Below are 47957 nucleotides of genomic sequence, written 5' to 3' on the forward strand. Positions count from 1 at the left end.
GCGACCTCCGCCGTTGGCCTTGCGGATGTGCAGAACGTTGGCGACGTGTACGCCATTTCGTACTCCGCGGGTGGCAGTTACCAGGCATCCGGCCTGGTGGCGTCGTCGTCGGGCGGCACCGCGAACATCGACAACGCGGGTCGCGTCATCGCGGTGGCGGGTTACTCGGCTCACGCAATCGATGCCAGTGGCCAGTACGGCGCGACGGTCTCGAATGACGGGCTGGCGGTCGCCCAGGCTTACATCGCGTACGGCATCGTCGGCAGCTCCGCCGTGGGCGATGTCAGTGTGACAAACACCGCCTACGGTGCGGACGTCGTCTACGGTGTGCTCGCGGTGGGCGTCAAGGGCGCGACGGTGCAGGGCGACATCGCCGTCGACAACGCGGGCACGATCTACACGAAGGCTTATGGCCTTCCGTCGGTCGGCGTCTTCGGCACGTCGACGTACGGCGATATCGCGCTGACCAACAGCGGGGACATCGCTTCGGTCGGCAACGGCACCGGTGTCAGCGCCGAAGCTGTGTTCCTGACCTCGACGCATGGCGATATCCAGGTCGACAACACAGGCGCCATCGACGGAACGGGCGATTACAACGTCTTCGGCGTGCGCACCCGCGCGTCGACGGGCGGCATCACCGTCGACAACGGCGGCAGCATTGCCGCTACCAGCACCTACGGCAGCGCGGTTGGGCTGCTGGCGCAGGCTGGCGGTCCGATCGACATCACGAGCAGTGGCGACGTCCACGCGCAAAGCACCGACGGCCCCGCCGAAGCGATCCTCGCGGTGTCCAACGGCGCGGTCACCCTGACGAATACGGGCTCGATCGGCGCGCAGTCGGCGTATGCGGGTGCGATTGGACTCGACCTCTCTGGCAGCAGCGTCACCGTGAACAACGGCGGCCCCGTCAGCGCGACCGCGTACGGCAATGCCACCGGCATCTACGCCGTTGGCGGTACGGTGCAGATCAACAATGCCGGCGACCTCGCCGTGAGCTCCGCGTACGGCACGGCAGATGGCGTGTTCGCGTACGGGGACGACGTCGACATCCTGAACTCCGGCGGCATCCGTGTATCGGGCTACTCGTGGGCGGCCGGTATCGAGGCGCAGGCCAATAACGGCGTCAGCGTCGACAACAGCGCCGCGATCAGCGCGGTCGCCGCGGACGGCACGGCGTTCGGCATTTACGCCACGAGCGGCACCGGTGCTGCGTCGGTGACGAGCAGCGGCGCGCTCAACGTGACGGTTGCGGGCGGCAGCTACACGTCGTCGGCCACCGGCATCGGTGTTCGCGCAGGCGCGGCCGGCGCGATCGTGGACAACCACGGCGACATGACCGTGAGCGGCTACTACAGCAACGGCATCAGCGTGACGTCGGACGGTACCGCCGTCGTCAATAACGACGGTGCGCTGACTATCGGCGACATGACCTACACCGCAGTCGCGACCGGTATCCATGCGTCGACCGGCTACGACGCCGGCAACATCAGCATCGTCAATGGTGGCGACGTCACGGCGAATGCCGTGTTCATCGCAACGGGCATCGATGCGATCGCCACCGGTGCAGGCAGTACGGTCGACATCACCAACAATGGTGGGGTCGACGTCTACACGCTGTCGCCCAACTACACGACGACAGGCATCCTCGCGTCCGGTGACGGCACGACATCGGTCACGAATGCCGGACGTGTGGCGGTCACGGGTTACGGCACGGTCGACGGTGTCGTCGCCACGTCGGTCAGCGGTCTGGCGAACATCGTCAACAGCGGCGATATCAGCAGCGTGTCCAATGGGTCGGCTTACGCGTATGGCGCGGTCGCGTCGTCGTCGGGCGGTACGGCGCGCGTCGACAATACCGGCGTCATCCAGGCGGCGAGTGCATACGCCGCCTATGGCGTCGAAGCGATCGGCCAGTACGGCGCGACCGTCGCCAACGACGGCTATGCGAGTGCGCAGGCGCTGTTCGCGTACGGCGTAACTGCTCGATCCGGCGCCGGCGACGTCGTCGTGACGAACGGCGCGAATGGCACGGTCTACGCGTACGGCGCACTCGCCATCGGCGTGTTCGGGCGGACCGTGCAGGGCGACGTGTCCGTCACGAACGCGGGCAGCATCCAGACCGACGCCTATGCGCTGCCCTCGATCGGCGTGCGTGGCGCTTCGACGTACGGCGACGTTGCGCTGAACAACAGTGGCGATATCACGTCGATCGGCGTGGGCTCGGCGTCGGGCATCAGCAGCGAAGCCGCATTGCTGACCGCCACGAACGGCGACATCCGCGTCGACAACAGCGGCACCATCAATGCGCTGGGTTACTACGGCGGCTACGCGGTGCGCGCGCGCGCAACGGCCGGGGACGTCGGCGTCGTGAATAGCGGCAGCGTGTACGCGGTCGGTATCGGAGGCGATGCGATCGGTGCACTGGTCGAAGCAGGCGGCGCCGCAACGCTGACGAATACGGGCGACATGACTGCGGTTTCCGTCGACGGCATCGCCAACTCGGCCTTCGCACGTGCGAACGGTGCGATCACCGTCAGCAACGGCGGGTCGATCGGCGCGACGTCGTACGCGAGCGACGCGATCGGCCTGGATCTCGCCGCTGCGAATGTCGGCGTCACCAACACCGGTTCGATCAGTGTGTCGGCTTACGCGCTCGGCATGGGTATCCAGGCGCTTGGCGACACGGTCTCGGTGACGACGAGCGGCGACCTGACTGTCGGGGGTGATGCAGCGTATGGCGCCTATCTGCGCTCGATGTCCACGGCATCCTTCAGCAACACCGGCACAGCCACGGTGACCGGCGATGGGGCGTTCGGCGCGGCGGTCTTAAGCGATCAGCTCGCGAACGCTGTGAATAGCGGCACGTTGGCGGTCTCTGGCGGAACCGGTGCGTTTGGCCTGGAGGTGGGCGGCGTCGGCAACGGTGCGGTGGCCAACAACGGCGCAATCGCTGTCGATGCGCAGGGCATGGCGGTCGGCATCGCTGCGTCAAATCAAGGCTCGAGCATCGCGCGCAACAGTGGCACGCTGACGGTAAGCGGTGACACGGTGGCGGCGGGCATCAGCGCATCAGGATATGCCGGTACGACGATTGCAAACCTCGCCGGTTTGATCGACGTCACGTCGATCACGGGCGATGCATTCGGAATCCAGGGTGACAGCGGCGCCACGCTCACGATCGACAACGGCGCATCGATCAACGCAACGGGTTACGGCTCGGCCACGGGTATTTCGGCGCAGATCTTCGCGAACGCCGGCATTCTCAATCGCGGCTCGATCGTTGCGCTGTCGAATTACGGCGCAGCCACCGGCATTGAAACGGGTGGCCAAGGCGCACTTGCGGTGGAGAATCGTTCGACCATTACGGCACAGGCCGGCGCGGCGGCGACGGGTATCGCCATGACGAACGGCGTTGGTGCGACGTCGCTGCTCAACAGCGGCACCGTTTCCGCAACGTCGACCGGCGGCGAGGCCATCGGTGTGCGTGGCGGTAGCGCCGGCACGGTCGTCGTCGACAACCGCGGACTGATTACCTCCACGAGCAATACGTCGGCGGTGGCGGTCAGCTTCGACACGGCGGGCACGCTGCTCAACTCGGGCACGTTGTCGCCAATCGCCGGTGGCGATGCGGCGGTCGCCGTGCGCGGCGATGCCGGCGTGCAGGACATCCGCAACAGCGGCTCGATCACCGGTGCCGTCATCACGGGCGCGGGTGACGATCGCTTCGTCAACAACAGTGGCGGCACCTGGACGGTGTCGAACGCGTCGACCGACTTCGGCGACGGCAACGATACGCTCGTGAACTCGGCGAACGGCCACATCGTGCTCGATGGCGGTTCGATCGCCTTCGGCACGGGCGACGACACGCTCACCAATGCCGCGGGCGCCACGCTGTTGTTGAGCGGTGGATCGATCCGCTTCGGCTCCAGCACCGCCGGCAACGTCTTCGCCAACGCGGGCACGCTGCGGATCCTCGACACGGGCCTGATCGACATGGGAGCGGCGAACGCGAAGGCGTTCACCAACACCGGCCTGATCGACATGGCGAACGCCAGCCCGACCGACACGCTGACGCTCAACGGCAACTTGGCGGGTGCGGGTCGCCTCGCAATCGACCTCGATCCGAACGGCGGCGGCGCTGATCACTTCGTCGTGAACGGCAATGTGGCCGCCGGCACCACGCAGGCGGTCGATGTCTACTTCACCGCGCTGCCGTCGAACGGCGTGGTGACGGCGACCGAGTTCGCTCGCGTGAGCGGCACCTCGACGGCCGACGCGTTCGTCGGCGGCCAGCTCATCGGCTACTCGCCCGCCGACTTCCTCGACCTGAAGATCGGCGTGACGAGCTCGATCTCGGCCAGCAACGCCTCGCCCGACATCTTCTACGTCGGCCTCGACGTTGCGGGCCTCAATACCGCCGGCGCACTGGCGGCTACGGTTGCGCCGGCGGCACACAGCCTGATGGCGGCGCAGGTGGGTACGTGGCGTGAGCGGATGGGTTTCGATCCGTCGCGCGGCGATGGCCGCGTCGGGCTCGGCCCGTGGGTGCGCGTATTCGGTGAGCATGGTCGCGTGTCGCCGAAGAATCTCGGCACGACGATGGGCTCGTCGGGTGATCTTCGCTTCGACCAGTCGATGCACGGCACGGAGGTCGGCTTCGACGCGCATGTCGGTGCCGGCGTGCACGTCGGTCTGCTGGTCGGCGAGGCCGATGCGAGCCAGAACCTCGTCGCGCGTACGGGCACTGACCATCTCCGCGGCGAGACGTCCGGGCTGTATGGAACCTGGTTCGGCGCCAACGGCACGTACGTCGACCTGTCGTATCGCTGGAACAATTTCACGGCAAAGATGAACTCGTCGGCTGGCGTCCAGACCACGCGCGGCGACGGTACGGCAATGAACCTCGAAGCGGGCTTCGGCGGCCTGTCGTTCGGCGGCATCAATGTCGTTCCACAGGTGCAGTACACGCGCAGCAAGATCGACAACATCGACGCGGTGCAGGGTGCCACGGCCGTCTTCGCTGCCGATGGCGGACGTTCCAGCCGGGCTCGTGTCGGCCTCGAGTTCAACACGCTTCTGCGCAGCGGCGCGGTGACGTGGATGCCGTACGGTGCGCTGAGCGCCGTGCGGGAATTCGATGGTCAGACGTCCTACGACATCGCGGGCGCATTCAGCGGGGTGACGTCGACCGAAGGCACCAGTGCGAAGGTGAATCTCGGCGTCGGCATGCAGTATCGCGGCGTCAGTGTGTCGGGCGGCGTGGACTGGACAGACGGCGGCGCGCTGCAGGACTTCCTCGGCGGCCAGCTGATCGTTCGTTACACCTGGTAATCGCATGCGGCCGGCGGACCCATCCGCCGGCCAAGCGCGCCAGATCCCACTGGCATACTCGTTCGACGATTCACTTCCGGAGTTCCACGTGGCGACCGAGAAAGACGCGGACGCAACGCGCATCAATGAGAACAGCGAGCCGGCTGGCTCGCAGGCGCGCCTCGACACGGTCGGTGCCGAAGCGCCGTCGCCCGCTGCGAAGTCGCCGGTCGACCTCAGTCAGCTCAAGGCCGACAAGAGTTGCTCGCGCGGTCTTGCAGGTTGGCTCGCGCAGAACCGCATGTCGCTCGCGATCTCGTCGTATCAGAGTGGGCGCATCTACCTCGTCGGCAGCGACGCGCAAGGGCGCGTGTCGTTCTTCGAGCGCATCTTCGAACGCGCGATGGGTGTGGTCGGCAACGCGCAGCGCATCTATCTCGGCGGTCTCTACCAGCTTTGGCGCTTCGAGAACGTGCTGCGCCCGAACGAGGTCATCCACGGCCAGTACGACAAGTGCTACGTGCCGCGTAACGCGCAGACGATCGGTGATCTCGACATCCACGAGCTCGGCATCCGTAGCGATGGCCGAGTCGTGTTCGTCAACACGAAATATTCCTGCCTCGCCGAGCTGAGCACGACGCACAGCTTCAAAGCGATCTGGAAGCCCAACTTCATCAGCCGCCTCGCGCCCGAAGACCGGTGCCATCTCAACGGCCTGGCCATGGTCGATGGACGTCCGAAGTACGTCACGGCGGTTTGCCGCAGCGACAGCGTCGACGGTTGGCGCGATCGACGCCGCGACGGCGGTGTGGTGATCGATGTCGAAACCGACGAGATCGTCTGCGAGGGACTTTCGATGCCGCATTCGCCGCGCTGGGCGAACGGCAAGCTTTGGGTGCTGAACGCGGGCACGGGACATCTCGGTTGGGTCGACTTCGAACGCAAGGCGTTCGTGCCGCTCACCTTCGTTCCGGGATTCGCGCGTGGCCTATCGATTGTCGGCAATGTCGCCGCGGTGGGTCTCTCGAAGCCGCGCAACCAGCGGTTCGAGGGCCTGGATCTCGACGACGAGCTGCGCAAACGCGACGCCGATCCGTGGTGCGGCGTGCAAATCGTTTCGCTCACGAACGGCGACGTCCTCAACTGGATCCGTTTCGAGGGCGATGTCACCGAATTGTTCGACATCAGTTTCCTGCCCGGAGTCCGCAATCCGATGATGATCGGCCTGCGTACGGCGGAAATCCGTGACCTCATCACGTTCGAATCCGCCATTCCCGGCGCGGAGCTCGCTCCATGAACCGCTCGAAGACTGCTCTGATCCTCTCGATGTTGCTGCTGCCATCCGCGGCGTTCGCAGCCAATCCGCCGCCGGCCGCGAACAAGGCGACGCCACCGAATCCCGCGGACACCGTATTCACCGCATGGGACGCGGACCACAACGGTTCGCTGACGCAAGCGGAGTTCCGCCAAGGCTGGGCGCGACTGCAGACCCGCATGCAGGTGGAACAGCGGCTGCGTGCGCAGTTCCAGCATCTGGACACCGACCGCAATGGCACCATCGACGCCAAGGAATACGCGGGGGTCGAACTCGCAAAGAAGGCGGGCACCGCGGCGCCGATGTCGCGCTTCGATCTGAACTACGACCAGAAGTTGAACTTCGCCGAGTACGTCGGCCTGGTGCAGACGCTGGCGCCGAACATGCCTGCGCCCGCAGCGGCGCCCGCGACGGGGCGCTGACCTGTGGCCACCGACACCGTCGCGCTCTGGAAGCGTGTGACGCCCCAGGTACAGGACGAGCTCGTCGAATTCTGGCTGCGCCATCGCGCGCTGCCGAGCCGCGAAGTGGCCGAGCAGCGCGCGCAGCAGGCGGTCGCGATCGGGCGCGATGACGACGGTGCGATCTGGGGCGTGTCGACCGCGTCCCTTCGGGTGTTGCCACGCCTGCGTCAACCGGTCTACGCCTATCGGCAGTTCTTCGCGGCATCGCATCGTGGACGCGGCGCCGCGCGCGAGTTCGCCATCGCGTCACGCGCCATTCTCGAGGCCTATAACGCATCGCTCGCAGCGCCCGAATCGCTCGGCGTGCTGCTCGAATTCGAAAACCGCGACCTCGGGGCGCGCTACACAGGCGCCGTCGAAAGCGGGTTTGTATTCATCGGTTACTCGCCGCGCGGCTTTGCGCAGCGCATTTCCTATTTCGACGGTGCGCAGCTGGCGCACGTTGGACTGCCGGCCCAAGTTCGGCGCCGCGCATGAGCACTACATCGTTGATCCACGTGTCGTCCGGGCCGCGTTGCGGCTCATCCGTCGTGCTGCCATCGGTGCGGCCGACCTCATCGCTCCAGGGGAATTGACCATGCAGCATCCGCTTCGTTCGTTGACCGCCGCGATCGTCGCGGCTCTCGTCGTTTCCGCTCCCGCAAGCGCCGGTGCGCTGAACGCGGCCACGCGTTCGGCCGTCGCCCAGCGCGCGCTGGGCCTTGCGCAGGGGCCGATGGCGGCCAGCCTGCGTCGTGCCGACGCCGACGCATTCGTGAGCAACGACGCCACCATCGACCGCAACGGGACCGAGCACGTCCGCTTCGCGCGCACGTACCGCGGCCTTCCGGTGATCGGCGGTGACTTCGTCGTGCACTCGCGCAACGGCCAGGCGGTCGGCGTGAGTCAGATGCTCGCCACGACCGCGCGACCGGACATCGTCCCGTCGGTGTCGCGCGATCGCGCGATCGTCGAAGCGGGCGCGCATTTCGGCACCGGCTTCGTGGGCATGCCGACCGCACGCCTCGTCGTCTACGCGCGACGCGGATCGCCGACGCTTGCCTATGAAGTCACGTTCTCCGGCAAGAAGGCCGACCAGACGCCGACCGACATGCATTACTTCGTCGACGCGCGCACGGCTGCGGTGCTCGACCAGTGGGACACCGTCGAAACGGCGGTCCAGGGGCCGGATGGCGGCGCGTCGCCGATCTGCGCGGGTGCGGTCGCCAAGACGGGCTCCGGCGCCACGTTCACGTCGGGCACCGTGGCGCTTGCCACCGTGCTGTGTCCGAGCGGCAACTATCAGCTGGTCGACACCACCCGTGGCAACGCGTTCGTGACCAACATGGGCACGCAGACGTTTGGCAACGGCAACATGATGGTCGACGCCGACAATGTGTGGGGCAACGGGCAGAAGTCGAACGCGCAGACCGCGGGTGCGGACGTCGCCTACGGTGTGGGCATGACGTGGGACTACTACGCCAACGTCCACAGCCGTAACGGCATCGCCAACGACGGCGTGGGCGCCGTGAGCCGCGTCCATTACGGACGCAACTACGCCAACGCATTCTGGTCCGACAACTGCTTCTGCATGACCTACGGCGATGGCGACGGCCTCTCGACCAACCCGCTGACCGTGCTCGACGTGTCCGGCCACGAAATGAGCCACGGCGTCACGAGCCGCACCGCGCGCCTCGTCTACTCGGGCGAGTCCGGCGGTCTGAACGAGGCGACGTCGGACATCTTCGGCACGATGGTCGAGTTCTACGCAAACAATCCCAACGATCGTCCGGACTATCTGATCGGCGAGAACGTCTATGCGGTCAACCCGACGGGTCTGAAGGCCCTTCGCTACATGTTCAAGCCCAGCCTCGATGGCGCGTCGCCCGACTGCTACTCCGGCAGCATCGGCAGCAAGGACGTGCACTACAGCTCGGGCGTCGCCAACCACTTCTTCTACCTGCTTGCGGAGGGCGCCGTGGTGCCTGCTGGCTTCGGTGCAGGGACGTCGTACAACCTGACGCCGGCGTCGCTCGTCTGCAACGGCAATACGGGGCTGGTCGGCATCGGTCGCGATGCTGCGCAGAAGATCTGGTACAAGGCGCTGACCACGTACATGGTGTCCACGACCAACTACGCGGGGGCCCGCGCCGCGACGCTCAGCGCCGCTACCGACCTGTACGGCGTCGGTTCGGCGCAGTACAACGCAGTCGCCGCGGCGTGGAGTGCGGTCAGCGTCAACTGATCGACGCCATCTTCGTGACGCAGAACATGCCCGCCGTATGGCGGGCATGTTCGTTTGTGGCCAGACGGCCGGTTGAGGCAGAGGACGCGTCGCATCGACGACAATGGGCGACGTGACCGCGGAGCCCAGCCGATGAACCGACCGTATCCCCCGCGCGGGCGTCCGCCGCGCGATGACGCGCCCGAGCGTGCCGTGCGCGATGAGGTGCGGTTGTACGGGCTCAACGCGGTGCGCGCGGTGTTCGCACGGCGACCCGAAGCCATCCGTAAGGTCTATCTGGCCGAAGCACGCATTCCCGCGTTGCAGCCGCTTCTGAAGTGGTGTGTGGCGAATCGCGTCGGTTATCGCGTCGTCGAGGATGCAGACCTCCAGAAGCTCGCGGCGAGTTCGCATCACGAAGGCGTCGTGGCGGACGTGTTGCGCGATGCGCCGATGCCGTTGTCGACCTGGCTACGCGATCTGCCGGCCGGGCCGCAGTGCGCGCTGTGGCTGGATGGTGTCGGCAATCCGCACAACCTCGGCGCGATCCTGCGTTCGGCGGCGCATTTCGGTATCGCCGCGATCCTCGTGCCGAAGGAATCGACGCTCGCGCTCTCCGGCGCCGCGGCGCGCGTTGCGGAAGGCGGCGCCGAGTCCGTGCCGATGGTGCGGCTTGGTCGCGCGGACAACTCGATCGCGCAGCTTCACGGCGCAGGCTTCCGGCTCGCGGCGACGCTGGTCGACGGCGGGGATGACGTGTTCACGGCGGCGTTGCCGGAACGCCTCGTCTACGTGATGGGCGCGGAAGGCGAGGGCATGGATCGCGCCTTCGCGTCCGCCTGCGACCTGCGTGTGTCGATTCCGGGTAGCGGCGCAGTCGAAAGCCTCAACGTCGCGAGTGCGACGGCGGTTCTGCTCGCCGAATGGCGTCGACGCGTCGCGCGTTAGCCCTGCAGGACGCCGGCGCGCGCGTCGCTTTCCGGCGGTAGCGGTAGCACGGCCTCGATCGTCGTGCGGCCGGGGCGGCTTTCGAGCGTGAGCGCGCCACCGACCAGGCGCGCGCGTTCGCGCATGGTGATCAGGCCGAGGCCCGCACGATGGTCGGCAGGAATGCCGCGGCCGTCGTCCTCCACGCGCAAACGCAGTTCGACGTCGTCGCAGTGCAGATGCACGACGACGCGGCCTGCGCGCGCATGGCGCAGCACGTTCGTGAGTGCTTCCTGCGCAATGCGGAAGCACGCGAGTTCGACGTCGCGCGGCGGGCGACAGTCCAGCGGCGGGATGTCCAACTCGATGGCCGGAAGATCGCCGCGGAACAGCGCGCCGGCTTGCCAGCGCAGCGCGGCTTCGAGGCCCAGCGCATCGAGCTGCGGCGGGCGCAACAGCAGCGAGAGATCGCGAAGTTTGGCGACGGTCTGATCGGCGATCTGGCCGATTTCCTGCGCGGTTTCCGCGACCACTGCGGTTCGCGGCGGATCGGGCTCGTGCATCAGCGAACTGGCGCAGAGTTTGATCGCAGTGATGGCCTGGCCGATGTCGTCGTGCAGCTCGCGCGACAGCGAAGCACGTTCGTCTTCCTGCACGCTCATGAGGCGACGCGTCAGCGTTTCCAATTCCGCCCGTTGCGCATCGAGACGGGCGGCCAGCGCGCGATCCGCGCCGCGGTCGCTGACCTGCACGAGGCGTGTGACGGCCCCGCCGAGGTCGACATCGCGCGCGGAGACGTGCGCTTCGAGCGGGCCGGCGCCGCGGCGACGCATCAGGACGTCGCGATCGAACGGGGCGGCGTCGATGACCGCGGTCGCATCGTGCGGGTCGATGAAGAGGGTGGCGACGTCCAGCGCCGCAAGGTCGCCATCGCCGAGGCCGAGCAGGGTGCGCGCCGCGGGGTTTGCCGCATGCACGTGGCCCTCGACGACGAGCAGCACGCCCTGCGGCAGCGTGTCGGCGAGTTCGAGCAGCGAGCGCTCGCAATCGGCGGCGGGGTCGGATGTGCCGTCGAGCGCGCGCCGCATCGCGGAGGCGGCGAACGCCGCAGCGGCGAGGGTGCCGACGGTGACGGCCGCCGCGGCGCGGAGGTCGAGGTGCAGGGCGTAGGGCACGCCGAGGGCGATGAGCAGCACCGGCACCAGGGGGAGCGCGGCCTGCACAGGCGAGCGGTGCGGGGGCACGGGCGCATCCATGGGCATGGCGGCAGTGTGCCCAGCCGGCGTCGGGGCGTCGACCCCGGACGGCATTGGACGTTCGGCCAGCGTTCGGCGGCGTGGACGCCCAAAACGATCGGGGCCGCGCACGGGTATGTCCGGCGGCGGCCCCGAAGCGTGTCGCGATCAGGCGCGGATCAGAACAGCTCGATGCCGCCGGCGTCCATCGACTGCTGCATCACCGGCTTGTGCGGCGGGCGCTCCCACTCGCCGCGCATCGAGGCGATGCGCTGGGCGATCTGGGCGAGCGCGCGCTGCACTTCGGCGTCGTGATGCGGGCGGTGCAGGAGCTCCTGCAGCGCGACCGCTTCGCGGTTGATCGAGGCGAGGCGATCGAGGTGCACGTTGGCCGCACCCAGCGCCTGCGTGGCGATGTCTTCGAACTGCAGCGAGCGCACGGCTTCGCCGACCGAACCGTCGATCGAGCGACCGCATTCGGAGATGTCGCGCATGCCGTTGCTCAGCGAGCGGTTGATGCCTTCGACGCGCTCCAGCATCGACGCGGCTTCGCCACGCGCGCTGCGGGCACGATCCATGTCGCGCGAGGCCATCGTCGTCACGGTGTCGCGCACCTTGGCGATCGCGTCCTTCGACGAATAGGCGAGCTTGCGGATCTGCTCGTTGAAGGCGGTGCTGCGCTCGGAGAGGTTGCGCACTTCGTCGGCGACCACCGCGAAGCCGCGGCCCGCTTCACCGGCGCGCGCCGCTTCGATGGCCGCGTTGAGCGCGAGCAGGTTGGTCTGGTCGGCGATCGACTTCACGTCCTCGAGGAGGGCGAAGATGCCGTCCAGATGCTCGGCCATCGCGTCGATGTGCGTCACCGTGTGGCTGCTCTGGCCGGACACGGCCTCGAGCGCCTCGACGAGCTGCTCCATCTGCTGGCTGGCCTGCACGGCGAAGCGCTGCACGTCGACGCCGCCGCCGTTGTCACCGGTGCGGTCGACGATGCGCGCCACGATCTGGCTCTGCTCGCGCGACTTGCGGTTCACCGCCTCGAAGCTGGTGCCGAGCTTGGCGACCGCCTCACGGATGAGGTCCTTGGTGCGGTCCATTTCGTGCTTGCTGCCGTTGATCTCGGTCGACACGAACGTGCGCAGCTCGTCGAGCACGCGCATCTGCTCGCGCACCATCGAGACCTGCTTGCCGCCGGTGTGGCTGACGGACCAGGCGAAGGCGAGCCAGGCGGCCGTCATCGTCACCAGCGCGCCCCACTTCACGGCGGACGGCCAGCCAAGGCCGACGGCCAGCATGACGAGCAGGGTGAGCGCGACCGGCGCTGCGATTCGGATGAGTACGCGGGAGTCCATCACGGCTCTCTTGAAGAGGGTCACTTGCGATAACGGCACTGCGGGAAGGGGCTTTAGTGGCTTGCGTCGCGAATTTCGACGCGAGGTGCCGTTCGATCGCGATGCATGCGCGAACGTGAACCGCTCAGTCGCGGTCCGTCGCCGCGAGCAGGCGCGAGGCCACGTCGCCGAGCGGCAAGACGTCCTGCGCCGCGCCGCGTGCCACCGCCGCGCCGGGCATGCCCCAGACGACGCTGGTCGCCTGGTCCTGCGCGACGGTCGCCGCGCCGGAATCGCGCAGCTTCAACAGGCCCCGCGCGCCGTCTTCGCCCATGCCGGTGAGCAGGGCCGCGGCGGCGTTCCGGCCGGCGTGCGCCGCGACCGAGTCGAACAGGACGTCGACGCTGGGGCGATGGCCGTTGACCGGGGCGTCGTCGCCCAGGCGGCACAGCCAGCGCGCACCGCTGCGCTGCACGCGCAGATGGAAGCCGCCGGGCGCGACGTAGGCGTGGCCGGGCATGATCTGCTGGCCGTCTTCCGCCTGCAGCACGGTCATCTTGCTGTTGCGGTTGAGGCGCTCGGCGAACGGCGCACTGAACTGCGCCGGGATGTGCTGGGCGATGACGACCGCCGGTGCATCCGCAGGCATGGACGACAGCACTTCGCGGATGGCTTCGGTGCCGCCGGTCGATGCGCCGATCGCGAGCAGGCGGTCGGTGGTGCGGTATGACGTGATCGCGGTACTGGCATTCGCAGCACGGGGTTCGATGCGCGCGACCCGAGCATGCGCGGCGGCATGCACCTTCTCACGCAGCACCGTCGCGTAGTCGACCATGCCACGCGCCACGTCGATGCTCGGCTTGGTGACGAAGTCGACCGCGCCGAGCGCGAGCGCATCGAGCGTTACCGTCGCTCCGGCCTGCGTGAGCGACGACACCATCACGACCGGCATCGGGCGCAGGCGCATGAGGTTCTGCAGGAACGTCAGCCCGTCCATGCGCGGCATCTCGACGTCGAGCGTCAGCACGTCGGGGTTGAGCTGCTTGATCTTGTCGCGGGCGATGAAGGGATCGGCGGCCGCGCCGACGACCTGGATGCCCGGATCCGCCGACAGCAGCTCCGTCATGAGCTGACGGATCAGCGCGGAGTCGTCGACGATCAACACGCGGACCGGTCGGCCTGCGGCCGCGGCGGTCGTGACTGCACTCATGAAAACAGTTCCACGCTACCGGCAACAGGCGTATGCGAAAGCCGGCCGTACAGGGCGCGCTCGGCCTTGACGATTTCCTCGTCGCGGGTGACCGGCAGGTGGCGCACGAGCGCCCGGCCGGTCTGCACGAAGAAGCAGACCTTGCGCGGATGGATGTCGCCCAGATCCTGCGCGACGATGGGGATGTTCTCGGCGTCGAGGTAGTCGAGAACGAAGCGTGCGTTGCGCGTGCCGATCGGATCGCTGGTGAAGCCGCGCAGCACGTTGCCGCCGCCGAACACCTTGGCCTGCAGGCGCGAGCGACGCGCGCCACGCTTGAGCAGGTCGTTGATCAACAGTTCCATCGCATGCGCGCCATAACGCGCGCTGCCGTCCGATCGCGCCGCCATCGACGCGGGCTCCGCATCGGGCAGCATGAAGTGGTTCATGCCGCCGACGCCCAGCGCCGGGTCGTAGATGCACGCGGCCACGCACGAGCCGAGCAGCGTGACGATCGCCATCGCCTGGTCGCTGACCCGATAGTCGGCCGGCAACAGACGGAACGCGTGCGTCTGCAGCGCTTCGTCGTAATAGGTGCCAGGATCGGCGATGGCGAGTGCGGCACCCATGTCAGCGGCGAGGCATGTAGATGGTGCGGCCGCAGCCGGTGAACAGGTCGGCGGCGTGGTGGAAGCTTTCCGAATGCCCGGCGTACAGGCGGCCTTCGGCGCCGAGCAGCGGACGCATGCGCGACAGCACCTGGTACTGCGTCGGCTTGTCGAAATAGATCATCACGTTGCGGCAGAAGATCGCCGTGAGTCCCGGCGCGACGCAATAGGTGGAGTCGAGCAGGTTGAGCGGCTGGAACTCGACGAGGTCGCGCAGGGCCGGCTTGACGCGGCACTGGCCGGCATTCGGGCCGCTGCCGCGCAGGAAGAACGCCTGCTTGCGCTCCTCCGAGAGGTCGGCGATGCGATCGAGCGTATACACGCCGCGTTCCGCCGTTTCCAGCACCTGTGTATCGATGTCGGTGGCGAGGATGCGCACCGGCGGCGTCATCGTGCCGAAGGCTTCGCAGGCGGTGATCGCGAGCGACCACGGCTCTTCGCCGGTCGACGCCGCCGCGCACCAGATACGCAGCGGTTCGCCGTTCGGCTTGCGCGCATGCGCCTCGCGCAGCTGCGTGATCAGCGCGTCGAAGTGATACGCCTCGCGGAAGAACGAGGTGAGGTTGGTCGTGAGGCAGTTGACGAACGCCTGCCACTCGTCCGCATCACCGCGGAACTCGAGGAAGTCGAGGTAGTCGCCGAAGCGCGAGAAGCCGTGCGCGCGAAGGCGACGCACGAGGCGGCTGTACACCATGTCGCGCTTGTGCGGACCGAGCGCGATGCCCGCGCGCTGGTGGATCAGCTTGCAGATGCGGGCGAAGTCGCGATCGTCGAACTCGAATGTGCGTTCGAGCGCCGAGCCGACCGGCGCGTCCTCGCGCCGGCGGCGGGTTGCCTCAGCCATCCTGGCGCTCCCGCTGCAGCCACGGCGCATTGGCCGGGTTGGACGTCTGCGCCGCGAGCCACTTCTCGAAGGCCTGCGGTGCGAGCGCCGGCGAGTAGAGGAAGCCCTGCGCCGCGTTGCAGCCGATGCCGCGCAGCAGCTCGGCCTGCGCGTGGTTCTCCACGCCTTCCGCCGTAACGTGCAGTTCCATGTTGCGGGAGATCAGCACGATGGAGCGCACGATCGCGGCATCGCCGCGGTTGTCGAGCATGTCGCGCACGAACGAGCGGTCGATCTTGACGCGATCGATCGGGAAGCGCTGCAGCATGGACAGCGATGCGAAGCCGGTGCCGAAGTCGTCGAACGAGAGCTTGACGCCGCGGTCGCGCAGCGCGGCCAGCGCGCGCGACGCGCTGTCGTCCGGATTGAGGGCGATCGTCTCGGTGATTTCGAGTTCGAGCTGCTCGGCCGGCAGGCCGGTGTCGCGCAGCGCTTCGTCGACGTCGTGGCGCAGGTCGGTTTCGTGCACCTGACCCGGGAAAAGATTGATGCTGATGGCGATGCGCCGGCCGCCGACTTCCGGCCACGAGGCCGCGTCGCGGCAGGCCTGGCGGATGATCCAACGGCCGACGTCGTTCGCGAGCGCGCTGCCCGCGAGAACGTCGAGGAACGCGGCGGGCGAGAGCAGGCCGCGCTCCGGATGGCGCCAGCGCAGCAGCGCTTCCGCGCCGAAGGTGAAGCCGTTCGTGAGGTCGATCTGCGGCTGGTAATGGAGTTCGAACTCACCGCGCGCGAACGCACGGCGCAACTCGACTTCCAGCATGCGGCGATCGATGACTTCGCGGCGCATGCCGAGGTCGTACCGGCACCACTGGCGGCCGCCCCGTGCCTTCGCCTTGTACAGCGCGAGGTCGGCGCGCGCGATCAGCTCGCTCGCGTTCGGCAGCGAGTCCTCGCTGTGCAGGTCTTCGCGGACGGCGAGGCCGACGCTCGCTTCGAGATGCATCGGCGTACCGCTGATCTCCATCGGCTCGTTGACCGAATGCAGCATGCGTTCGAGATGTGCCGGCAGGTCGACGGTGTCGATGTCGGTGAACAGCACGCCGAATTCGTCGCCGCCGAAACGGCCGACCTGCGCGTTCGACGGCAGCGCCATGCGGAGGCGCGCGGCTGTGGTCTGAAGCACGAGGTCACCGGCCGCGTGGCCGAGCGTGTCATTAATCGTCTTGAAGTTGTCGAGGCCGAGCAGCGCGAGTGCAACCGGCGTGTCGGTCGCCTCCAAACGCGCCGTCAGCGCTTCGACCAGCGCCGTACGGTTCGGCAGGCCCGTCAGCGCGTCGTACAGAGCGAGCTGGCGCAGCGTCGCCTGCTGCGCGAGATCGTCGGTGATGTCGCGCAGGATGATCGCCTTGCCATGGCCCTGGCCCAGGCGCCACGTGCAACGCGTCGCTTCGAGCGAGCGCACATCGCCATTCGGGCCGAAGGCGTGCAGGCGGACTTGCGGCGCGCGCCCGAGCAGGGCATCGCCGTCTTCGGCATGTAGCCACGTATGCGCGGCGAGCGCGTCGTTCTGCAGCTGCGTGGGAAACAGGAGTTCGACCGGCATGCCGCGCATGCGTCGGCCGCGGATGCCGAACAGCAGTTCGGCGGCGCGATTGGCGAGCGTCACCTGACCGTGTTCGTCGGTGACGATCATCGCGCTGAAGCCCGCCTGCATGATCTGCGTGGCGATGCGATTGCGACGCTGCAGGCGCTGGCGTTCGACCAGTCGCTCGCCGAGACCGGCGACGCGCGTCAAGGTCTGCACGGTGTCGCGACCGGCCGCGTCGCGCGGATGACGATCGGCGACGGCGAGCGTGCCGACGTGGCGACCGTGCTCGCCCAGCAGCGCCTGCGCATGGATGAAGCGGATGCCGGGATAACCGGCGACCACGGACTCGTTGACGAAGCAGGCATCGTCCAGCGCATCGGGCACCGTCAGGCGCGGCACTTCCGAACTGAGCGATGCACCGAGCGCGAGCAACGCGCTGTCGAGGCTTGCATCGAGTCCGAAGCGCGCCACGACGCGCGCACGCGCTTCACCATCCGACAACGCGACCCACGCGAACGGTGCGTCGGCGACGCGCGCGGCGAGCGCGGCAAGGTCATCGAATTCGTCGCCCCACGCGTGCGCATCCGGCGCCGAGCCCGGCACGAGCGACGACGACACGTCGAGGGCGTCGTCAGCAGGGGAGGGAATCAGCGCCATGGAGGTCCTTCGGTGGGGGCGTCCTGCACAGGCGTGCGACACAGGCCCGCGCTATTGGGTTAACGGCATGGGCTGGAGCGACTTGAACGTCGACGCGCGAAACCGGACAGCGTCGATGTCGAGGCGATCACAGAGCGCGGGCGGTTCGCATCACGGTCCCGAAAACACGAACGCCGGCACGAGGCCGGCGTTCGGGTCGACAGGGCAGGTGGATCAGAACTCCTGCCAATGCTGCTCGCCGCTGGCCTTGGCCGTGCGACGCGCCTTCGGCGGCGCGACCGGCGTGGCCTTGGCGACCGGCGCGTGCGCCTTCACCGGCTCCGCCGCGCGGGCCAGCGCCGCGCTGACTTCGGCCTGCGCCTCGTCGAGACGGAAGGCAGCGACAGTCTCGACGAGCTGCACGGCCTGCTGCTCGAGCGAGCGGGCGGCGGCCGAAGCTTCCTCGACCAGCGTCGCGTTCTGCTGGGTCGATTCGTCCATGTGCAGGATCGCCTGGTTGACCTGCTCGATGCCGCTGGTCTGTTCCTGCGACGCCGCCGAGATGTCGGCGATGATGTCGGAGACGCGCTTCACGCTCGTCACGATCTCCTGCATCGTCTGGCCGGCCTGGTCGACCAGCTGCGTGCCTTCGCCGACCTTCTCGACCGAGTCGTTGATCAGGCCCTTGATCTCCTTTGCCGCCTGCGCCGAACGCTGCGCGAGCGAGCGGACCTCGGAGGCGACGACCGCGAACCCGCGGCCCTGTTCGCCAGCGCGCGCCGCTTCCACCGCCGCGTTGAGCGCGAGGATGTTGGTCTGGAACGCGATGCCGTCGATGACGCTGATGATGTCGACGATCTTGCGCGACGACGCGTTGATCGCCCCCATCGTGTCGACGACCTTGCTCACCACGGTGCCGCCCTGCTGCGCGACGTCGGCCGCGCCCATCGCGAGCTGGTTGGCCTGGCGCGCGTTGTCGGCGTTCTGGCGGACCGTGCTGGTCAGCTCTTCCATCGACGAGGCGGTTTCTTCCAGCGACGCGGCCTGCTGTTCGGTACGCGCCGACAGGTCGCTGTTGCCCGAGGCGATTTCGCCCGCGGCGGTGTTGATGAGCTGGCTGCCCATGCGGATCTGGCCGACGATGCCGGACAGCTGCTGCACGGTGCGGTTCGCATTGCGCGCGAGGTCGCCGAACTGGCCCGGCAGGTTCTCGTCCGCATGCTGCGTGAGGTCGCCATCCGACACCGCGGCCAGCAGCGAGCCCACTTCGCGCACGCCGTGGTCGGCGGACTGCATCAGCGTGTTGAGGTCGGCGACCATGTCGCGATAGATGAAGTCGTACGCGTCGGCGTTGCCACGCTTGCTGAAGTCGCCCGCGACGGCCGCATCGACGAGCGTCTTGATCTCGCCGGTCACCTTGAGCATGCCGGCCTTGACGGCATCCATCGACTGCGTGATGCGCGCCTTCTCGCCCGGATAGCGCTCGATGTCACGCGACAGGTCACCCTGCGCGTACTGGCCGACGAGATCCATGACGTTCTTCTGCACGTCGATGTGCGAACCGACGAGCGTGTTGAGGTCGTCGGCCATCACGCCGTACGAGCCCGGGAACTGGTCCGCATCGATGCGGTGATCGATGTTGCCGGCCTCGTGCTGCTCGAACATCTGCTGCTGCGCCTTGGCGAAGCCGCGCAGCGCACTCACCGCGTTCTCGATGCCGTCGCCGATGACGCGCAGCTCGTCCTGGCTGTCGACGCCCACCTTCTCGGGGAACTGGCCGACGGCGAGAAGCTCGGCCGCATTCTTGATCTTGGCAAGCGATTCGCGCGTGCTGCGGCTGAAGCCCAGGAACAGATACGCGGCGACGCTCAGCGACAGGATGACGATGAAGATGACGGACAGCGTCTTGGTGCGCAGCGCGGCCACCTGGTCGGCCGCCGTGTCGTCGAGCGAGACGAACATCGCGTCCATCGCCTTGGCGACGGCATTGCGCATGGCTTCGTTGTTCGAGGCCATGGCCGGGATCGGCATGTCCTGGGTCTCGGCGTCGATGACGTTCTTCTGCACGAACGCCTTGTTGCCGTTGATCGCTGCGATGGCGGCCTGCATCGGGCCGTTCGCCTTCTTGGCGTTCGCCGGGTCGTACTTGCCGAGTTCCTTGTGGTCGAGCTCCATGCGGTCGAGCAGGAACTGTTCCATGTTGCCGGACGCCGCGAAGCCGGCGCGGTCGTCCGCCCAGATCGACTGTTCGCCCAGCACGTGCACCGCGGTCAGGCCGTACTGCGAGGCGGCTTCACTGAGCAGCGGCAGCCACTCGACGACGGACCGGCTCGCGTAATAGGTCGCAGGATCGTCCGTCAGCGCGAGGCCGCTGGCGACGTCCATCTGCTTCACGAGGAGGCGCGCCTGGCGCAAAGCCTCCGTGTGGGCCTCGGCCATCTTGGTCGGATCGCTCTCCGGCTGCTGCGCCTTCGCCCAGGCCGCCTTGAACGCGCTGATCGCGGGATCGAGCGGCTTGCCGCTCAGGCGATCGTCCTGCCACGCAGCGACGTCGGCCAGCGCCTTGTCCACGATGGGTGCGGCGGCTTCCGTCGCACCCGCCGCAACCGGCACCTTGTAGATCTGGCGCATCGCGACACCGCGACGGTTCTGGATCGCGATCATCGCCTTGTCCATCGAATGGATGGGCTGCGATGCGCTGGCTGCCAGCTTCGCCGCGGACATGTCGTCGTAGGCGGACTTCGCGATGAAGCCCGTCAGCACGGCGCAGGTCAGCACGAACGTGGCGCCGATGACGACGGCCTTCTGGGTGAAGCGGAGCTTCGACATCAGCCGCGTGGCGGGTGCGAGGGCCCGATCGGCGAAGGAGGAGTTGAAACGCATGACAGCCTCGGCGGTAGACCCTTCGTGGGTCGGCTACGTGCGTCATCGGCGTCACGGGGCTGAACTTTAGTGATCGGCGTCGGACTTCCGGCGCGTCGGGAATTCAACACGGGCGCGGGATCGCGGCCGACGGGCGGCGTTATGGGATGTGCATCAAGAAGCTGCGCATCCGGCAAACGAAATGCGACGGGTGCGCTCAAGAACGCAGCGGTATGGCCGTTGTCGGGGTCACGGCGCCACGTACGCGCCGCGTCATCCGTGTCAGGAGAAAAACAATGAATCGTTCCTTCGCGTTCGCGATCGCACTGGCCATGGGTGCCGTGCTGCCGGCCCAGGCGGGCGACCTCACGCCCATCAAGCGCGTCGAGCCGGCGTACCCGCCGGAGGCCGCCCGCGCCGGTACGACCGGTTATGTCGACGTCGAGTTCGAAGTCGATCCGGCCGGCAAGGTCGCTTCGGTGTCGGTCGTCAGCGCCAAGCCGACGCGCACGTTCGAGCAGTCGGCGGTGAAGGCCGTCAAGCAGTGGCAGTTCGCACCGGGCGGCGGCAAGGGCAAGGTTCGCCTGAGCTTCTCCCTGTAATACCGCGCTGCGGACGCCGCCTGCCGCAAGGCGGGCTGGCGTGGCATCGCCACGAAATACCCTTGGATGGGCCGCGCGAGCGGCCCTCTTTTTTTGGTCGGGCGGGGCCGCATCGACGCGACCCCGCAAGAGACGTCGGATCAGAGCGGCGGGTTGTTGCGCAGCGTCGTGCCCGACTGCCGTTGCGCGGCCTGCTGTGCACTCGTCAGCTGCTCGACATCCACGTCCTGCCGCCGCACGGGAACGGTCTGCGTGCTCTGCAGCGTCGACACCCGACGGCGGATATGCAGCTCTTCCTTCAGGACGAGGCGTCGTTCGACCACCAGCACCTCTTCATGCACCGGCACGATGGTCACGTCGCCTTCGTAGCGCACCTCGACGAGCGCATCGACCGGCCGGCCGATCGCGACGCGCTCGATGACGACGTCCTCGCGCTGCAGCGGCATGTCGACGATCTCGTCGTGTGTCTGCGTGACGGTGCGGACGTGCACGACGCCCGTGTCCACGGTCTGCTTGCCGACCTCCAGCTCTTCCTGCACGACGGGCACGACGAGTTCGGGTTCGCGATCGAATGCAGGAGAGCGGGGGAAAATCGGCATGCGACGTCATCGGTGTGCTGTGCGGCATTGCAGTGAACCTGCCGCGTTGTAAACCGATGGCGAAATCCGATGCATCGCTGCGCACGTCGCTCGACTACGGCCGGCGTCGATTAAGCAACCCGTCTTCGCTGAATACCGTCGCTTCGTCCAATAAAAAAGCCGCGACGTCGCCGCCGCGGCTCATGCATGAAAGGGGACTGCTGGATCAGGCGGCGATGGCCTGCTCGACGAGACCCATCTCCTCGCTCGTCATCAGGCGTTCGATGTCGAGGAGTATGAGCATGCGTTCGTCGACGACGCCGAGGCCCGTGAGGAACTTGCGATCGATCGCGGAGCCGAGGTCCGGCACGGTGCGGACCTGCGAGGGTTCGAGGCGCAGCACGTCGCTGACGCCGTCGACGACGATGCCGATCGTGCGGCCGGCGACGCTCAGCACGATCATCACGGTCGTGTCGTCGTACGTCGCGTTCGAAAGCTGGAACTTCAGGCGCATGTCGACGACGGGGACGATGAGGCCGCGCAGGTTGATCGCGCCCTTCACGAAGTCGGGCGCACCCGGCAGGCGGGTGACCTGGTCGTAACCGCGGATCTCCTGCACCTTCAGGATGTCCACGCCGTACTCCTCGCTGCCGAGGGTGAACGTGAGGTACTCGTGGTCGGTGATGGCCGCGGCGTCGTGGATGGTTTCGGTGCTCATGATGCGTTCCTGTGACTGCGCGGGTTACGCCGCGTCCTTCATGCGGATGTGCTGCGCGAGGCCGTCGGCGTCGACGATCAGCGCGACGCGGCCGTCGCCGAGGATCGTCGCGCCGGAGACGCCGGCCACCTTGCGGTAGTTCGACTCGAGGTTCTTGATCACGACCTGCTGCTGGCCGATGAGCTCGTCGACTTCCAGCGCGATGCGCTTGCCTTCGCTTTCGACCACCACCGCGATCGCGGGCGTGTCGAGCATCGCGGAGGTGCCCGGGCCGAGGCCATACTGCTCGGACAGGTTGACCATCGGGATGTAGTCGTCGCGCAGGCGCAGCACGCGATCGCCGCCGCCGATGGTGCGGACTTCGTCATCCTTCGGCTGCAGCGATTCGACGACGACGTTGAGCGGCAACACGAACACTTCGCTGCCCACCGCGACGGTCATGCCGTCGAGGATGGCGAGCGTAAGCGGCAGGCGGATAGTCATCGTCGACCCCTTGCCCGTCACGCTGCGGATGTCGACGCTGCCGCCGAGCGCCTGGATGTTCTTGCGCACCACGTCCATGCCGACACCACGGCCTGACACGTCGGTGAGCTTGTCGGCGGTGGAGAAGCCCGGGTGGAAGATCAGCTCCCACACCTGCGCGTCGGTCGGATTCTCGGCGAGCGGAAGATTGCGCTCGATCGCCTTCGCGAGAATCTTGTCGCGGTTGAGGCCGCGGCCGTCGTCGGTGACTTCGATGACGATGTGGCCGCCCTGGTGCATTGCGGTGAGCGAGATGGTGCCCGTCTCGTCCTTGCCCGCGGCGCGGCGATCCTCGGGCAGCTCGAGGCCGTGGTCGATCGAATTGCGGATGAGGTGAACGAGCGGATCGACGATCTTCTCGATCACGCCCTTGTCGAGTTCGGTCTGCTCGCCGACGGTCTTCAGGCGCACCTTCTTGCCCAGGCGCGTCGCGAGGTCGCGCACCATGCGCGGGAAGCGCGAGAACGCGAAGTCGACGGGCAGCATGCGCACCGACATCACCGCTTCCTGCAGGTCGCGCGAGTTGCGCTCGAGCTGGTTGATGGCAGCGAGCAGGCCTTCGTACTTGACCGGATCGAGGCCGTCGGCGCGCTGCTGCAGCATCGCCTGCGTGATCACGATCTCGCCGACGAGGTTGATGAGCTGGTCGATCTTGGTGACCGCGACGCGGATCGAGCTTTCCGCCGCGCCACTGCCACCGGCCGCCGCGGCATGCGGATCGGCCTGTGTCGTTTCCGCCGCGGCCGGCGCGGCTTCCACTTCAACGACTTGGGGTTCGACCGCTTCGATCGAAAGATCGCACTGGTCTTCGACCCATGCGAACACGTCGTCAATGGCCGCGCGCTTGACCGTGCCGGGCAATTCGAACGACCAGCCGAGGTAGGCGTTGACCGGATCGAAGGCACCGAACTTCGGCAGCGTGTCGTCGAAGCAGACGATGTCGCGCGCGCCGAGGTCGGCGAGCTCGCGCAGCATGCGCAGCGGGTCGTTGCCGCTCATGAAGAGCGACTCGAACGGGCGGAAGCTGATGCGCCAGCACTCGGGGCCATCGCTCTTGGGCCTGGCGGCCGCGGCGGTCGGCATCGTCGGCGCGACGCCGGTCAGCAGTGTGTCGAGTTCGCGCTTGCTGGCGTCGATGGCGGCCTGGTCGAGCGCACCGCCGTTCTCGGCGTATTGCAGCATGCCGCGCAGCACGTCGACCGACGGAAGCAGCACGCTCACCGCGGCGGAATCGAGATGACGCTTGCCGGCGCGGGCTTCGTCCAGCAGCGTTTCCATCACGTGCGTGAAGTCGCTGATGTACTTGAAGCCGAACGTGCCGGCGCCGCCCTTGATCGAGTGGGCGGCGCGGAAGATCGCATTGATCGTGTCGGCGTCGGAACGCCCCGCCTCCATGCCGAGGAGACCGGACTCCATCGTGTCGAGGCCTTCGCGGCTTTCCTCGAAGAACGCCGCGTGGAACCGGCTCATGTCCATGGGGACGACAACTCCTGACGCTTAGCCGAGGACCTTGCGGACCGTCGCGAGCAGCTGCTCCGGATCGAACGGCTTCACCAGCCAGCCGGTCGCGCCCGCGGCGCGGCCTTCCTGCTTCTTCTCCGGGCCGGATTCGGTGGTGAGCATGAGGAGCGGGGTGAAGCGGTAGTCCGGCAGCTGGCGCAGGTTGCGGATCAGCTCGATGCCGTCCATGCGCGGCATGTTGACGTCGGTGACGACCGCATCGAAACGACGCGTCTTCGCGATGTCGAGCGCGGCCTGGCCATCCTCGGCTTCGCTGACGTTGAAGCCGCCGGAGGACAGCGCGAACGCGACCATCTGCCGCATGGAAGTGGAATCGTCGACGATCAGCAGTTGCGCGCTCACGCAATATCTCCGTTTACAGCTTGAGGGTTTTCGACACCCAGGCTCACCGCAAGCGCGAGCTGGCGCGCGGCGTTGACCAGGGCAGGGGATGCAAGGGTGAAGACAGTGCGGCGACCGGCGCCCGCGCGATCGCGCACGAACGCATGCAGCAACTGCAAGCCGGCGGCATGCACGCGCTGCACCTGGTCGGCGACGATCGAAACGGGTTCGTCGTCTTCGAGATGGGGCAGCAGCACCTGCTGCAGATCGCCCACGTGCTCGATGCCGAGATCGGATTGGAGGCTCAGTTCGGTCATGACGCACCTCGCCGCGGAAAGGGTTACGACCGATTTAACGGCCCCGTCGCGGGCGACTTGAGGTGGGGGGAGTGGGGGTGTTGTGGGAGGGCCGTCGCACTTCGTTGCGGGCGTGGCGCGGGCGGGGCGCGCGCCGCCACGCAGCCGGCGGTGGGGCGGCCATTCGTTGTCCGTGACTGCGACGCGGGTCGCGTCATTTGGCGCGTGAAGCGAAGGCAAGGGCGTTTCGTGCGCTGGCGCGCCCGAGTTACTTTCTTTGCTGGTGCAAAGAAAGTAACCAAAGAAAGCACCCTCCTCGACGAATCTACAGCTCGCGCTCGGGCGGCACTGTCCGGATCGCCACACTCGGCATCCTGCCTCGGGTGGCGACGGCCGACATCGTGTCGGCCGCCCCTTCGGGGTCTCCACGGTTGGCATCGGCTGTCGATGCCGTCTGAAGCAAGAACCACTGCGAGTGAGGTCGGTGAACCTTCAGACCTCCTCTTGAACGCGCGAGGAGGGAGAAGCGAGGCGAAGTCGATTAGTCGAACAGCGCGTCCGCGTCCAGCAGCACCGTCGGGGCGTCCGTCACGCGCGCCACGCCGAGCGTCGGGCCCGGGTCCGCGCCGAGCAGCGGCGGTTCGACGTGCTCGCGCTCCAGCGACACCACATCTTCCACGCAGGTCACCAGCACGCCGATCAGTTCGTCGTCGCGTTCGATGACGACCACGCGGGAGCGTTCCTCGATGTGCACCGCGCCGACATCGAGCCACAACCCGAGATCGAACACCGGCACGATGCGGCCGCGCAGGTTCATCACGCCCAGCACCGAATGCGCAGCGCCGCGCATGGCCACCACCGGCGCGACGCGCACCACTTCCTGCACGCGCAGCAGTTCGAACGCATACGAATCGCGGCCCACGCAGACGCGAAGCCAGCGATTGCCGCCGGTCGCCGTGCGTGCGCGGCCGGGCGCTGCGGCGACCGGCACGCGCGGAATCGGCGCGATGGGCGTCGTCGCGGCGAAGGCTTCGAGCGACGGCAGAGCGCGCGCGGGCGACGGTGCGGGCGCCGGATGCACGACCGGCGGGTCGACGGACGTCGCACGTGCAACCGGCGCGACGGACTCGAACGCGGCAACGGACTCGGCGACGTGCGCGGAGGCCATGACCGGCGATGCGTCCACATCCCCCGTCAATTCGATTGCGGCGACGGCTTTCGCCTCGCTCATGTGCGGCGGAGCGTCGGTGTCGGTCGCTGTCGAGGGCGTCGGTAGCGCAGCAGCAGCCACCGCGGCAGGCGCGGGCTGCGCGCCGAGCAGTTCGTCGAGATAGGCGTCGATGGGGGCCATGTCAGGCGGCCTCGCATTCAAGGGAAAGGGGATCGAGGAGCCACTGCAGCGCCTCGCGATAGGCATCGGCGCCGCGGCTCGCGAGCGTCGCGCCGGTCGCGACGGCCATCGCATCGCGCAGCTTCGTGTCGACCGGAATCGCGTCCGGGCTGACGTGGTCGCCGTAGGTCTCGCGCAACTGCTCGAGGCTGTGCTGGCCTGAGCGCGTGCGCTTGTCGTGGAGCGTCGGAATGATCGCGCGTGGCAGCGGGCGACGACGCGAGCGCTCGACCATGTCGGCCGTGCGCAGCATGTCGCGCAGGCCGTGCAGCGCGAGCGGATCGGTCTGCGTCGGCGCGACGAGGCGATCGGCCGCGGCGAGCGCGTTGACCATCAGCAGGCCGAGCGTCGGCGGGCAGTCGAGCAGGGCGTAGTCGTAAACGTCGCGTGCGGCATGCAGTGCGCGGCCGAGCGCAAGTCCGAGCCCGGCCTGGCTCGCGCCGCGCCGTTCCAGCGTCGCCAGCGACGGCTGCGCCGGGCAGAGCGACAGACGCTCGACCGGCGTCGTCCGCGCAAGGCGCGACAGCATCTGCGTCGCGTCGGTGAAGAGTTCGTACGAGCCTCGCGGCGGCGGATCGACGGGAATGCCGAACGCATGCGACATCGACGCATGCGGGTCGAGATCGACGAGCAGCACGCGATAGCCGGCGTCGACGAGGCCGCGTGCGAGGCAGAGCGTCGTCGTCGTCTTACCGACGCCGCCCTTCTGGTTGGCGATCGCCCAGGTCTCCATCAGCCGGTCCTCCCGTCGGGGTGGATGTCGCCCGCGACGCGCGTGCGCGTGTCGGCGCCCGTCACCGCATCGGTGCCCTGGCCGGCCGGCAGGATGACGAGCATCACGCGGCGATTCGCGTTGCGGCCTTCGGGCGTGGTGTTGTCGGCGACCGGCTGGAATTCCGCGTAACCCGTCATCGACAGGCGCGACGGCGCGATGCCGGCATCCGCCATCACGTGCAGCACGCTCGCGGCGCGCGCCGCAGAGAGTTCCCAGTTCGACGGGAACTGCGCGCTCGCGATCGGCTGGTTGTCGGTATAGCCCTCGACGCGCAGTGCGTTCGGCTGGTCGCGGAGCACGTCGGCGACTTTGCGCACGGTGTCGATCGCGAGCGCGCTCGGCAGCGCGGAGCCGCTGGTGAACAGCAGGTCGCTCTGGATCTCGACTTCGAGGTAATCGCTGCCCTGGCGCACGTGCACGAGCTTCTGCTGCACGAGGCCCGCAAGCGCATCGCCGATGCGGTCACCGATGCCCTGCAGCTGCGCGCGCATCGCCTTCTCGCGCGCGGCATGTTCCGCCGGTGTTTCGGCGACGTTGGGATGCAGGCGCGGCACGTCGACCGGCGCCGCACGCGTCGGGCCGGGTGCACCGGCGGTCGCGAGCGAAGGGCGGTCGTAGTCCGAACCGCGCAGCTGCGTGCGGCCGAGCTGCACCGGTGTCATCGACTTCGGCGGGCCGCCGAATGCGGTCGAGAGCGAGTCGGCGACCGCACGGTATTTACCCGCGTTCACCGACGAGATCGCGTACATCACGACGAAGAACGCGAGCAGCAGCGTGATGAGGTCGCCATAGGGAATGGCCCAGGCCTCGTGGTTCACGTGCTCTTCGTGGGCGAAGCGGCGCGCCATCAGTGCAGATAACCTGAGAGGCGCGATTCGATGTTCCGCGGGTTCTCGCCCTGCGCGATCGCGATCAGGCCTTCGATGATCATCTCGCGCTCCGTCGCCTGCGCATTGATCACGCCCTTCAGCTTGGACGCCATCGGCAGCAGCATCAGGTTCGCCGAACCGATGCCGTAGATCGTCGCGGTGAATGCGGCCGCGATGCCGTGGCCGAGATGACTCGGGTCGGCGAGGTTCTTCATTACCGCCATCAGGCCGAGCACCGCGCCGATGATGCCGAGCGTCGGCGCGTAGATGCCCATGCCCTCGAACACCTTCGCCGCCGCCATGTCGCGATGCTGCTGGCTCTGCAGTTCGATCTCGAGCGTCTGCCGGATCTGTTCCGGTTCGCTGCCGTCGACCACCATCTGCAGGCCCTTGCGCAGAAAGTCGTCGCGCACGCCGGGAAGTTCGGGTTCGAGGCCGAGCAGACCCTGGCGACGCGCGGTGTTGCTCCACTCGAGGAGACGACGGATCTGCGCATGGCCGTCGCGCACCGGCGGCTGGAATACCCAGCGCACGATCTTCATCGCGCGACGGAACGTCGCCATCGGCGTCTGCACGAGGATCGCAGCGAGTGTGCCGAGGATCACGATCACGAACGCCGCCGGCGACCACAGCCCGGCGATGCCCGCGCCCTTGAGCACGCTGCCGCCCACGAGAGCGGCCAGCGCGAGCACGACGCCGATGAAGGAGAGCCTGTCCATCGGTGTTGTTAACGGATGGCACGCCAGCTTTCTTGAGCCGCCCGGCGTGCCCCATTCGGCGACGCGGCGCGCGTTTCGGGCGGTGACGGCCCATCTCGACTGCCTATCATTGGGCGTCCATGGAGGAGGCAGCCGAGTGACGAGAAGGATGCTGGCCGCAGGTGGTGCCTTGGTGGCCGTCGCCGCCGTATTGATCGTATGGCGCCCGCTGCCCTTCGTTTCCGGCGCGACGGGGCGCTCCGCGTCGGACCCGGCCCAGCGTCACGCTGAAGGCAGCAAGGCCGACGGGCGGCGCTTCGACGCGCCGCTTCCCGAAGGTCCGTTCGATTCGGTCCGGCAGGAACTGACCCGCCGCGCCACCGCCGGCGATCCCGCGGCGGCGTACCACTTGGGCCGTGTGCTGGCGCAGTGCCATCGTTACAAGCCGATCGCCGATAACGAGTTCGCCCGCATGGCCGCGCGAGCCATCGGTTCGCTGCGACACATCCTCCCGGGCGGGCAAGGCGAGGAGACGCTCCTGATGAATGCGGTGATCGAGGCCAAGCCCGAGATGGACGACCTGTGCGCAGGCACAGACGGCGTCCGTGCGAAGAACGAGGCGGATGAAGCGGCGCGCTGGATGGCAGCCGCGGCCGAGGCGGGCGATCCGCGTGCGATGGTCGACTACGCAGACGTGGCGTTCGCCGCGTTTCCCACTTCGGTTGCGGTGATCGATCACGCGGCCGAGGTCGCGCAGCGCCGGGAACGTGCGCGCGCGTGGTTGTTGGAGGCCCGCCGTGCCGGGAACGTGGAGGCGATGCTCGGACTCGCGAAGGCTTACGCGCTCGGCACGCTCTATCCGCAGGACCGCGAGCGAGCGCTCGGCTGGCTGCTGGCCTACCGCGACGCGCGCGGCGAACACCGCGTGGGGCCCGCAGCCATCGCGTTCACGGAGTACCAGATGCGCAAGGGACTCGACGCGGCCGCGCAGGAACGTGCCGCGCGTTTCGCTCGATCCGTTGCGGCACCGGGAGCGGCTCGATGAGGCGCGCGCTTATGGTCCTTCCGATGGCAGCGCTCATTGCCGCTGCGGCTTACGTCGGGTTCCGGTTTCGCGGGGGCCGCGACGTCCAGCCCGCCGCCGCGGTTCGCGGTACTGCGGTTGCGGGGGTGCGACCCGCACGGCCGTCGCCACGCGACATGGAGGACGCGCGTCGACGCATGGACGCGATCAGGAAAAGCATTGCGAACGCGCCGGCCGCGCCTGCGCCCGATCCCGGTTGGGAGCGACCGTTCGCGGAGGTGGAGCCGAGCCTGCGCGTCCGTGCCGAGGCAGGCGACATCCGGGCCGCGACCACGCTCGGTCTCCGCGCCGCCCGGTGCCACGCGCTCCTGGGTGACAGGCCGCGCGAGGACATCGTCGAGCAGTGGCAGGAGGCGCTCGCGCATCGGTCGCCTATCGCAAGGAACGAGGACGTGCGACGGCGGAACATGGAAGACGCGATGAAGCGCGAGCTCGCGGCTTACGACGACTGTGCAGCGGTCGGCGCCGCACGCACCGCGGATTACCTCGTCTGGCTCGAGCGCGCAGGCCGCGCGGGAGGGCTCCCCGCGCAGGTAGCGTTCGCGCAGCATGCGCTCGACGCGTGGTCAACGCCCGAGTCCATGGTGTCGCAGATCGAGGAAGCGGCGCGGCGGCGATCACTCGCGCGCGGTTGGCTGGAAGCGCAGATTGCGAACGGCCGGGAAAGCGCGCTCGCCGTCTACGCCGATCCGCTGTCCGGCAAACAGTCGCTCTACGCAGGCGATGTCGAACGCGTACAGACGTACAGCTACGTACTCGAGTTGGTGAGGAGCCGCCGTATCGGCGACTTCGACCGTCTCTGGGCTGAGGGTCCGCGCCCGTACGGCACGGATCTGACCCCCGCGCAGTGGCGCCGCGTAGCGGATGAGGGTCGCCGGATCTACCAGCTGTCGTTCAAGAACGCGCCGCTGTATCCCGACTAGGCGCATCGCGTCGGGATATCCGCTGTCCGAATTGCGCGGCACCGCTGCATCGCATGCGAACGCAGCGTCTTGTCGATCAGCCGTTCACCACCGCCCGCCGCGTCCGCACACCGGTTTCGTGCAGCGAATCGACGTCGAGGATCAGCGCCATGCGGCCGTCGCCGATCAGGCTGGCGCCCGCGTAGCCGGCCAGGCCGCGCAGGGTGCGGGGCAGGGCCTTGATGACGACTTCCTCGCGGCCGCGGACGCGGTCGACGAGGAGCACGAAGCGCTGCTCACCGGCCTGCAGGACAACGCCGGTCGCGGCGCCGTTCTCGCACGGGTCGAGGCCGAGCCAGGTGCGAAGGTCGAGCACGGGCGTCGGCTGTTCGCGAAGGTCGAGCACGCTCTGGCCGTCGATCCACATCGCATTGCCGCCGGTGTGCGCCAGCACTTCGACGACGCGCACGAGCGGAAGCGCGTAGACGTCGCCGTCGATTTCGACGAGCAGCGTCGGCAGGATGGCGAGCGTCAACGGCACTTTGATCGCCATGCGCGTGCCGCGGCCGATCTCGGAATGGATCTGCACGGTGCCGGCGAGCTCGCGGATCTTGCTCTGCACGACGTCCATGCCGACGCCGCGACCGGAGAGATCGCTCACTTCCGACTTCGTCGAGAAGCCCGGCAGGAAGATCAGCTGCAGGCATTCGTCGGCGGTGAGGCGCGCAGCGGCTTCGGCGTCGATCAGGCCCTTGCGGATCGCGCTCTCGCGGATCTTGTCGGGATCGATGCCGGCACCGTCGTCGCGCACTTCGATCATCACGTGATCGCCTTCCTGCTGCGCGGAAAGACGCACGTTGCCCTGCTCGTTCTTGCCTGCGGCGCGACGCACGTCGGGCGCTTCGATGCCGTGGTCGATCGCATTGCGCACGAGGTGCACCAGCGGATCGGACAGGGCTTCGACGAGGTTGCGATCGAGTTCGGTTTCCGCGCCGATCACTTCGAGTTCGACCGACTTCTTCACCTGGCGCGCGACATCGCGCGCCAGTTTCGGGAAGCGCGAGAACACGCGGCCGACCGGCTGCATACGCGCCATCATCACGGCGGACTGCAGGCGCGACGTCGCGGCGTCGAGTGCGGTGACCGCACGATCGAGGTCTTCATCGCGCAGACGTGGCCGAATCGTCTTCAGGCGATTGCGCGCGAGCACGAGTTCGCCGACGAGGTTGACCATCGCGTCGAGTCGGCGCACGTCGACGCGCACCGTCGTTTCGCCGGCGTCGTTCGCGGCCGGGCTGCGACGTCCGCCCGCAACGGGTTCCGGACGCGCGACCTGGGTGGGAGAAGGCGCAGGGGCGACGGCAGCCGGTGGCGGTGCTTCGGACACCACCACGGCGCCGGGGAGCGCCCCCTTGCCATGGAACGCATCGAGCAGTGAATCGAAATCGAGATCGTCGAGGTTGTCGGGCAGGTCGCTCGCGGTGACGGCCGGAGCCGCTGCGGCATGCGAACCGCCGTGGCCGTCGACGTGCATGCTGTCGAGCAGGCCCTGCGGCACGTCCGGCAATGCGCGGCCCTGCGCGACGCATTCGAGCATGTCGGCGAGCAGGTCGATCGCCTGCTGCGCGCCATCGAATGCGAACCCGTCGAGCGGCATCGTGCCGTTGCGCGCGACGTCGAGACGATCCTCGACGGCGTGGCACAACGTCACCATCGGCGGGAAGTCGAGGAAGCCCGCGCCGCCCTTGATGGTGTGGAAACCGCGGAACACGGTGTTGAGCGCGTCGCGATCTTCCGGCGCGCGTTCGAGCACCACCATCTGCTCGCCGAGCTGGTCGACGATCTCGCGGGCTTCGACGAGGAAGTCCGCGCAGATCTCGCTCATGCCGTCGGTTGCGCTCATGCCGTCAGATTCCGTGCGTCAGAGACCCAGCGCCGACAGCAGTTCGTCGGCGTTGTCCTGCGTGGCAGGCGTCGGATCGACGCCGGCGACCGCCGGCCCGTGGCCGCGGTTGTTGTTCGCGTTGAGGTGCAGCGGTTCGTGCGCGCTGCCGACGATGTCGCCGAGACCGGTGTGCACCGCGCGCACCAGTTCGACGACGCGCAGGATGATCTGGCCCGTAAGGTCCTGGTAACCCTGCGCGATCGACATCTCGGAAAAGCGCGAGCGCAGACCGGCAAGGGCGTCGCGCTGCGCATCGCTCTGCGGTTCCGGCAGCGCATTGAGCAGGCGGCCGCATTCGTCGATCAGGTCGAGCGTGCGCATGCTGGACGATTCGGTCAGCTGCACCACGTGCTCGAGGCGCGCACACGCGTCCGGCAGCGAAGCCGCGCCGGCGTTGCGACCGTCGTCACCGAGCGCGACCGCGAGCTCGCGCGCGAGGCGCACGATGCCCTGCACCAGCGGCTGCGTGCGCCACGAGACGAGGCCGTCGATAGCGGCGCGGCAGCCGGCGTCGTCACCGCTTTCCAGCGCGCGCAGCGCCGACTGCAGCGTTTCGACGATGGCGTCGCGTTCGGGCGAGACGACCGCGGCCGCCGCGTTCATGCCGCGGCCTCGATGCGCTCGAAGATCTTGGTCAGCTTGTCGCTCAGCGCACCGGCGGTGAACGGCTTGATGACGTAGCCATTCACGCCCGCCTGTGCGGCTTCGATGATCTGCTCGCGCTTGGCTTCGGCGGTGACCATGAGCACCGGCGTCTTCTGCAGCGCGGCGTCGGCGCGGATGTGCTTGAGCAGGTCGATGCCCGGCATGCCAGGCATGTTCCAGTCGGTGATCACGAGGTCGAACTTGGCCTTGCGCAGCTCGACGAGCGCGCTGTTGCCGTCTTCGGCTTCGGTGGTGTCGAAGAACCCGAGGTCGTTGAGCAGGTTCTTGACGATACGGCGCATCGTCGAGAAGTCGTCGACGATCAGGATCTTGATGTTCTTGTCCATGGACGGGTTCCGGGCGGTCCTTGGGGAGCTATCGGCTCGTGGGGGGAGTTCTTGAGTGGCGCCGCGGGCGAAAATGGCGTGCGACGGATCACGGCGCGTCGCGACGCGGAAGACCATTCGCTTGCTACAACCGCCAACCGCGTCACATGTGGACGTCGGCGCCGTTGGCCGGGCACGTAGCGCCAGCGAATCGGGACCGCATCACGCGTCACCGGGCAGGGCTTCACCCCACCCGTCGCGATCGCTTAGGCCGCAGCGTGCTCGGTCGCCGTGTCGCGCCAGTCGCCGAGGCGACCGCGCAGGCGCAGCATCGCCTGGCCGTGGATCTGGCAGACGCGCGATTCGCTGATGCCGAGCACCGCGCCGATCTCGCGCAGGTTCATTTCCTGCTCGTAGTACAGCGACAGCACCAGCTGCTCGCGCTCGGGCAGGTTGCCGATGGCTTCGCCGAGCGCCTGGCGGAACACGGTGTGTTCGAGTTCGCGCGCCGGCGTGAGGTTGCAGCTGGCCGCGAGGCGCGGTTCGCCGTCGAATTCCTCCATCTGCTCGTCCAGCGAGAGCAGCTGGCCGCGCGAGGCGTCTTCGAGCATGTGGTGGTAGTCGTCGACCGAGACGCCGAGCACTTCGGCGATTTCCGCCGAGTTCGCCGCGCGACCGTTCGCCTGTTCGACCTGGCGCGTCGCCGCGACCACGTCGCGATAACGACGATGCACGCTGCGCGGCACCCAGTCGCCACGACGGATCTCGTCGATCATCGCGCCGCGGATGCGGATCGAGGCATACGTCTCGAACGCCGCGCCTTGGTCGGCCTGGAAGTTCTTCGCCGCTTCGATCAGGCCGAGCATGCCGGCCTGGATAAGGTCGTCGACTTCGACGCTCGCGGGCAATCGCGCGGCGAGGTGGTGCGCGATGCGACGCACGAGTTCGCCGTGGCGAACCACGATCGCGTTGGCGTCGAACCCGTCGCTCGCGCTGCGGGTCTGCTTGTAGGCGTTGGCCTTCACTGCAGTGGCGGTCGTACTCATGCGGTCGCGCTCCGCGCCGTCGGAATCAGGCGTTCCATGAAGAATTCGACGTGGCCGCGCGGGCCCGCCGGTGTCTGCCACTTTTCGGCGCGCTTGGCGATCTCGCGGAACGCCATCGACGACGGCGCGGCCGGGAAGGCGTCGACGACGGCCTCCTGGCGCTGCACGGCGCGTCGCAGCCATTCGTCGCGCGGAATCGCGCCGAGGTAGTTCATCGTCACGTCGAGGAACTTCGACGTGACGCGTTCGAGCTTGTCGTACAGCTGGCGGCCTTCGCTCGGATGACCGACCTGGTTGGCGAGCACCTGCACGCGGGTGACGCCGCGTTCGCGCGACAGCACCTTGATCAGCGCGTAGGCGTCGGTGACCGACGCGGGTTCGTCGCAGACGACGACCACCACGTCCTGCGCGGCCTGGCAGAAGGTGAGCACGCTGTCGGCGATGCCGGCGGCGTTGTCGACCACCATCACGTCGATCGGCACGTCGAGTTGCGAGAACGCGTGCACCAGGCCGATGTGCTGCGCCGGCGTGAGTTCGGTCATGTGGCGCTTGCCGCTGGCGGCGGGCACCACGAGCAGGCCGTTGGGGCCTTCGATCAGCGTGTCGGCGAGGTCGCAGCGGCCGGCGAACACGTCGCTCAGCGTGAAGCGCGGCGACAGGCCGAGCATCACGTCGACGTTCGCGAGACCGAGGTCGGTGTCGAGCAGCAACACGCGCTGACCGGAGTTCTGCAGCGACATCGCGAGGTTGACGCTCACCGACGTCTTGCCGACGCCGCCCTTGCCGCTGGCGACCGCGATGACGCGGACGGGGCCGGCAGGATCGTTGGCGGAGGCCATGCGCGTGGCGGCGATGGGATCAGGCGACGACATGGCGGTCCTCGGTGGCGAGCGGGTTGTCGGCGGCGCGACGGAGTTTTTCGATCTGGAGCACGAGTCGCGAGGCATCCGCGGCTTCGAGGTCGGCCGGCACCTGCTGGCCTGCAGTCGTATATGCAAGGGACAGGCCATGCTTGATGGCCACCGACACCGCGCTGCCGAGGCGACCGGTTTCGTCGAGCTTCGTCAGCACGACCGCTTCCGGCGCAGCCATGCGGTAGCGACGCACGGCTTCCGACATGTCCTGCTGCTGCAGGTTGGCCGGCAGCACGAGCAGCGAGCGCAGGTTGCGCGTGGCGCGCAGCCACGTGACCTGGCCGAGCAGCGCCTTGTCGCGCGCCGCGTAGCCCGCGGTGTCGACGAGCACGAGCGGGTAGTCGACGAGTTGGTCGAGCGCGTCGGTCAGGCCTTCGGGGCCTTCTGCTTCGCACACGGTGATGCCGAGCTTGCGACCCAGCGCGTGCAGCTGTTCGCGCGCACCCGGGCGTTCGACATCGGTGGTGACGAGCGCGACGTCGCGGGCGCGGTGGCGCTGCGCGAAACGTGCGGCGAGCTTGGCGAGCGTGGTCGTCTTGCCGGCGCCGGTGGGGCCGATCAGCGCGAACACGCCGCCGTCTTCGAGCGGTTCGGAACGCGCGATGGTGAGCATGCGCGCGAGTTCGGCGAGCAACGGCGCCTTGACCTTCGCCGGCTCGAGCTTGGGATCGATGCGCGACGCGATGGTCTGCGCGAGCGTGTCGTCGATGCCGTAGGCCTGCAGCGTTTCGAACGCGAGCGCACGCGCCGGCGAACCGCGCAGGCGCTCGAGGCCGAACTGGCCCATCTGGCGTTCGATCATCTGGCGCATCGACGCGAGTTCGTTGCGCATTGCGACGATGGTCGGATCTTCGGACTGGTTGACGACGAGCTGCAGGGTCGGCGGCGCGGCGACGGTGACGATCTGCTGCGGCGCCGTCGCGATGACCGGCGCCGGCGCCTGCACCGCGGCCATCTCGGCGAGCGGATCGAACGCATCGACATAGGTCTGCGGTGCGCGCGGCGCGGCGACGGGTGCCGTGGCGACGAGTTCGGCGAAGGTCGGCTCGGTGGCGGCGATCGTTTCGACGACCGGCGTCGCGATGACGACGGGTTCGACGACTGGTGCGATGGCCACCGGCGCCGGGATCTCGACGATCTCGACGTCGACCACCGTCGGCGTTTCGACGGCGGCGGCGACCGGCGCTTCGACGACGTCGTCGAGCGAGGCGGCGGCTTCGACGTGCGCCTGGGCGCGCGTCTGCACGTATTCGGCTTCGGCCTGCGCGAGTTCGGTGGCGCGCGAGCTGAACGTGGCGGTCGGCTCGTCCTCGTCGGTGAGGCGGCGGAGCAGGGCGCGGAAATCGTCGCCGGCGCGCGTCGACTTCGCTTCGGCGTGTTCGGGCTTGGGCTGCGGTGCGGCTTCGACCGCCGGCGCGGGCTTGCGCAACATCGACGACAGTGCCGGCGCCGGCTTTTCGGCGTCGGCCATCGCGGCGCGGGCGCGTTCGGCGAGGGCGCTGCGCGTGGCCGCGGCCTGCGGCGTGTTGCTGGCGAGCGCCGCGATCATGGCGTCGGCGCGGGAAATCGACTTCGGGGCGTCCGCGTTCGCGGCGACCGTCTCGAGCTGGCGGGTGCGCAGCGGCGCGGCGGCGAAGGCCGGCATCGTGTCGAGCGCGGTGACCGGGCGCTCCGGCTCCTCGGCGGCGTTGCGCAGCGCCTGCTGCACCAGCGCCTCGTCGTAATCGGTGGCGGCCACGATCTCGATGCCGCCGTGCACCGGCTTGTTCGACAGGATGACGGCGTCGGGGCCGTGCTCCTCGCGCACCATCTTCAGGGCGGTGCGCATGTCGGGGGCTACGAAACGCTTGATTCTCATTGCGTCGGTCTCGAAACGTGTGGCCGGTGGCTGACGTCAGGACGTGTGCAATGGGCGTGCCAGAGCCCTACGACGGGAAAGCGTCGGGCTTGAGCGGCCGTAGGCGTGGTGTTTCGGGACGGACTGCGCGGTTCGGGAGCGTGGGCTCGACCGGCGGCCGACGCGCTCGGAGCGGCGGGCCGCGTCCGTCGTCGCACAACCGCCGCTGGCGCGAACCCGCCACCTCATCGGCGGCCGCCGCTAACGAGCGGCTGAGCCGCCTTTCATGACGCGCTTCGCCGGAGCTGCCCATGGTGGGCACTCACGATCGGAGCGAACCTCATGAGGCTTGAATCCACACAGATTTCGATTGCCCTCGTCGTCCTGCTGGGCAGCGCGGTCGCATGCGCGACCACGCATCCGGCATCGGCGCTCTTGTCGCGGTCGCGTGCGGAACACATCGCGCTCGGGCGCGTGCACGACGGAACGATCAAGAGTGCGGAGCTGGAGACGGAAAAACATCGCAAGGTGTGGTCGTTCGACATCGCGCGCCCGGGCAAGGCCGGCATCACCGAAGTCCTGGTCGACGTCCACTCGGGCCAGATCGTCAGTGTCACGACGGAGACCCCGAAACAGGAGCGCGCGGAGAAGAAGGCCGAGGCAAAGGAGACTGCTCGTCACTAATGCACTCGTCGGTCTCACGCGACGGGTGGCCGGGGTTATCTCGGGCGCCCGTCCTTCTCGAGCCACGTCACCCCGGTTCGCGCGCGACGAGACGTCCGGAATATCAATGGAGCGGGGGACGCGTGCGCTCGTCGACCGCGCAGACTGCCGGCCACGGACCAACGACTGCCGTCGTTCGCACCGCCGAATTGGTGACTACGCCTCGCCCGTAAAACCCGATGGCGCGGACCGGTGCTCGTGCGCGTCGGGCCGAAGCCCATGCGCGCTGGCGTGATGGATCGACTCGAAGGTGAAAGGTTCCTTCCACTGCGTGATGCAGCTCAGCACCGCTGCGACGTCCGACCCGAGGGCCACGCAGTAGCCCTTCAGGCCCAGGGCCGTCAGGAATGGCGTACTCAGGCAGGCCATGTCGAGGTCGGCGTCGCCCACCTCCAACACGCCTTCGAACTCCGCGGGCATCGACCCCCAGAGGTCCAGGGGCAGTACGACCGTCGCGCCATCGTCCCGATGGAAGATCTTCACCCGCATGAATCCTCCTCGCTGCGATATGGGCACCCTAGGGGGGCTGTCTCGGTGCCGTTCGATACGTCGTCGCCGACGTGGACCGCGACGACTTCCTTCACCTCGCTTCGTCGCTCATCGACTAATGTGCGCTACCGCGCATAAGGCCGATGTCGATTCAATGCCGCTTTCCCCCTCCCATGGCGATGGACTGCTAAGCCGTGCGGACCTTGAGATCGAGCTGGCCCGGCTTGCGCTGATGACCGCGCGCAAGCGGGAGTCCGGCGAGTCCGACGCGCGGCTTGTGGCGTGGTTCGAGGAGGTATCGGTCGACCTGATCAACCGCGTCGCGCCGGAGCTGCGCCCATTGGCGATCGAGCGCATCCAGCAGATCGCGGAGTTCAACGGGCGGATGGAGATCACCCGCCTGTCAATTGACGCCTCGACGCTGGGCTTCGGGATGACCTATCTGCTGTCCCGTGACGTCAACGGAAACTGCTGACGCCTGGTCGACGTACGACGACGTCATTACGCGAACGCATCTTCACTGCGACAGCAGCGTGGCGATGTGATCGATATCGACCGGCTTCACCACATGGTGATCGAACCCGGCGGCGCGTGATGCCGCTTCGTCGTGGCGCTGCCCGTAACCACTGAGCGCGATGAAACGACTGGCGGGTTGACGCAGGCGCGTGCGGAGCCGGCCGGCGAGCTCGTGGCCCGTCATGTCGGGCATGCCGACGTCGAGGATGAAAGCGTCCCACTCCGCGCGCTGCTCCAGCATCCCCAGCGCTTCGGCGCCGCTCGCCGCTACGGCGACATCGTGTCCGAGCAATCGCAGCACGCTTGCGAGCGTGTCCGCTGCATCGCGATTGTCGTCGACCACCATGACCGTCCGTTTGGACGCCGACATGCGAGTCGGTGCGGGAATCACGACCGGCTCCTGGTCGACCACGGCGCGCGGAAGCAGGAATTTGAACGTGCTTCCTTGCCCGAGGCCCTCGCTCGATGCGGTGATGTTGCCGCCGTGCGCGCGCACGATGCTGCGCACCAGCGCCAACCCGATACCCAGCCCACCCTGCGTGCGATCGGGCGTGCGTTCCGCCTGTGTAAACAGGTCGAACACGTGCGGCAGCAGCGAGGCTTCCATGCCGATGCCGTTGTCTATCACGTCGATGGATACCTCGCTGGCGGTGACGGCGAGCGCCAGTCGGATCGAACCCGTGGGAGGCGTGTACTTCGCCGCGTTATTCAGGAGGTTCGACACGACCTGCACCAGCCGATGCCGGTCGCCCAGTACGAACGCCGGTCCGCCGGTGGTCTCCACCGCCAGGGTGTGCCGACGCGACTGCATGGTGGGCTCGGTCTGCTCGACGGCGGCCGCGATGACGGCGCGCATGTCCACCGGTTCGCGTTCGAACTCGACGAGCCCACGCGTCACGCGCGAGACATCGAGCAGATCGTCGACGAGCTCGGTCATGTGGGCGACCTGTCGCGAAATGATCTGCGCGGCCTTGTTGACGCGCGCTTCGTCGCCCGGCGCCAGGCGCAGCAACTCCGCGGCCGTACGGATCGGGGCCAGCGGGTTGCGCAGTTCGTGCGCGAGCATGGCGAGGAACTCGTCCTTGCGTCGGTCCGACTGCTCCAGCTCCTGCATCATCCGGCGTCGCTCGGTGATGTCGATCGATGCACCGATCAGGCCGATCACGTTGCCCTGATCGTCGAACCACGGCGCCTTGGTCGATAGCCACGTCGCCGGCGAGCCGTCCGCGAGCTGCACCTCTTCCTCGACCTGCTCGGCGACACCGTTCGCCATGATGCGGCGGTCCGTCGCGATGATCGCCTCCGCCTGCGACCGGTCGGCCAGCAGTTCCAGATCGGTACGACCGATGAACTGCGACTGCGGCACGCCCAGCAGTTCGGCGACGCCACGATTGCCGACGACCAGCCGGCCCTCGCGATCCTTCGCATAGACCACGCCCGGAACCGTCTCGGTGAAAGTGCTCAGCAGCGTGAGCGCGCGATCGCGTTCGGCTTCGACGCGGTGTCGCTCGTCATGGCCGAGCAGCACGCCGGGGAAGCGCACGGGTCGCCCCGTCTCGTCCTTTTCGACGCGCCCGTTCGCCTCGACCCAGGCCCACGTGCCGTCGCGCGTCAGCACGCGGTACTCGCAGCGATAGGCGCCGCCGCGCGCGAGCACATGGTCGATCGCCGCGCTCACGCGCGTGCGGTCGTCGGGGTGGATCGCATCGAATGCGATGCCCAGCGGAATGCCTTCGTGACACGCCTGTTCGTCGAGCCCGAACAGATGGGCGAATCGACCGTCGCCGCTGATGCGGTCTTCCGGGATCAACCAGACCCACGTACCGAGGATAGCGCCCGCATCGAGCGCCAGCTGCACGCGCTCGGCGGCGAGCATCGCGGCCTCGGCCTCCACGCGGCGCTGCGTGATGTCGTGGAAGAACACCGCCAATCCTTCCTCGACGGGGAATGCGCGGATTTCGAACCAGCGCTCGCGCCCGTCTTCGAACCGGTAGTGATATTCGATGCTCTCCGCGCGGCCGGTCGCGCGTGCGCGCAGGTACATCTCGCCGAGCGGCGACTCGAGCGTGCCGGGAAACAGATCCCAGTGCAGTTGCCCGATCAGCTGGTCGCGACGGAGTTGCGTCAACCGTTCGGTGACGGGGTTGACCTCGACGATGTGGAAGTCGCGATCGAACAGGACGAACGCTTCGTCCATGTTCGCCAGCACCTGGCGGTGTCGCGCATCGCTCGCGGACAGTTCGCGTTGCAGCTGCATCTGCGCGGTGATGTCGCTGCATGCGCCGAACATGCCGGCGACCGTGCCGGAGTCATCGCGCACCGGCGCGAAGAAGAACGAGAAGTACGTTTCTTCCGGATAACCGTTGCGTTCGAGCATGAGTCGCATGCTCGAGATATGCACCGGGTCGCCGGCCGCGGCCGCTGCAATGAGCGGTTCGAGCTCGCTGCGGATCTCCGGCCACACCTCGTCGAGGATGTCGCGTCCGATCGCCCGCGGATGCTTGGCGCCGAGGAATGGGACGTAATGGTCGTTGTAGAGGAACGCCCTCGACGGCCCCCAGACGATGTACATCGGCTGGTTCGATGCCAGCATCAACGCGACGAGCGTGCAAAGCGCTTCCGGCCAGGCGTCGACGGGACCGAGCGACGTGTCGTTCCAGTCCATGCTCCGCAGGCGCTCGCCCATCTGACCGCCGCCGGCAAGTACATGCCGTTCCGCATGGGTCATCACTGCTGCCCCCCGGGCCGGCGGCCTTCGTGTGGCCATGATACGGACGTTCCCACGCTGCACGGGGTCTCGCCGGGCCCCAACCGACGACAGGCCGTGCGGTGGCGCGCAGTTTGGGATGGAATCCGTATCTCCACCGACGCGGGAGATTCCGATGAAAGCGTTGCTTGCGAGCGTTCTCGCTGTCGCCGCTGCGGGCGGCGTGCACGCCGATGGTCTCGAATGACAGCTCACCTGCAGACCGTGAGGTGAGCTACAGCTGCGCCGACGGCGAATCGGTGTCGGTCAAGTTCTTCCCGGCGCAGGGCGTGGCCAGCCTCAAGCGCAACGGGCAGGCGATCGAGTTGCAGCAGCAGCCGGTCGCGTCCGGGTTCGCGTACAGCAATGGACCGAACACGATCCGCGGCAAGGGATCGGAGCTCATGCTCGAGATCGGTCGAATGGTGCCTATCGCCTGCAAGGCAACCTGACCGTCCACACGTTCGAATCGCCGTGCCGATTCGCGGCCGAGTCACTCCTCGACTGCGATGCGACCGCCGCGCGTTCGTCGCCAACGACGCGCGTCGACATCGTGCGGCCGGCGACGAGGTCGAGCCCGGACGGTGCTACCGCCTACGATTACTTCGGTAGGCGCGAGTCTCGTGACCCAAGCGAAATTTGTGGCTGCACCGAAATCATCGCGCTTGTGGCGATCACGGACGCCAACAAGACTTGCGGCTGTCGCGATGCATCCATCGCCTGGCCGGAGCCTGCCGTGTCGACCGATCCCTCCATTGCGTCGTCGATTGACGCCATACCCGCCATCGCCGTGGGCGACGGTTGCATCCGCCGCGACCTGCCGACATCCCAGGCGGCGCGTTGGTGGGTGGTCGAGTTCGCGCCCGGCGCGACGTGGCCCCACGTCGATGAGCATCCGGACGGTGAGGATTACGTCGTCCTCGAGGGCGAGGTGATCGAAGGCGATCGGCGTTTCGGCGCGGGCAGCGTGGTCAGCTTCTCGCCGGGGAGCCGGCACCGGCCGCGCAGCGAGACGGGCGCGCGACTGCTCGGCTTCAACGTGGTGGCCGCATGAGCAGCGTGCAGTCGCCGACGCGCCGCCGGTTGCTCGGCGCGAGCGCGCTCGCGATCGCTGCGGCCGCACTGCCACGCTTCGTGCGCGCCGCCGCGCCACCATTGCGCATCCGGCGGCTGGGCTGGGCGGGCCTGCAACTCGAACTCGGCGACGACAGCCTGCTGATCGATCCGCTGAACAACACGGCCGTGTGGGGCGACGCGCTGAAGTCGCCGCTGATGGCGCCGGAGTCGACGCGCGGACAGCAGTTCGCGCTCGTCAGCCACCGGCATCCGGATCATTTCGATGTCGATCTGCTGAGCCGTGTACTCGGTCGCGACGGCGTGCTCGCGTGCCTGCCCGATGTCGCCGAACTTGCTGCGGCGCGCGGGATTCGTACGCGTCCAGCGGAACTGTTCCGCCCGATCCTGCTGGGCGATTTCACGGCGACCCCGGTGCCGGCCTCCGACGGTTACGGCGATCCGCAGGTGTCGTGGGTGGTGTCGGCCGGCGGTCGACGCGTGCTGCATGCAGGCGACACGATGTGGCACGGCGCGTGGTGGCATGTCGGTCGCCAGCTCGGGCCGTTCGACGTCGCATTCCTTCCCATCAACGGCGCGCGCTTCTCATGGCGCCAGCCTGCGAGCGATCAACCCGCGGTGCTCACGCCCGCGCAGGCGGTCGACGCCGCACGCATTCTCGGCGCGCGATGCATCGTGCCGATCCATTACGGCGTGCAGGGTGCCGAAGGCTACGCGGAGCAGCCCGACGTGGAGCGCGAGCTGCGGCGCATCTCGGCGGGCAAGTCGATCGACGTGCAGGTGTTGCAGCCGGGTGACTGGCTGAAATGGAACTGACGCTCGCCGCGACATCGTGCCACGCACCGTGGCGGCGTGATGCGGGCTACTGAGGTAGTGCGGCGGGTACGGCAGGAACTAAGTACAGCAGCATTTCTCATCGTTGATGTCGGTTCTCGGCTGCAAGCGGTCGTTGCGCGCGGCGGCTCGTACGCTGGTGCCCGGACGTCGAGTCCTTTGCGCCCTGACGCGGCATATCGACGTCCGTCTCCAGGTGCGCTTGAAGTGATTCGCGTTCTGCTCCCTTGGCGGATTTGCGCTCGCGTCGTCTAACGAATCGCTAACGCCCGCACCCGACGGGCGGCCGCCGTGCCGCACGGGCCTGCCCTATAAGAGCTCGGCGCGCCACGCGCCGGAGCCCGCCCATGGTCTTCAACTCGCTCACCTTCGCGGTGTTCTTCGTGCTCGTGCTGGCGATGCATTCGCTGCCGCTGGGCTGGACGACCAGGAAGGTCAACCTGCTGCTCGCGAGCTACCTGTTCTACGCCGCGTGGAATCCGCCTTTCATCATCCTGCTGTGGATTTCCACCGTAGTGGACTGGTACGCGGCGCAGGGCCTGGTGCATGCGCAGCGACCGCTCGCGCGCAAGGCATGGATGCTGCTGTCGGTGGTGGTGAACCTCGGCATGCTGGCGTGGTTCAAGTACGGCGAGTTCGCGCTCGACAACTTCGCGGCATTGATGCACTCGCTCGGCGTCGCCTACCAGCCGCCGAAGTCCGACATCGTGCTTCCGGTCGGCATCTCGTTCTACACGTTCGCCACGTTGTCCTACACGCTCGACGTCTACCTGCGCCGCGCGATGCCCGCGCGCAACTTCCTCGACTACGCGCTGTTCGTGACGTTCTTCCCGCACCTCGTCGCCGGCCCGATCATGCGGCCGACCGAGCTGGTGCCGCAGTTCGAGCAGCCGCGCCGCGCGAGCGGCGACGCGATCCGCTTTGGCCTAGCGCTGATGACGCTTGGTCTTTTCATGAAGGTAGTGCTCGCAGATGGTTTCCTCGCGCCGCCGGCAGAAGGCGTGTTCGATGCGAAGACAGCGCCGGGCGCGCTCGATGCGTGGATCGGCACGCTCGCCTTCAGCGGACAGATCTTCTGCGACTTCGCCGGCTACTCCACGACGGCGATCGGCGCAGCGATGTGCCTCGGCTTCGCGATGCCCGACAACTTCCGGTTCCCTTACGCCGCCGTCGGCTTCTCGGATTTCTGGCGACGTTGGCACATCACCCTGTCGTCGTGGCTTCGCGACTACCTCTACATTCCACTCGGTGGCAATCGCCATGGTCCCGCGCGCACCTACATCGCGCTGATGCTGACGATGCTGCTCGGTGGCCTGTGGCACGGCGCGAACTGGACCTTCGTCGCTTGGGGCGGGCTGCATGGTCTGTACCTCGCCGGCGAACGCATGCTGCGCTCGCGCTTTGGACACTGGCGACCCGGGCCGCTCACGTTCTTCGGACTCGGACTGCTCACCTACGCGCTGATCAACGTGACGTGGGTGTTCTTCCGGTCGAAGACGTTCGAAGGCGCGTTCACGATGCTGCGTGGCATGGCGGGCGCGACGCCGCATCCGATGCCGCTGCTGTCGGCGTTCGAGCTGATCGCCGTCGCGCTGATCATGACGTCGATCGTGGCCGTGCACTGGCGCATGCGCGACACCACGCTCGAAGCAGTAGTCGCACGCATCCCGGCACCCGCCATCGCAATCGGCTGGGCGGCCATGGCGTTCGCGGTGGTCGTTGAACAGGGAGAGGGCAATGCCTTCATCTATTTCCAGTTTTGAAGCGCTGCCCAATGCGGTGCGCGCCACTGCTGCAGATCGCCCGGGCGAAGCGCAGCCGGTACCGGTTCGCCCTGTGCCACCCCAGCCGTGGCGTGGCATCGCTGCGACGGCCGTCTTGCTCGCCGTCATCGCGATCGCCGGCTGGGAGTGGCAGATGCGGCGTGTCGGTTTGCGTGCCGGCGACTACGGGATCGAGCTCTCCGGCTGGGCCGCGGCACGCCGGCAGATCGACGTGGGCGATGTACCCGTAGCCATCGTCGGCGACTCGCGCATCCTGTTCGACACCGACCTCGACCGTTTCCAGCAACTCACCGGCGTGCGTCCGTTGCAGCTCGCTCTGCCGGGCTCGAACGCACGACCGGTCCTCGAGGACGTCGCCAACGACCCGAATTTCCACGGCCTGCTCATCGTCGGGCTCGCCGACATGTCGTACTTCCGCGACGGCCTTGGCAACGGAGAGCGCGCGCTCGATCGCTCCCACAGCGAGATGCCGTCGCAACGTACGGGCTACCTGCTGTCGCGGCTGCTCGAGCGCTATTTCGCGTTCATCGATCCCGCATATCGGCTCAGCACGTTGGTCTACACCGCGGATCGCGGGCAGCGACGCGGCGGCGCGTCCTGGTACTACCGCCCGTGGAAGTTGATCCAGGTCGATGAGCGCGGACAGGCGTCGCTATGGTCCAAGATCGAGACCGATCCGCACCTTCGCGCGCAAGCACGCCAAGCCTGGCTCGATATGCCGGGACGTCCGCCGCGGCCGCCGGTCGATGCGAAGACGATCGAGTCCACGCTGGCGAGGACGCAGGCCGCGGTCGCGCGCATCCGTGCGCGCGGGGGTGACGTCGTGTTCGTGCGGCCACCATCGTCCGGCCCGTTGCGTATTCGCGAGGAACAGCGCATTCCGCGGCGGCTCGGCTGGGACGCGTTACTCGCTCGCGCACAGGCTGTCGGCATCCACGTCGACGACCATCCGCAATTGCAGGGGCTCGACATTCCGGAGTGGTCGCACCTGTCGCTGCGCTGCGCGCCGGTCTATACCGATGCTTATGTGCGCCTGCTCGCAGCCTCGACCTCGCGCGTGGCGATCCGGGCCGACGCGCCGTTGCCGCTGACGCCGCGCGACTGCGTGACGGGGTGGCCTGGGCGCGCCGTCGCCGTTGCGGGAAGTTTGTCCGGGCAGTGACAGACCCCGTCGACTTCAGCGCGTCAGCAATTGGATAACCAGTGAACATGGCGTGCGCCGCTGGCCGCGCGGCGACCGCTCATCCGGCCCAGCGCAGCGCGCTGGGCCTTCCGTCGGGCCTGCCGTCATCCGGCCCCCGCCAGCGGCGCGGTCGTTCGCGAGGGCCACGCGGCGATGCCGCGTAAGCGGCCCTCACTCACCCGGCCCAGCGCAGCGCGCTGGGCGTTCCGTCAGGCCTGCGCGGCAGTGCCGCGCAAAGCGCGGCCTGCCATCATCCGGCCCGCGCCAGCGGCGCGGTCGTTCGCGAGGGCCACGCGGCGATGCCGCGTAAGCGGCCCTCACTCACCCGGCCCAGCGCAGCGCGCTGGGCGTTCCGTCAGGCCTGCGCGGCAGTGCCGCGCAAAGCGCGGCCTGCCATCATCCGGCCCGCGCCAGCGGCGCGGTCGTTCGCGAGGGCCACGCGGCGATGCCGCGTAAGCGGCCCTCACTCACCCGGCCCAGCGCAGCGCGCTGGGCGTTCCGTCAGGCCTGCGCGGCAGTGCCGCGCAAAGCGCGGCCTGCCATCATCCGGCCCGCGCCAGCGGCGCGGTCGTTCGCGAGGGCCACGCGGCGATGCCGCGTAAGCGGCCCTCACTCACCCGGCCCAGCGCAGCGCGCTGGGCGTTCCGTCAGGCCTGCGCGGCAGTGCCGCGCAAAGCGCGGCCTGCCATCATCCGGCCCGCGCCAGCGGCGCGGTCGTTCGCGAGGGCCACGCGGCGATGCCGCGTAAGCGGCCCTCACTCACCCGGCCCAGCGCAGCGCGCTGGGCGTTCCGTCAGGCCTGCGCGGCAGTGCCGCGCAAAGCGCGGCCTGCCATCATCCGGCCCGCGCCAGCGGCGCGGTCGTTCGCGAGGGCCACGCGGCGATGCCGCGTAAGCGGCCCTCACTCACCCGGCCCAGCGCAGCGCGCTGGGCGTTCCGTCAGGCCTGCGCGGCAGTGCCGCGCAAAGCGCGGCCTGCCATCATCCGGCCCGCGCCAGCGGCGCGGTCGTTCGCGAGGGCCACGCGGCGATGCCGCGTAAGCGGCCCTCACTCACCCGGCCCAGCGCA

40 protein-coding genes are annotated in these 47957 nt (G+C 68.1%); 16 read left to right on the forward strand and 24 right to left on the reverse strand.

Annotated features, from left to right (window positions below; translation table 11 throughout):
• The first annotated feature begins 45 nt into the window (after positions 1-45).
• From EVS83_RS12620 to EVS83_RS12645, 6 genes are all read left to right on the forward strand, one after another.
• On the forward strand, positions 46-5331 hold the full coding sequence (locus EVS83_RS12620; protein WP_133501397.1) for a beta strand repeat-containing protein: 5286 nt from the start codon (positions 46-48) through the stop codon (positions 5329-5331).
• An 88-nt stretch (positions 5332-5419) separates the two neighbouring features.
• Positions 5420-6607, forward strand: coding sequence for a TIGR03032 family protein (locus EVS83_RS12625; RefSeq protein ID WP_246022939.1), 1188 nt, complete (start codon positions 5420-5422; stop codon positions 6605-6607).
• Positions 6604-7047: an EF-hand domain-containing protein gene (locus EVS83_RS12630; protein WP_133501399.1), complete on the forward strand. Its 444-nt coding sequence runs from the start codon at positions 6604-6606 to the stop codon at positions 7045-7047. The genes EVS83_RS12625 and EVS83_RS12630 overlap by 4 nt, the downstream gene beginning before the upstream one ends.
• 3 nt (positions 7048-7050) lie before the next feature.
• Positions 7051-7566, forward strand: a complete 516-nt coding sequence (locus EVS83_RS12635; RefSeq protein ID WP_133501400.1) for a hypothetical protein — start codon at positions 7051-7053, stop codon at positions 7564-7566.
• 100 nt (positions 7567-7666) lie between these two features.
• Positions 7667-9313: a M4 family metallopeptidase gene (locus EVS83_RS12640; RefSeq protein WP_133501401.1), complete on the forward strand. Its 1647-nt coding sequence runs from the start codon at positions 7667-7669 to the stop codon at positions 9311-9313.
• A 132-nt stretch (positions 9314-9445) separates the two neighbouring features.
• The gene (locus EVS83_RS12645) at positions 9446-10240 is read left to right on the forward strand and encodes a TrmH family RNA methyltransferase (RefSeq protein WP_133501402.1); all 795 of its coding nucleotides are present in this window, start codon (positions 9446-9448) and stop codon (positions 10238-10240) included.
• Here the strand turns inward: EVS83_RS12645 and EVS83_RS12650 are convergent.
• The 7 genes from EVS83_RS12650 to EVS83_RS16095 all read right to left on the reverse strand — a co-directional run bounded on the left by EVS83_RS12650 (position 10237) and on the right by EVS83_RS16095 (position 20572).
• Complete coding sequence (locus tag EVS83_RS12650) at positions 10237-11481, reverse strand: sensor histidine kinase (RefSeq protein WP_246022943.1); 1245 nt, start codon at positions 11479-11481, stop codon at positions 10237-10239. The genes EVS83_RS12645 and EVS83_RS12650 overlap by 4 nt on opposite strands.
• Before the next feature lie 152 nt (positions 11482-11633).
• A complete protein-coding gene (locus EVS83_RS12655; protein WP_133501404.1) occupies positions 11634-12803 on the reverse strand; it encodes a methyl-accepting chemotaxis protein in 1170 nt (389 codons plus the stop codon).
• A 124-nt stretch (positions 12804-12927) separates the two neighbouring features.
• Positions 12928-13992 (reverse strand): protein-glutamate methylesterase/protein-glutamine glutaminase, encoded by a 1065-nt coding sequence (locus EVS83_RS12660; protein WP_133501405.1) that lies wholly within the window; start codon positions 13990-13992, stop codon positions 12928-12930.
• Entirely contained in the window at positions 13989-14600 is a 612-nt protein-coding gene (gene cheD, locus EVS83_RS12665; RefSeq protein ID WP_133501406.1) for a chemoreceptor glutamine deamidase CheD, read from the reverse strand. Before cheD ends, EVS83_RS12660 begins: the two co-directional genes overlap by 4 nt.
• A gap of 1 nt (position 14601) precedes the next feature.
• Positions 14602-15483: a CheR family methyltransferase gene (locus tag EVS83_RS12670; RefSeq protein ID WP_208108742.1), complete on the reverse strand. Its 882-nt coding sequence runs from the start codon at positions 15481-15483 to the stop codon at positions 14602-14604.
• Positions 15476-17710 carry a putative bifunctional diguanylate cyclase/phosphodiesterase gene (locus EVS83_RS12675; protein WP_133501408.1) on the reverse strand — a complete coding sequence of 745 codons (2235 nt, stop codon included), beginning with the start codon at positions 17708-17710 and terminating at the stop codon, positions 15476-15478. Before EVS83_RS12675 ends, EVS83_RS12670 begins: the two co-directional genes overlap by 8 nt.
• A 213-nt stretch (positions 17711-17923) precedes the next feature.
• Positions 17924-20572 (reverse strand): methyl-accepting chemotaxis protein, encoded by a 2649-nt coding sequence (locus EVS83_RS16095; protein ID WP_246022945.1) that lies wholly within the window; start codon positions 20570-20572, stop codon positions 17924-17926.
• A gap of 275 nt (positions 20573-20847) precedes the next feature.
• Here EVS83_RS16095 and EVS83_RS12685 point away from each other — a divergent pair, with 275 nt between their 5' ends.
• Positions 20848-21153 carry an energy transducer TonB gene (locus EVS83_RS12685; protein ID WP_166636898.1) on the forward strand — a complete coding sequence of 102 codons (306 nt, stop codon included), beginning with the start codon at positions 20848-20850 and terminating at the stop codon, positions 21151-21153.
• A 140-nt stretch (positions 21154-21293) separates the two neighbouring features.
• Here EVS83_RS12685 and EVS83_RS12690 read toward each other — a convergent pair whose 3' ends face one another.
• From EVS83_RS12690 to EVS83_RS12730, 9 genes are all read right to left on the reverse strand, one after another.
• A complete protein-coding gene (locus EVS83_RS12690) occupies positions 21294-21752 on the reverse strand; it encodes a YsnF/AvaK domain-containing protein (protein WP_133501410.1) in 459 nt (152 codons plus the stop codon).
• Positions 21753-21957: 205 nt separating this feature from the next.
• The gene (locus tag EVS83_RS12695) at positions 21958-22449 is read right to left on the reverse strand and encodes a chemotaxis protein CheW (protein ID WP_133501411.1); all 492 of its coding nucleotides are present in this window, start codon (positions 22447-22449) and stop codon (positions 21958-21960) included.
• A 24-nt stretch (positions 22450-22473) separates the two neighbouring features.
• A complete protein-coding gene (locus EVS83_RS12700) occupies positions 22474-24447 on the reverse strand; it encodes a chemotaxis protein CheA (RefSeq protein ID WP_133501412.1) in 1974 nt (657 codons plus the stop codon).
• A gap of 21 nt (positions 24448-24468) precedes the next feature.
• Complete coding sequence (locus tag EVS83_RS12705) at positions 24469-24834, reverse strand: response regulator (RefSeq protein ID WP_133501413.1); 366 nt, start codon at positions 24832-24834, stop codon at positions 24469-24471.
• Entirely contained in the window at positions 24831-25130 is a 300-nt protein-coding gene (locus tag EVS83_RS15700) for an STAS domain-containing protein (RefSeq protein ID WP_166636899.1), read from the reverse strand. Before EVS83_RS15700 ends, EVS83_RS12705 begins: the two co-directional genes overlap by 4 nt.
• Before the next feature lie 520 nt (positions 25131-25650).
• Positions 25651-26460: a chemotaxis protein CheW gene (locus EVS83_RS12715; RefSeq protein WP_166636900.1), complete on the reverse strand. Its 810-nt coding sequence runs from the start codon at positions 26458-26460 to the stop codon at positions 25651-25653.
• A 1-nt stretch (position 26461) separates the two neighbouring features.
• Positions 26462-27232: a ParA family protein gene (locus EVS83_RS12720; protein ID WP_133501416.1), complete on the reverse strand. Its 771-nt coding sequence runs from the start codon at positions 27230-27232 to the stop codon at positions 26462-26464.
• Positions 27232-28122: a flagellar motor protein MotD gene (gene motD, locus EVS83_RS12725; RefSeq protein ID WP_133501417.1), complete on the reverse strand. Its 891-nt coding sequence runs from the start codon at positions 28120-28122 to the stop codon at positions 27232-27234. The genes EVS83_RS12720 and motD overlap by 1 nt, the downstream gene beginning before the upstream one ends.
• Entirely contained in the window at positions 28122-28862 is a 741-nt protein-coding gene (locus tag EVS83_RS12730; protein WP_133501418.1) for a flagellar motor protein, read from the reverse strand. Before EVS83_RS12730 ends, motD begins: the two co-directional genes overlap by 1 nt.
• Here EVS83_RS12730 and EVS83_RS12735 point away from each other — a divergent pair.
• The gene (locus tag EVS83_RS12735; RefSeq protein ID WP_133501419.1) at positions 28843-29886 is read left to right on the forward strand and encodes an SEL1-like repeat protein; all 1044 of its coding nucleotides are present in this window, start codon (positions 28843-28845) and stop codon (positions 29884-29886) included. The genes EVS83_RS12730 and EVS83_RS12735 overlap by 20 nt on opposite strands.
• Positions 29887-30062: 176 nt before the next feature.
• Complete coding sequence (locus EVS83_RS12740; RefSeq protein ID WP_133501420.1) at positions 30063-30848, forward strand: hypothetical protein; 786 nt, start codon at positions 30063-30065, stop codon at positions 30846-30848.
• Positions 30849-30924: 76 nt separating this feature from the next.
• On the opposite strand, the gene EVS83_RS12745 is transcribed toward EVS83_RS12740, so the two are convergent.
• The 6 genes from EVS83_RS12745 to EVS83_RS12770 all read right to left on the reverse strand — a co-directional run bounded on the left by EVS83_RS12745 (position 30925) and on the right by EVS83_RS12770 (position 37561).
• Positions 30925-32730: a chemotaxis protein CheA gene (locus tag EVS83_RS12745; RefSeq protein WP_246022947.1), complete on the reverse strand. Its 1806-nt coding sequence runs from the start codon at positions 32728-32730 to the stop codon at positions 30925-30927.
• Between the two features lie 18 nt (positions 32731-32748).
• Positions 32749-33375, reverse strand: a complete 627-nt coding sequence (locus EVS83_RS12750) for a protein phosphatase CheZ (RefSeq protein ID WP_133501421.1) — start codon at positions 33373-33375, stop codon at positions 32749-32751.
• Entirely contained in the window at positions 33372-33764 is a 393-nt protein-coding gene (locus EVS83_RS12755) for a chemotaxis response regulator CheY (protein ID WP_133501422.1), read from the reverse strand. The genes EVS83_RS12750 and EVS83_RS12755 overlap by 4 nt, the downstream gene beginning before the upstream one ends.
• A gap of 245 nt (positions 33765-34009) precedes the next feature.
• Positions 34010-34789, reverse strand: coding sequence for an RNA polymerase sigma factor FliA (locus EVS83_RS12760; RefSeq protein ID WP_133501423.1), 780 nt, complete (start codon positions 34787-34789; stop codon positions 34010-34012).
• Positions 34786-35661 (reverse strand): MinD/ParA family protein, encoded by an 876-nt coding sequence (locus EVS83_RS12765; RefSeq protein ID WP_133501424.1) that lies wholly within the window; start codon positions 35659-35661, stop codon positions 34786-34788. Before EVS83_RS12765 ends, EVS83_RS12760 begins: the two co-directional genes overlap by 4 nt.
• The gene (locus EVS83_RS12770; protein WP_133501425.1) at positions 35648-37561 is read right to left on the reverse strand and encodes an AAA family ATPase; all 1914 of its coding nucleotides are present in this window, start codon (positions 37559-37561) and stop codon (positions 35648-35650) included. The genes EVS83_RS12765 and EVS83_RS12770 overlap by 14 nt, the downstream gene beginning before the upstream one ends.
• A gap of 321 nt (positions 37562-37882) precedes the next feature.
• On the opposite strand from EVS83_RS12770, the gene EVS83_RS12775 reads away from it, so the two are divergent.
• A complete protein-coding gene (locus EVS83_RS12775) occupies positions 37883-38224 on the forward strand; it encodes a PepSY domain-containing protein (RefSeq protein ID WP_133501426.1) in 342 nt (113 codons plus the stop codon).
• Between the two features lie 195 nt (positions 38225-38419).
• Here EVS83_RS12775 and EVS83_RS12780 read toward each other — a convergent pair whose 3' ends face one another.
• Entirely contained in the window at positions 38420-38752 is a 333-nt protein-coding gene (locus EVS83_RS12780; RefSeq protein WP_133501427.1) for a hypothetical protein, read from the reverse strand.
• 154 nt (positions 38753-38906) lie between these two features.
• Between EVS83_RS12780 and EVS83_RS12785 the strand changes: the two genes are divergently transcribed.
• Positions 38907-39227, forward strand: coding sequence for a hypothetical protein (locus EVS83_RS12785; RefSeq protein WP_133501428.1), 321 nt, complete (start codon positions 38907-38909; stop codon positions 39225-39227).
• 42 nt (positions 39228-39269) lie between these two features.
• On the opposite strand, the gene EVS83_RS12790 is transcribed toward EVS83_RS12785, so the two are convergent.
• Positions 39270-41996: a hybrid sensor histidine kinase/response regulator gene (locus EVS83_RS12790; RefSeq protein ID WP_166636901.1), complete on the reverse strand. Its 2727-nt coding sequence runs from the start codon at positions 41994-41996 to the stop codon at positions 39270-39272.
• Between the two features lie 248 nt (positions 41997-42244).
• Between EVS83_RS12790 and EVS83_RS12795 the strand changes: the two genes are divergently transcribed.
• The 5 genes from EVS83_RS12795 (at position 42245) to EVS83_RS12815 (ending at position 46868) form a co-directional block, all read left to right on the forward strand.
• Positions 42245-42466, forward strand: a complete 222-nt coding sequence (locus EVS83_RS12795) for an MliC family protein (protein ID WP_208108743.1) — start codon at positions 42245-42247, stop codon at positions 42464-42466.
• 284 nt (positions 42467-42750) lie between these two features.
• The gene (locus EVS83_RS12800; RefSeq protein ID WP_133501431.1) at positions 42751-43068 is read left to right on the forward strand and encodes a cupin domain-containing protein; all 318 of its coding nucleotides are present in this window, start codon (positions 42751-42753) and stop codon (positions 43066-43068) included.
• The gene (locus EVS83_RS12805; RefSeq protein ID WP_133501432.1) at positions 43065-43904 is read left to right on the forward strand and encodes an MBL fold metallo-hydrolase; all 840 of its coding nucleotides are present in this window, start codon (positions 43065-43067) and stop codon (positions 43902-43904) included. Before EVS83_RS12800 ends, EVS83_RS12805 begins: the two co-directional genes overlap by 4 nt.
• Positions 43905-44269: 365 nt before the next feature.
• Positions 44270-45685, forward strand: a complete 1416-nt coding sequence (locus EVS83_RS12810) for an MBOAT family O-acyltransferase (RefSeq protein WP_133501433.1) — start codon at positions 44270-44272, stop codon at positions 45683-45685.
• 115 nt (positions 45686-45800) lie between these two features.
• On the forward strand, positions 45801-46868 hold the full coding sequence (locus tag EVS83_RS12815) for a hypothetical protein (RefSeq protein ID WP_133501434.1): 1068 nt from the start codon (positions 45801-45803) through the stop codon (positions 46866-46868).
• Positions 46869-47957: the final 1089 nt, after the last annotated feature.

The sequence above is a fragment of the Cognatilysobacter terrigena genome, assembly GCF_004361065.1.
Taxonomy (GTDB): domain Bacteria; phylum Pseudomonadota; class Gammaproteobacteria; order Xanthomonadales; family Xanthomonadaceae; genus Cognatilysobacter; species Cognatilysobacter terrigena.

Bases quoted from the DNA above. Each gene is read 5' to 3' on its own strand.
- EVS83_RS12775 (WP_133501426.1), top strand. From the start codon at position 37,883: ATGAGGCTTGAATCCACACAGATTTCGATTGCCCTCGTCGTCCTGCTG.
- EVS83_RS12675 (WP_133501408.1), bottom strand. From the start codon at position 17,710: ATGGCGCTGATTCCCTCCCCTGCTGACGACGCCCTCGACGTGTCGTCG.
- EVS83_RS12720 (WP_133501416.1), bottom strand. From the start codon at position 27,232: ATGGAGACCTGGGCGATCGCCAACCAGAAGGGCGGCGTCGGTAAGACG.
- EVS83_RS12645 (WP_133501402.1), top strand. From the start codon at position 9,446: ATGAACCGACCGTATCCCCCGCGCGGGCGTCCGCCGCGCGATGACGCG.
- EVS83_RS12685 (WP_166636898.1), top strand. From the start codon at position 20,848: ATGAATCGTTCCTTCGCGTTCGCGATCGCACTGGCCATGGGTGCCGTG.
- EVS83_RS12750 (WP_133501421.1), bottom strand. From the start codon at position 33,375: ATGAACGCGGCGGCCGCGGTCGTCTCGCCCGAACGCGACGCCATCGTC.
- EVS83_RS12745 (WP_246022947.1), bottom strand. From the start codon at position 32,730: ATGAGCGCAACCGACGGCATGAGCGAGATCTGCGCGGACTTCCTCGTC.
- EVS83_RS12810 (WP_133501433.1), top strand. From the start codon at position 44,270: ATGGTCTTCAACTCGCTCACCTTCGCGGTGTTCTTCGTGCTCGTGCTG.
- EVS83_RS12740 (WP_133501420.1), top strand. From the start codon at position 30,063: ATGGACGCGATCAGGAAAAGCATTGCGAACGCGCCGGCCGCGCCTGCG.
- EVS83_RS12650 (WP_246022943.1), bottom strand. From the start codon at position 11,481: ATGCCCATGGATGCGCCCGTGCCCCCGCACCGCTCGCCTGTGCAGGCC.
- EVS83_RS16095 (WP_246022945.1), bottom strand. From the start codon at position 20,572: ATGCGTTTCAACTCCTCCTTCGCCGATCGGGCCCTCGCACCCGCCACG.
- EVS83_RS12780 (WP_133501427.1), bottom strand. From the start codon at position 38,752: ATGCGGGTGAAGATCTTCCATCGGGACGATGGCGCGACGGTCGTACTG.
- EVS83_RS12640 (WP_133501401.1), top strand. From the start codon at position 7,667: ATGCAGCATCCGCTTCGTTCGTTGACCGCCGCGATCGTCGCGGCTCTC.
- EVS83_RS12700 (WP_133501412.1), bottom strand. From the start codon at position 24,447: ATGGACATGAGCCGGTTCCACGCGGCGTTCTTCGAGGAAAGCCGCGAA.
- EVS83_RS12790 (WP_166636901.1), bottom strand. From the start codon at position 41,996: ATGACCCATGCGGAACGGCATGTACTTGCCGGCGGCGGTCAGATGGGC.
- motD (WP_133501417.1), bottom strand. From the start codon at position 28,122: ATGGCGCGCCGCTTCGCCCACGAAGAGCACGTGAACCACGAGGCCTGG.
- EVS83_RS12785 (WP_133501428.1), top strand. From the start codon at position 38,907: ATGCCGCTTTCCCCCTCCCATGGCGATGGACTGCTAAGCCGTGCGGAC.
- EVS83_RS12770 (WP_133501425.1), bottom strand. From the start codon at position 37,561: ATGAGAATCAAGCGTTTCGTAGCCCCCGACATGCGCACCGCCCTGAAG.
- EVS83_RS12630 (WP_133501399.1), top strand. From the start codon at position 6,604: ATGAACCGCTCGAAGACTGCTCTGATCCTCTCGATGTTGCTGCTGCCA.
- EVS83_RS15700 (WP_166636899.1), bottom strand. From the start codon at position 25,130: ATGACCGAACTGAGCCTCCAATCCGATCTCGGCATCGAGCACGTGGGC.
- EVS83_RS12690 (WP_133501410.1), bottom strand. From the start codon at position 21,752: ATGCCGATTTTCCCCCGCTCTCCTGCATTCGATCGCGAACCCGAACTC.
- EVS83_RS12660 (WP_133501405.1), bottom strand. From the start codon at position 13,992: ATGAGTGCAGTCACGACCGCCGCGGCCGCAGGCCGACCGGTCCGCGTG.
- EVS83_RS12670 (WP_208108742.1), bottom strand. From the start codon at position 15,483: ATGGCTGAGGCAACCCGCCGCCGGCGCGAGGACGCGCCGGTCGGCTCG.
- EVS83_RS12805 (WP_133501432.1), top strand. From the start codon at position 43,065: ATGAGCAGCGTGCAGTCGCCGACGCGCCGCCGGTTGCTCGGCGCGAGC.
- EVS83_RS12715 (WP_166636900.1), bottom strand. From the start codon at position 26,460: ATGGCCCCCATCGACGCCTATCTCGACGAACTGCTCGGCGCGCAGCCC.
- EVS83_RS12765 (WP_133501424.1), bottom strand. From the start codon at position 35,661: ATGTCGTCGCCTGATCCCATCGCCGCCACGCGCATGGCCTCCGCCAAC.
- EVS83_RS12730 (WP_133501418.1), bottom strand. From the start codon at position 28,862: ATGGACAGGCTCTCCTTCATCGGCGTCGTGCTCGCGCTGGCCGCTCTC.
- EVS83_RS12735 (WP_133501419.1), top strand. From the start codon at position 28,843: ATGAAGGAGAGCCTGTCCATCGGTGTTGTTAACGGATGGCACGCCAGC.
- EVS83_RS12755 (WP_133501422.1), bottom strand. From the start codon at position 33,764: ATGGACAAGAACATCAAGATCCTGATCGTCGACGACTTCTCGACGATG.
- EVS83_RS12655 (WP_133501404.1), bottom strand. From the start codon at position 12,803: ATGGACTCCCGCGTACTCATCCGAATCGCAGCGCCGGTCGCGCTCACC.
- EVS83_RS12760 (WP_133501423.1), bottom strand. From the start codon at position 34,789: ATGAGTACGACCGCCACTGCAGTGAAGGCCAACGCCTACAAGCAGACC.
- EVS83_RS12695 (WP_133501411.1), bottom strand. From the start codon at position 22,449: ATGAGCACCGAAACCATCCACGACGCCGCGGCCATCACCGACCACGAG.
- cheD (WP_133501406.1), bottom strand. From the start codon at position 14,600: ATGGGTGCCGCACTCGCCATCGCCGATCCTGGCACCTATTACGACGAA.